This is a genomic window from Ruegeria sp. YTSA105 (assembly GCF_059610225.1).
On sequence record NZ_JBXWNE010000011.1, the window covers coordinates 1 to 56735 of the forward strand.

Here is a 56735-nt window from a genome sequence, read left to right on the forward strand (position 1 = left end):
ACAATCGCATGCCTGCTGGCCAACACCCTGACCGCCGCATGCCGCGCAAACAAACTCCCCGAACCAGAAGGCCTGACGGCTTAAAACGAGGCCGCCGCTGTTCAAACTGCGGCTGTTCTTTTTTCCGTTCTGATTTAGGTAGGTATTGGCGACCTTTTAGGTCGTAACTTGTGCATGGTGATCGTATCCATTGGCGTGTCGCCTCCCAATTCCCTCCGATCCCCCCTACTACGAGCGTTGTGTGAATCCGGACCGCCACGCTCAGGCGAGATTGAGTGCCTGCGAAACAGCCCGGCTGCAGCCCATCAGGCACGTCAATTCGCAAGGCCGTCCTCAGAGCGCGAGATAGCCGATTCCGGCAAACGCGACGACACAACCAAGCCACTGGCTTGGTGACATACGCTCTTTCAAGATTGCCCAGGCAAGGACAACAGTCAGTAGTCCAAAAACCGAAGCCGCGACGGATGCATATTGGGCATTGGGCAACCTACCGGCCGCGACCACGCTGAGAATTGCGACCGCATCCAGTAAACCCATTAAGCACAATAGGGGCAGTGCTTTTGTGCCGGGCCAAATCGACTTGCGAGACGCAAAAGCTATCGCTGCCAGAACCAGAATTGCCGTGATTCGACCGATTAGAGACACGGTGTATTCGTTGCTGATCTCTGCCGCGTATTGCCCCAGGGCAAATGCTGCGGCGAACCCGGTTGCGGCGAGCAAAGACAAGACAATGGTTGGGCCACGGGCAGGGTAGGTTGTCTCGGTTTTGTCTGAGCGGGCTGCGACGATGGATACTCCGAGGCCGATTGCAATTACGGCCAACCAGTGCCACGCACTGACCATCGAGCCGCGCCAAATTGCGACGGTGACGGACAAGACCGGATAGCTGGCAACTAGCGGCGCAACCAATCGCACGGGCCCTCGATGAAAAGCCTCGTACATGCTGAGCCCGGCCAAGAGGTAAAAAAAACCTGCTGCAATCGCATAAGCCATCGCGTTGCCCGATATGGAGTTGATGTCGCCCCAGGCTGCAACCATCCCGATCTGCAGGATGGCACCAAAGAGCAAAACAAACATAAGCGAGGCGACCACGCTGACGGACTGGCTGATATAGCGGACCGAGAGATCATGAATGCCCCAGCACAACGCAGCTAGCAACCCGAGTGCAAGGGCGCTCATGTAAGGGAAGATTGTTGTAGTGTCGACCATATTGGCATGTGTTCGGTCCCAGATATCAACAGCGCCAAGATGTCACTGTTGATAAACTAATATTCCTGTTATGCAATAATTTAGGCAATGGAGACCCGGAGGATCCACTATGTCCTCGGCTTTGGATCAACTTGGAGGCGAAGAGAGCCTGCGCGCGCTTGTCGAACAATTTTATGATCGAATGGAGGCCGATCCGGCTGTGTATTCCTTGCACCGGCTGCATTTTCGTGGTCACGGATTGAACCATACAAGGCAAGCGCAGTTCGAGTTCCTCAGCGGTTTTTTGGGCGGGAGAGCATATTACCGGGAACGATTTGGCCACATGGATTTACGGGAAATACATGCCCATGTGCCTATTCGCGAGGCCGATGCAGAGCTTTGGCTGGAAACCTTTGACGCCGCTTTGGAAGATTGTGAACTGCGCGGCCCGACGGTGGATAAAATGCGAACCTCCCTGCGACGTGCGGCATTGATGCTTGTTAACGACGTTCCCGACTGGCGCATCGAGGTGGATAGGGAAAAAGAACAAGAAGTCCCAGAATAGGCTATTTGCAGGGTCTCGAAATCAGTCGTCAAACAACCGACCGTTCAGATTAGATGAAGCTGGTCTAAAGTGTTGAACGTCATAAAGATTTGCTCGATCGCGATATCGTCGATTAGGTGTCATCTTTTGCACAGCACCCTTAGCCCATGCCCTGATTGACTGCTTTTCGGCCGCAAGCCAGGGATGATTCCGATTTCCTAGACAACCAAGGGGCCGCCCAAAGCAGCTGTGCAATGCGGGGATTGGGTTCCCGTCTTAAAGGCGCACAATTTCAACGGAATCCCCGTTTGACGATATGTGTGCAAAAGACGCGCCTCGATCTTCGCCCGGCGCGTGTTGACTGAAAAGAACATCCCGGCGTGATCGTTGTTGGTGAATGAACAACAAGGCCGCGGCACAGGCCGCAACCTCGATGTCTTCCAGTTTTACCGGATCAGATATCCAGCGTGTTTTCCTTTTCCCAGCGCGAGAAATGCGACACGAAGGAATTCCACTCCTGATGCTTCATCTTCAGGAAAGCAGACGAGAATTCGGCGCCCATCATGCCCTTCAGGTCTTTGTCTTTGTCGTATTCGCGCAGTGCATCAAGCATGTTCAACGGCAGCTTTGGTGCTCCGCGCACTTTATGGCCTTCGGCATACATATCGATATCCCAGCGCTTGCCAGGGTCTGCTTTGGATCGGATACCTGACAGTCCAGCCGCAATGATCACGGCCTGAAGCAGGTAGGGGTTGGTTGCTCCGTCCGGCAGACGCAATTCAAACCGCCCGGGGCCGGGCACACGCACCATGTGAGTCCGGTTGTTGCCCGTCCATGTCACGGTGTTGGGCGCCCATGTTGCACCCGACATCGTCCGCGGCGCGTTGATGCGTTTGTAGCTGTTCACCGTGGGGTTAGTAATCGCGGCCAGTGCTGAAGCGTGCTTCATGATGCCACCGAGGAAGTGCTTGCCACGCTCTCCCAGACCAACCTCACCGGTCGGGCCGTCGCCCTCGCCTGCAAACACGTTGGTCTTGGCCGCATCGCCTGGCGCATCCCAGACCGAGATATGCGCATGACAGCCATTACCGGTCAGGCCTTCCACCGGTTTCGGCATGAATGTCGCACGCAGCCCATGTTTTTCAGCAACCGATTTGGTCATGAACTTGAAGAAAGAGTGTTTGTCAGCAGTGCGCAGAACGTCGTCAAATTCCCAATTCATCTCGAACTGGCCGTTGGCGTCCTCGTGGTCGTTCTGATAAGGTCCCCAGCCCAGTTCCAGCATGTAGTCACAGATTTCGCGCACGACATCATACCGGCGCATCACGGCCTGTTGGTCATAGCAAGGCTTTTCAGCTGTATCGAAAGGATCGCTAATCTGTTCTCCGTCCGGCGTCATCAGGAAGAACTCGGCTTCGATACCGGTTTTGACATGCATTCCTTCGCTTGCAGCTTCGTCGATCAGGCGGCGCAATACGTTACGAGGGGCTTGCGCGACATCGCTGCCTTCCATAACGCAGTTGCCAGCAACCCAAGCCACTTCGGGCTTCCAGGGCAGCTGAATGACCGATGATGGGTCTGGAACTGCCAGCATGTCAGGATGAGCCGGTGTCATATCCAGCCAGGTGGCGAACCCGGCAAAGCCCGCACCATCTTGCTGCATGTCGGCAATCGCCTGCGCCGGCACAAGCTTGGCCCGTTGTCCACCGAACAGGTCGGTGAACGAGATCATGAAGTATTTGACGCCTTTTTCTTTTGCGAAAGCTGCGAGATCTGTCGTCACGATTGCTTTCCTTTCCCTGTTGAATTCTAGTTTTTCAAAGCAAAAACGCGGCCCCCATCAGGGAGCCGCGCAGCATCGGTTCAGAACCCTTCCTTGCCCGGGTACCAACTGGTGCCCGCCAAGGGGACTCGCGCCATGGCGGCCGCCTCCATTGTCAGGGCACACAGGTCTTCAGGTTCGAGATTGTGCAGGTGATTGTGGCCACATGCGCGCGCGATGGTTTGGGCCTCAAGCGCCATCACCTTCAAATAGTTGCGCAGCCTGCGACCCGCAGCAACCGGGTCAAGACGCGCAGCCAGATCGGGGTCTTGCGTGGTTATCCCTGCCGGGTCCTGACCTTCGTGCCAATCGTCATAAGCGCCAGTGGTTGTGCCCAGCTTCTGGTATTCGGATTCCCATTTGGGATCGTTGTCCCCAAGGGCCACCAGAGCAGCCGTGCCAATGGCAACTGCATCTGCACCCAGCGCCAATGCCTTAGCCACATCGGCCCCGGTGCGAATGCCGCCCGAGATGACCAACTGAACCTCACGATGTACGCCCAGATCCTGCAATGCCTGAACGGCAGGGCGGATGCATGACAGTGTTGGCAACCCGACATGTTCAATGAATACGTCTTGCGTCGCAGCGGTGCCGCCCTGCATGCCATCCATGACGACAACGTCCGCCCCGGCTTTCACTGCCAATGCAGTGTCGTAGTAGGGGCGCGTGGCGCCAACTTTCACATAGATAGGCACTTGCCAATCAGTGATTTCCCGAAGTTCGAGGATCTTGATCTCAAGGTCGTCCGGCCCTGTCCAGTCTGGATGGCGGCAAGCGGACCGTTGGTCAATTCCTTTGGGCAGGGTCCGCATCTCGGCCACACGGTCACTGATCTTTTGACCCAACAACATACCGCCCCCGCCGGGTTTGGCGCCTTGGCCAACCACAATCTCAATCGCATCAGCCTTACGCAGATCGTTGGGATTCATGCCATAGCGTGAGGGCAGGTATTGATACACCAGCTTGGTTGAGTGGCCACGTTCCTCGGGCGTCATGCCACCATCACCGGTGGTGGTTGACGTGCCCGCTGCGGATGCGCCGCGGCCCAGAGCTTCTTTCGCCGGACCTGACAATGCGCCAAAGCTCATACCCGCAATGGTGATCGGGATATCCAGCTCGATCGGCTTTTTGGCAAAGCGCGTGCCCAACGTTACTGAGGTATCGCAACGTTCCCGATAGCCTTCCAACGGATAGCGCGACACCGACGCACCCAGAAAGAGTAGATCGTCGAAATGAGGAACTTTCCGTTTGGCGCCACCGCCACGAATGTCATAGATACCTGTCGCAGCGGCGCGACGGATCTCAGCATTGATCGGATTGGTAAATGTCGCCGACTGAATCGGCAGGGTGCGGGGGATCTGATCGTCCATATCTTTCATACCCTTCTTCCTCAGTAAGCTGCGGAATTGTCGATGTCGAAATTGTAAAGCTGACGAGCCGAACCATAGCGTTTGAACTCTTCCGGCTTGGCGTCGCTGCCAGCGCGGTCCAGCAGATCCCTCAGAATATCCAGATGCTCTGGGCGCATTTCTTTCTCGATGCAATCAGCACCGAGGCTTTTGACCGAACCACGCACGAACAGCCGTGCCTCGTAGAGTGAATCCCCCAGCGCATCGCCCGCATCTCCGCAGACGACCAGATTTCCTGCCTGTGCCATGAAGGCGGACATGTGGCCGATATTGCCATGCACCACGATGTCGATACCTTTCATCGAAATACCGCAGCGCGAGCTTGCGTTACCCTTGATGACCAGCAACCCACCATGGCCTGTGGCCCCGGCATACTGGCTGGCGTCGCCATCGACGATGACTTGGCCGGACATCATATTCTCAGCCACACCCGGACCAACTGAGCCCTGAACCTTGATGGTCGCCTGTTGGTTCATGCCGGCACAATAGTATCCGGTAGACCCCTTGACCGTCACTTCGATCGGCGCGTCCAGTCCGACAGCAATCGCATGGCTGCCTTTTGGATTTACAATTTCCCAGCTGGTTTGGTTGGTCTCGGCGTTTTGCGCCTGCAGGGACGAGTTCAATCCACGCAGTCCGTCTGCCTCTAAATCATAGGTCTGCATTTCAGGCGGCCTTTTCGTGGGTTGTGGGACTGTCGTTGTGCGACCAGAAATATACGGTGGCCGGTTCAGGTTCCCAAACTCGGGCGTCTTCGATTCCTGGCAGGTTCACCAAGGCGCGGTATTCGCTGCCAAAGGCAACATATTGATCTGTTTCTGCCATCACTGCAGGCTTGCAAGCGATTGGGTCACGTACGACGCCAAACCCGTCTTTGGTCCCTACTACAAAGGTGAAAAACCCGTCCAGATCATCAATGCTGGATTCCAGAGCTTCCCCTAAAGTGGCGCCATTCATCATTTTCCAGGTCAGGTATGCGGCACCAACTTCGGTGTCGTTCTCTGTCTGGATGGTAACGCCTTCGCGGCGCAACTTGCGGCGCAACGAGTTGTGGTTGGACAGCGACCCGTTGTGAACCAGACATTGATCGGACCCCGTGTTGAACGGATGTGCGCCCATTGTTGTCACGGCGGATTCCGTCGCCATGCGTGTGTGTCCAATGCCATGAGTGCCGCTCATGCCGCTAAGGCTGAAGCGGTCTGCAACATCCTTGGGCAGGCCAACTTCCTTGTAGATTTCGAGGCTTTCGCCACGACTCATGATACGAACCGTCGGCCGGATTTCAGCCAGCGCGGCGCGCGCGGCTTCGAACTGACGGGCGGGAATTTCCAAGACGGCATGTGTATCATTGTCTGCCTGACCAACCGTCACGCCAAGTCTTTTGCCTAGCTCATCAGCCAAGTCGACGAAGTCCGTTTCGGGGTTGGGGGACTGAACTGTAATCTTGGTTTTGCCATCGGACTCAGAGCCGTAGATTGCAATACCGGCACTATCGGGGCCACGATCTGTCATCGTGATCAGCATGTCTGTCAGCATATTGCCCAGTTGGGGCGCAAGAGACTGGTCTTTGAGGAATAATCCAACAATTCCGCACATGGCTGGCAGATCTCCTTATGTGTTTCATTATGATTCGACGGTACCAACAAATCAGTGGGACATCAATAATCATAGGAAAGTTTTTTTCCTAAGAGGCAATGGGCGCGACCTGTGTTTTTCGCGCCCATTGCAAGCATTCAAGGCTGGATCAATATCGCTCCAACTGTGCTTTCACCTTTTCTTCGTCACCGGTGTGGCGCGCCTTTTCCAGGTGCTCAGCTTCGCGGACGAATTGGATGCGATGCCAGCCAACCCAGAAGACGACACCAATGATGACCATTAGAACTTCGTAACCTTGGAAGGGATAGACCGGCCCGACTTCGGCCAGATCCACGGCCCAGTTTGTATAACCATTCGTAGACATATCTTACTCCCTCATTTCACTGCTACGCCACGGGCGGCCAGTTCTTCTTTATCGGCTTCGATAATGGCAGCTTTGGCGTCCTCATAGGCATGGTGTTCAGCGTAATCGAGACCCTGAAGTTCAACTTCTTCCGGGATGCGCAGTACGCCGGCAGCGGATTGCATTTTCGCCAGAGCCCAGCCTGGCAGGAACCCAAGGACAAAGAACATGATGACCGCACCCGTGATCTGACCGATCGGGTTGATGGTTGCATAACCTTCATATGGTGACGAAGGCACGCCCCACAGGACAAAGCCCGCGATGACCAGCCCGACGACACCTGCATAGCCATGCACGGCAACGGCACCAACGGCATCGTCCAGCTTGAACCGACGCTCTACCCAGTAGTGCAGATTATAGACGATCACGACGCCGATTGCGGCAATGATCATCGCTTGGATCGGGTGATACAAATCGTTTCCAGCAGACGCGGTGATGATACCGGCCAGACCGCCCGAGAAGGTCCAGAAGGCATCTCCCTTCGAGACGACATAGGCTGCCATCAACCCACCCGACAGCGACATCAGGAAGTTAAAGGTAATCGCCGACAGCGTGGTCGGAGCCAGATAGATGTTGGTTGCAGTCCAGGTGGCGCCAACGATCTGACCGTCGATAACCTCGGGCGAGATTACCGGAACGTTACAGGCGGCATAGAAGCCCCAGAACCCGGTATAGATCAGGAAAATTCCGATGGTCAGCAACCATGGATTATGCGGAGGAATATCCCGCGGCGTTCCATCCTTGGCAAACTTGCCAAGTCGTGGACCCAGTACCATGATCACACCAAGTGCGTAACCACCTGCGATTGCATGGATAACGCCTGACGCATAAGCATCGTGATACCCCAATATACGCACCATCCAGCCACCATAGTGCCAGCCCCAAGCAGCGTCGATGATCCACCAGACGGACCCGATCATGACTGCATGGACCCACAAAGCCGATGACCTGATCCGTTCGATCACTGAACCAGAAACGATCGAGGCGGCTGTCCACGAGAACAGAAGGAATGCGGCCCAGAAGACCCCTGTGATTCTGTCGTCCAAATTGGTTGCCATTGTGTTCGCCCACGGTAGATTTGCGGCACCTGCTTCGGTGTCGAGACCGCCCCAGAACGGAAAGTTCGGGAACGCCCAGTAGATCCACCATCCAAAGAAGAAGAACGTGACCGTCACCAGCGGGATGATCATGATGTTTTTCATCAATGTGTGCATATGGTTACGGGCCCGACTGGCACCGACTTCGTACATGCAAAAGCCCACATGGATGAGGAACATGAAGACGACCGTTACCCAGTAATAAAACTCGGTAAAGACCGTCGTAAGTGCATTTAGATTGCCATCCACTTCGTAGTCTCCCTGTTGTTGCAGCAGGAGGTCTTTCTGCGAAGCATTTCCTGCTGGGAATAATTGTATACTAAGGGGACAATCTCATTGGCGACCTGTCAATAGATATGTGGGGCAAACATCTTTAAGGTCTGTGCTTGATGTATGTCCCCACACGTCCAAAAACGCACTAAGCCACAGATAAAGAAAAGAAATATCAATATTCTCGAATGTTCTTAGGGTGCAAAAATTGCAGGCAAATATTCCCAACAGGAAAAAATTCTGCACACAAGTGTTGATTTTCAACCCAACATCGGCCTCAATATGGGCAACAAAAACGATCAACGGGAGAACCGAACCATGGCCATTCTTTGGAGAACGTCGGCCCTTGCGCAGCGCCACGCCCAGATCGGCGGCGAGCTTGAAGACTGGAACGGGATGGGGACTGCTTGGTTCTATGACCAAAGCCCTGAACGCGCCAAAGCTGACTACGAAGCAATTCGAACCAAAGCTGGTCTTATGGATGTTTCCGGCTTGAAAAAGGTTCACGTGGTTGGTGAGGATGCCGCCTATGTCATTGATCGTGTCACCACGCGGAACGTCGAAAAGATCATGCCGGGGCGGTCGACATATGCCTCGATCCTGAATGCCGAAGGCAAGTTTGTTGATGATTGCATCATCTATCGCCTGTCGGTGAACACGTGGCTGGTGGTGCATGGCACAGGCACCGGAATGGAGCAGCTGACATCCGTGGCGGCGGGTAAGAATTGTTCGGTCATCTTCGATGATGACATGCATGACATGTCGCTGCAGGGTCCGGTGGCTGTAGACTTCCTGGCCAAGCACATCCCCGGAATTCGGGATCTGGCCTATTTCGGCATCATGCAGACCAAACTCTATGGCTGCCCGGTGATGATTTCGCGGACCGGATATACCGGCGAGCGCGGGTATGAGATATTCTGTCAGGCCAAGCACGCCGTTCACTTGTGGGACAGCATTCTGGCTGATGGCAAGGATATGGGCATCGTCCCGGTCCAGTTCTCGACGCTCGACCTGTTGCGCACCGAAAGCTACCTGCTGTTTTACCCCGGCGACAATTCCGAAACCTATCCGTTCGATGGCGATACCTGCGGCGATACACTGTGGGAACTGGGCCTGGATTTCACTGTCTCACCTGGAAAAACCGGCTTTATCGGCGCCGAGAACCACTATGCATCGCAAGGCAAAGAGCGGTTCAAGATCTATGGCGTCAAACTGAACGGCACGACGCCGGCGGATGAAGGCGCGGATCTGCTGCAAAACGGCGAGAAAGTCGGCGTTGTCACCTTCGGCATGTATTCTGATATCAATGGTCACAATGTGGGTATCGCGCGGATGCCGGTCGCATGTGCATCACCCGGCACCAAGCTGACGGTGCGCAACGGCGATGGGACAGAAATAACGGCAACTGCGGAAGAGATGCCGTTCTACGATCAGGACAAATCGATCAGAACCGCAAAGGGCTGAGTTTCAGGGGGCGCGACGGACACACCGTGGCGCCCTTTTCCTATTGAGGGCACAATGTCAAAGTTCGAATTTCCCAAGTCAATCGCAAGCCGCCCGGTCTGGGGCGCGCTAGAGGTTCGCCAGGGCGAACATCATCTCATGATAGCCGAGGCCCAAGGGGCCGAAGCCATTCTCGACATCGCAACACCTGACCTGATGGCCAAAACCCATCTGATCTATATCCCGAAAGGCACGGATTTCGCGGAAAAGATAAGGGCATTGAACCCTGCTCAGTTCTATGAAGGCCCGTCTTTCGAGGCGTCTCTGCCGCGCATTCGCAGGGTTCTGGAGGACGCGCATATGGGATTGCAGGTCTACCTGACCGGCACCGAAGGCATGATGGGGCAGGCCATGAATGAAGTGATGGCTGTGGGTCTGCCACACACGGCGATCCAGACCGAACATCGCGGATCGGTCGCCCGTCGGATGCAATGCGTGCATTGCAAAGGCATCACCGAAGACGTCGAGATTGACCCGTTTGTCTGTTCACATTGCGGCCTAAACCTGTTTGTGCGCGATCACTACTCCCGCCGTCTTGCCGCCTATCAGGGCGTCCGTATCGACGCCGAGGATCATGGTAATGTGCCCGAGTCGAAGGGGATTTACGAATGAGCGGTGCTGAGAAAATTCAGGTCAAGGTGACCGAGATCACTCCGCTGAACGAATTGGTGACGCGGTTCCGGTTCGAACGTATCGACGGCGCGCCATTACCAACCTTTTCGGGCGGGGCACATACTGTGGTCGAAATGCAGGATGGTGCCATTACACGGCTTAACCCCTATTCGTTGATGTCAGATCCGTTTGATCAGTCATCTTATACAATTTCAGTTCGACGCGATGATGAGGGCAGGGGGGGGTCGCTGTTCATGCACCGCCAGGTCAAGCTGGGCGACGAGATGACCATCAGCTATCCGGTCAACTTGTTTTCACTGGACTTGCGCGCCCGCAAGCATCTGTTTCTGGCCGGTGGCATCGGGATCACCCCGTTTCTGGCACAGATTAAACAGTTGGAATTGCTGCACGGGCATTGGGAGTTGCATTACGCGTGCCGAAACACTGCCTTGGCATCTTATGCTGAGCAACTGACAGACAGACATCCGAACGAAACCCATCTGTACTATGACGATCAGAGCCAGGCGATTGATCTGAAAAATCTACTCAGCGGGCAACCCCTGGGAACGCATGTGTATGTGTGTGGTCCAAAGGGCATGATCGACTGGGTCCGAAACACGGCTGCCGCCGAAGGCTGGCCCGAAGATTGCGTGCACTACGAAGAGTTCCTGGCGCCTCAGCCCGGCAAACCGTTCGAGGTGCGCTTGGCGGCATCGGATAAGGTCATTCATGTGGGTGAAAACGAAAGCCTGCTGGAGGCCATCGAACGTGAAGGCGTGGACGCACCATATCTGTGCCGCGGTGGGGCCTGCGGTCAGTGCGAAACCGTTGTGCTCGACCATGAAGGTAATTTCGTTCACCGCGATCACTGGCTGACCGGCGAAGAAAAGGCTGCGGGCAAGAAAATCATGCCCTGTGTATCGCGTTTCGAGGGCAAGTCCCTCGTGCTGGACCGTTGAGAGGAGGCCCAACATGACCATTCAATTCAACGACGAATCCTTCCGCGACGACTATACGTTTCACAACTCGGACTGGGCGATCAAACGCTTTCCGTTTCCGTTTCACGAAGACAGCTATATGTATTCGGTCAACATGGAACAGCATCGCGGCGGGCCCAAAGGATCGGTCTACGAGATGCGGTTCGACGTCGACGAACACTATGTGTCCGAGATGAAAGACCGCGCCATGGTATTGGATCAGGATCCGTTGCGCTGCCAGTCACTGCCGCATATGACTTTGGCCGGTTGGGACTTGCTGGAGCTGATCATGGTCAGCAAATCCGAAGACTATCCCGATCTGTTCGAACTGCATCGCAATGGCAACCAGTGGCGCTGGGTCAACAAACCGATGGGCATTGATCACAGCTTTACCTTCATGGACGAAACCACGCTTCCGTACGGGCCGATGGAATACATCACCCGTCAGGCACAGGGTGATTTCGCCGTGCTGGATCAGCGTGACGAGATGCTGTGGATGGACGCGGGAATGGTGACGACCCAAGCGGATTGGAGCCTGGATTTTGACATCGGAATGAACTTTTTCGAATGGCACGCGCCGGTTCCCAAAGCCCATGAAATGGGCATTTTCCAACGCGCCCTGAAATTCCTGCTGAACATTCAACAGGGTGCCCCGGCACGGCGTCTGAATTGGACTATGACAGTGAATCCGCTGCTGGATACCAGCCCGGAAAACTATCACAAATGGGGTATCCAGAAGACGACGCTGACACCTGAAAACATAGCGCACAAACAGTATCTGCGGGTCGAGTTGCAAACCTTTTTCCGCCTGCCGCGATCCAACGCCCTGGTATTCCCGATCCGCTGCTACCTGTGTAGTTTTCAGGACCTGATGACCGTTCCCAAATGGGGCCGCCGTCTGCATCGGGTCATCCGGGACCTGCCGGTCGAGCTGGCAACCTATAAAGGGTTCATCGATAACCGCCCCATGATGTTGGACTATCTCAGCCAGTTTGACGACGGGTTGCCCACATCTCCGGGGATCTGGCCGGATTTGGAAACGGAACCACCTTTGTCTAAGTAAGCGAGACTTGCGAAATTTCTCAACTCATATGATTGATCCGGGCGAAGCGCCTTGGCTCATCTCGAGTGACGATTTTGCATTGTATGACGTGCTTGCGCTGCTTCGCGGGTCATTTCAGTACATGGATGCCCGGATCGACCCTCCGTCTTCTATCCATAGTCTGAACGTGGAAGGAATGCAGGTGCATTGTCAGGGTGGCGGCGAAATCTGGGCCGTTGGGCGACCACTTTTCGCGTGTATGTTTCTGACGCCCAAGCCAGACAGTTTGTACCTTGGAAAGCTTGCGGTGAAGGATGGATTGCGGGGTCAGGGTATCGGCCGCAGGTTAGTGCATCATGCTGAACGCCGTGCAGCAGAGCTTGGCTTACCTGCGCTGGAACTGGAAACACGCGTGGAACTTACTGAAAACCATCGCGTATTTTCGAGGCTGGGGTTCACGATCGTAAGCACGGGCAGTCGCGAAGGCTATGACAGACCCACAGATTTCTTATTGCGCAAACCGATCAGTTTGTCTGCGGATAGCTGATAACTGATATATACCGCGCCGGCAGGCTGACAAGCCGTTCGGGCCCATGCGGAGCATCTGCATCAAAGAACAGGGTATCGCCGGGTTTTAGCGGGTAAATCTGGTCCCCGTGGCGGTAATCCACCTCACCGTCCAGCATGTAAATCGTCTCGATCCCGCCATGTTGGAAAGTTGGGAACACATCTGATTCAGCGGTCAGGGTAATCAGATACGGTTCGACGATCACGCCGGATCCGTTGGCACCAATATGTCCCAACAGGTTATACTGATGGTTCGCACGTGTTCCTTCACGCTCCAGTTCGACGCCTTCTCCTGCTTTTGTATGAACCGCCTCGCGGCGTTCTTCAAACTGTCGGAAAAAGCTTGTCAAAGGAACCGAAAGCGCATCCGCCAGCGATTGCAGAGTCGTCAAGGACGGCGACGTATTTCCGTTTTCGATCTTGGACAGCATGCCAATCGACAGGCCGGTCAACTGGGCCAGCTCTGCGACCGTTATGTTCTGCTGTTTGCGAAAGGCACGAACCTCGCGGCCGATGGCAACTTCAAGAACTTTCTCTCTGTCACCCGAACGAACGGAATGTGGGTCCTGCGTCAGGTTTGCTGCCATTTCTTTGTCGCGTTTTTTCAATTTCATTCTTTCAACGTCTTGCTACACGTGTCCAAACCGGTTCTGCAAGCAGGCGCGGCGCAATACCCAATTCTATTCGGATTACCATAGCATCAGTTTTTCCTGATAGTAATATAATCATGCTGACAGAAAACAGAATAGAGATCGGGTTCTCACTGTTTGACGGCTTTCACGGCTCTGACGCCGATGTCCTAAATCAAGGTTCGGCAGCTGTGGCAAGGATGCTTGGTACACCAGAACGTCTTAGGTTTTGACCCTTTCATCGGGCGCTTCCACAAGAGACCTCAACCAGCGACGCGGATTGACGCCGATCACCCTTAAGAACTCGCGGTTGAAGTTCGACTTGGTGTTAAACCCGCTGGCCAACATCGCCTCGGTCACCGATTTTCCAGTCTTCATTACGGCGCAAGCGTGAGATATCCGATGCCTATTGATGTAGCGAGATACATTCTCGCTTTTGCCTTTGTTGATTGCGCTTGAAAGCTGCTTTTCTGGAACCTGCAATTTTCGGGCCAACCGGGCCAATGTGAGATCGGGATCGAGATATGGCTTATGTGTTTCCATATAGGCGTCGAGCTTTTCGACAATAGCGGTGTCACGGGTTTTATCTTGCTTGGAATACGCATCGCGAGTGTCAGAGCCAATGCTCTGGCTTTCGATTGCATGCGATAGGCTGAGCGCCCCTAATATGAGCAATGTGATTGCGGAAAACAGGCTTGGCAGCCAGAGCAAGACCTCGGTGTCTCCGGATGCAAGGCGGACTCCAATGAATATGTCGCTGCCTGCTGAGGCGATCAAAGCGATGGCCAGAACACGCCAAACCCAAACAATCATGCGCCCGTTTTCTAAGCGGCTATGGGGCAAACAATCTTCGCCGCACAAGAGCATAAACGCGATGGCGATACCGTATGCCGCAAAGAGAAAGGGGATCAACACGTCCAGCGCTTCGGGTTGGGTTGCCAGAAAACTTATCGCAAGGGCCGGACCTACCGCATGCAAATACAAGTCCTGTCTGCGCAGATAACCCACCGAGGCCTGACGAAAGGACAGCCACGCGGATGCGGCAATTACAGTCGCAAGAATGGGCTGAACGACCCTGAGACCCGTAAAGCCATAATATTGCACAAGCGCGATAACCGCACTTTGTGCTGCGCAGCATCCGATGAGGACCAAAAGCGTGGGATGGGTTTTGCGGGTCAGAAAGCGATGTAAAAGAAAGCCCGAAAGCAGCAGGGCAGTAATCATTGGGATTGGTAGAACTGGCATCAGGGGGGTCCGTTTTCGTCTGTCATAGGACCTAAATCCTGATCTGCGCGACCTTAAACCGGATTCAGGTCGTATGAAATCCCGACAGCGTCTGAATGTAGGCCGACACTAATGCCACCCTACAAAAAAGGCGCGCCATGAAACTTCCTCTTCTTACCCTCGTCATGACCCTTTCGGCGGGCACGGAAATTGCTGCACAAGATGTCGGCCTCGTCGAATTGACGATTGCCGCACCTCATCATGATCAGGACATGCAAATGGCTGTCATGTTCCCTGCGGCAGGTCAGCGCCAGACTATGTTTGCAGAAAATGCAGTGTTCTATGGAACAGCAGTAGTCGAAAACGCCAGGCCGGTGCCAGGGCAACATCCGGTTGTTCTTCTCTCACACGGATGGGGCGGCAATTATGCACGAATGGCGTGGCTTAGTGCGGGGTTGGTCTCGCAAGGTGCAATCGTAGTGGCAGTAAACCATCCAGGCAGCACGACCTTAGATTTGGATTTCGATACTGCATTTAATCATTGGACCCGCGCCCAGGACATGTCCACCGCGTTGGATCACGCGCTGCAAGACCCGGTTTTCGCCCCCCTCATCGACACTTCACGGATCTACGCCACGGGCTTCTCTTATGGTGGCTGGACAGCCCTTTCGCTTGCGGGCGTCCAGGGCAATCGTGACGGATTTTTCGATTATTGCGAGGCCGCAGGGGCAGGGTCACAATTTTGCGCAAAGTTGACGGCAGAGGGTGTCAATGTAACCGCAATCGACCAGGAAAAATATGAGGCATCTTACAAGGATCCACGGGTCAGTGCCGTCGCAGCCATTGATCCGGGACTAACTTGGGATCTTGCGCATAAGGATGTGCGGGACGTGACAGCCTCGCTTTTTCTGATTGGATTGGGTGACGGGGCCGACAGGCTGAATGCAACAGACACGAGCGCTCTGGGAAGCAATTTTGAGGCGCTGGTTCCTCAGGCTGCGGTGATGACGATCGCGCCCGCAACGCATTTCACCGCGCTTGGATTATGTAAGCCCGCCGGTGAAGCGATTTTGATCGAAGAGCAGGACGATCCTGTTTGCACTGATCCCGTGGGAACTGACCGCGCCCAAGTCCTTGATATGATAATTGACAGTTTGGCCGCTCACTTCGATCTGAATTAGTGTATTTCGGACATTTACATATCGGCATTGCATCCATGGTGCGGGCCGACCATACCCCTCAGCGGTATACTAAAAATTCGTAGTTGGCTTGCCGCTACCTGCCACTGGCTTTCTTCGTGCCCCGGTGATGGGCGAGGTCGATGAGCCGTCTGAATGTTGGGCATTCCAAATGCGATGGCGCCGGGCAATCCGCCACATGTCGCAGGGTATCGCGCAGCGCCGTCAGCTCGCGGATTTGCCGATCCAGCGCATCCGCACGAATGTGAAACTCTTGCCGGGGGATATTCGGAGTTCCATCAAGGCCGAACATCCCCGAGATTTCCTCAAGTGAAAACCCCGCAGATTTGCCCATCGTGATCAGGGCTAGTTGCAATAAGACATCCGGCGTGAACTGCCGACGAAGCCCGTGCCGCGCAACAGACGAAATCAGGCCAAGCTCATCATAGTAACGCAGCGTTGAAGTTGGGGTGCCGGTCATTTTCGACACCTCGCCTATATCCAAAAGTTTCATGCTTGACCTCAAGTCGACTTGAATTCGTAACGTCGCCTTCTGTAGCGATTCCGACAAGAGGAAAATAGTGGTGCACATCAAATCAAATGCATTGAAGACAACGAGACCCGGCGCTTTGTTGTGTTTCTCCCTGTCCATGCTGCTGGCCTCATTGGGCACCAGCATTGCCAATATCGCCTTGCCTGCAATCGCCCAGGACCTGAAAGCGCCGGTACATCAAGTGCAATGGGTGGTGATCGCATATCTCGCGACACTGACGCTGTTCTCTGTGCTGGCTGGACGACTTGGGGACCGCTTTGGACGACAGCAGATGCTGATCTTCGGGCTTATACTTTTCGCGCTGGCCTCTGCGTTTTGCGGCTTGGCGCCCAATCTTAAGGTGTTGAGTGCCGCGCGGTCTCTTCAGGGAATTGGCGCTGCATTCCTCATGGTGCTGACCGTCGCACTCGTTCGCGATATTTTTGAAACAGAGCGTGTCGGGCAAGCCATGGGCCTGTTGGGCACGATGTCGGCGGTCGGAACCGCACTGGGACCTTCGTTGGGTGGCGTGCTGATTGGAAAACTCGGGTGGCAAGGAGTGTTCTTTGTCCTGGTGCCGATGAGCCTGACTACGGCCATTTTGGCCGTTCGGCTTTTGCCCGCAAGTGTTTCCTCTGGGATAACACCTCTGGTCGGACTAACTGCACTGCGAAAGAGCGGCGCTATCCCCGGCCTTGCGGCAAATTTTCTGGTGGCAAATGTGATGTTGACCACTTTGCTGATAGGCCCCTTCTTTCTGGGGCAGTCTCTTGGGCTGAGCGCGGCGAAAGTGGGGCTTGTCATGTCGGTCGGACCAATCATATCGATCTTCCTCGGCGTCCCATCGGGTCGGCTAGTGGATGCATGGGGGGCAGCGCGTGTTCTGTCGCTTGGGCTCATTGCTCTGACCACCGGGACCTTTGCGCTTGCGGTCCTGCCAGTCGCATTCGGTGTCATTGGTTACATTGGCGCTATCAGCATCCTGACACCGGGATACCAGTTGTTTCAGGCCGCCAACAACACCATGATCATGGTGGGGGTTCGGGCAGATCAGCGGGGGACAGTTTCAGGGCTGCTTGGCTTGTCGCGCAATCTGGGCCTTATTTTCGGCGCCTCTGTCATGGGGACGGTCTTTTCCTTTGGGATCGGGGCCCGCACCGTCGAGGCAGCATCTGCTGAAGCGATTGCCAACGGGATGCAGCTCACCTTTGTAATCTGCGGGGTATTGGCCATCGTGGCGTATTGGCTTTCGCGTCGAACTTCGTTGAAGAGCATCACCAGTAAGACAGTCGCGAGATAATGATAAAGGAGGTCGCAGTCCTACCGATGAACACTTTTAAACCTGTCCCAATAGACGGCTTGAACGTACAGATTTGGGGGCATGGCGATACGCCCGCGCTCATTTTCCATGGGGGGCCAGGGTCGGGTCTCAACCCGCAGCACACAGCCTATTTCGACGCCGACCGCCATCGGGTGGTTCTTTTTGACCAACGCGGAACAGGGTTGTCGGGCAGAGCTGGTCGGGTCACTGCAAACACGACCCAGCACACCCTACGCGATGCCGAGGCTATCCGGATGGCCCTGGGATATGAAGATTGGATAGTGCTGGGTGGTTCATGGGGTGGCGCACTGGCATTGGCCTACGCATCCGCTCATCCTGATCGGGTACGCGCATTGATCGTGCGCAGCACGCATATCTGCCGCCCTTCAATGGACCAGTGGATGTTGCGCGATAGGGCAAAGCGTTTCGAAGCCGGGCAGCGTGCGCGCGGCCTGTTTCTCGATCCTCTCGATGAGACAGAACAGCTCCATCCTGCCATAGCATGGTTTGCCCGTATGGAAGATAATGACGCGCAAGCACGTGAGGCAGCCCGCCGTGTGATGGCGCTTGAAGATGCGTTTCATGGACCGCAACCCGGCACTGTGCGGCTTCCGGCATCCGTCACCCAAAGCGACATAAATCGCACCCGCGTGTACCTTTGGTACTGGCTTAATAATTTCTTCCTACCTGCTACCGGCCCCGGAGATCCAAATACAATCGCCGTACTCCCACATCGTTTGATCCATGGGGCGGATGACCTAATATGCCCGATTGAACCTGCCCGTGCCTTTGCCCAAGCTGGAAAGCTTCAATTTGAGGAGATTGAGAGACTGGGTCACAACGGTTTGGCGCCGCAGATGATCGCTGCTGTGCGCCAAGCCGTAGAAGATTTGAGCGGTTGAGTATCAAGCAGAAGCGCGTTCTCAAATCGGACAATCGCGGCAATTCCGAGTGCGCGCAATTTGGGTTCAGGGCATCGTCATTTTTTTGGTTGCGTGAGGTGGCTGAAGCAAAGCGCGATGCCTGACCGCCTTCGATTCCGTATGCGAGAGACAGGGGACAATTCTGGCTGGTCATTTCGCTTCGCGCGTCGATGTTGCTCAGCAGTTTATATCGTTTTGCCGGTAATCTTTTGGTCGAATTTTGTGCCAAGGCGACCCATCTCACCCGATTTAAAAAGCTGTTTGTTCTTGCTCGGCATTCACGTTGGCTGTGGCACCTAAAAGCCCAATGGCAGGAATAGTTAAGCTATCTATGAGGCGCATGTTTAGCCTCGCCCGGTGCCAGCTTCGTATGAGGCAGATGATTACAAATCGAAATATTTTTCGAAGCTATTTTTCTGCATATGTGCAATCGAAATAGAAAACTCCGACCACGGGCAATACTGCACCCTACCTTCGGGGCAGGATCACTTTAGTCAGCCACAACCTCAAAGGTGACAACGATGGCGGTGTTTTCGCTGCCTTTGGTGTATACGCGCCCCTGATACTGGCCGGGTTCTGCCAGATCATGAATGGTGAGGCTTACGGCAACGTCGACGGCCTGTCCCGGGGGAATACGGACTGCGGAAGGTTGGATGCTCATCTTGTCGGTTGGCAACACGTTGCCGTCGCGGCTGATCATGTCGCCCGGTTCGAACTGCAAGTCGACAACGTCTGCTCCGGCAGGTGCAGCAAAGGACAAGAGAATGGTTCCTGTCTCACCGGGCCTGCAGGGCTTGCGGCAGTGAAAGGGTCCGTCCAGCTGTTGTGTGGTGCTGTTTTCCGCATTCAGAATGCCCCGTGCGATCTGAGATATCGGAAGTGTATCCTGCTCCGGAACGGCCTTGGTGGCCGTGCGGAGAGCGCTGACAAATGGTTTTCGCTCGAAATAAGGCATAGCTCAATGTGCACAGCCTACAGCGTTTAGTAAATGACAAACTTGAAAGGAATGCGTATTGGATTCGGCGGTGGATTCACGGGATTTCGAAATTTAAGATATTGAATATCTACAAAAAAATAGGGCGAGTGTTAGACCTGACGCGCCACCAGATAATCCATGAACTGACCAAGAAACGCGCGCGGCGCCGCGTTGGTATTTGCAAATACAACATCGAATTCCCGACGGGCCGCCGCAAGCAGGTCATTTGCTGCGGCCTGAGCATATTCAATGCAAGAATAGTGGTTCATCCGCGCCAATACCCATTCGACCTCTTGCTCCGAACGGGCCGTTCTTGGCTTTTCTAGAAACTCTGACAGTCGGGACTGTTCCTGCCGATCCGCCTGCGCCCCAAGACGTCCCAGCATCAGCGTGCGTTTGCCTTCGTAGATATCCCCACCGATCTCTTTGCCGTATTTACCCTGGCTTCCCACAAGATTCAGAACGTCATCCTGGATCTGAAAGGCGGCCCCCAGAAAAAAGCCGAACGCGTTGAAGTCATCCAGATTCAGCGCCCCGGAGGCGACATCGTCCGGGCGCGCGATCAGGGCACCTATACGCATCGGGTGAATGAAGCTGTACCAGCAGGTTTTCTTCAGACACATGGTCAGATAGTCGGACGGGCTGAGGTCAAGGCGATTGTCTTTTATCCATCCCAATTCAAGGGCTTGGCCCTCGATCGACTCTTTCAGCAGGTGATCAAATTCGTCCACCACACGCGCGCCGGTCATCGGGCCCAGAGGGCCGAGGTTCTGGCGCAGCAGGCTTAGCGCCAGAGATTGCATGCCGTCGCCGATATTGATCGCCAAGGGCACACCAAGACGTTTGTGCATACATTCCCGACCCCGTCGGAAATCGCTGAGGTCTTCGATATCGTCATGAACCAGAAATGCATTGTGCAGCAATTCGATGACCGCAGCAGCAATTTCGGCATCCTCGGCTTTTCCGCCGAATGCTTCACACGTGGCCAAAAGAAGGGCAGGTCTAAGCCCTTTGCCCGAGGTTTCGATATAGTCCCGCATAGGCCCATAGAGATAGGCTTGCGGCTCACCCGTTGGCATTTTGTCCAACAGTACCTTGCGCGCCTGATCGCCATAACGCGTCAGTTGGTCAAGGAAGCCTTGCGTGGCCGCGGATGCCGGCTGCGCCTTGGGAACAGTCACCTGTCAGCCCTTCTGTGTGATGATGACTTTGCGACCGGACGTGTCGGTTGGCGGTGAGGTCGCCTCAACAATGCCGATCGCCAGATCTTCGGCAAAGTCCGCGCCGGGGATCGGTGTGTCCCGGCCCGGCAGATGCGCGGCCATCAGATTATAGAGCTCAGGAGGTGCCGCGACCATGCGCAACGCGTCCGAGATCGCAGGGTCTTCGACAATTCCGCCGGGCTTGGAGTATTCGGCCGTTAGCGGACCAATCGCGGCCAGCGGTCCTTGCCCACCACGTTTGGTGCCGGTGGCGTCTTGTCCCATGCGCAAAGCGGCCTCGACAGCGATGGCAAAGCGTTCATCCCAGGGCTCACCCGCCTGATATCGGGCATAGTCATAGGCCCGCAGGGGTTGCAGGATGTCGGGCTCATGCAGATCCCAGATTTCACAGGGCTGCGCCTCAGAACCACTGCGCCGTAGGATGGCATTGACGGCTCTTCGGGCAGCCTCATTTGCGCCTTCCATGGTGGCCAGGTCGGTGTTGGTCCGGACGTAGTCGGACGCAAGCATAAAGTTCGGAATCAGCGTCGCCGCTTCGGGCCGCAGCCGCCAGCTGTTAATGCGGTTTACCAACAGCGGTTCGACATTGCTTTCTCGGGCAGGATGATCGGGGTCCTCAACGATGTCGGGATCCAGGAACCAATAATGCAGTTCTTCATCCCTGAGGACGATGTTGCCATCAACGTTCAGGCTGCGTTTGAGCTGTTCCCAGACCTCTTTGGCGATTTCTTCACGAGAGCTGTCGCGCGCGGTTTTTCCGTTCGTGCCCGGCTTGTCCCATTCGGAAATATCGACCGAGAGCAATCCCTTGGTCTTACCATCGGCCCAGTTTTCAAAATCTATCTGGGACCAGAATTGTTTTTGCGAAACAGCCGTCAGCGCCCAAGGGCTGTCGATAAAGATCACATGGCCATGGGCTAGTTCAACATCCTTGGTCAGGTAAAACTGTATGCCATTCATCCATTGCACGTCTTCGGCAAGCAATGGCAGCTTGGCCAGACCCGGATCTACCTTTGTCATGGCCGGCGTCACCAAAGGTGCAATGCGTTCAATGGGCAAGGCGCTGATGAACCAATCACCGGTGACCTGCTTTTGCGTGCCGTCCTGTTCAACCGTGGCGCTGGCAATTCGGCCGTTTCGGCATTCAATCCCGGTCACCTTGGAATCGAAATGGTACACCACACCCCGGCTTTTCAGATATTCCAGCCAAGGCTGAATCCAGACCAGATTGGTCGGCCCGTTCAGCAGCCTGTTGCTGGTCGCCTCGGGTGTTGCGATCCCAAGCTGCAGTTGAATGGCGACATCGCCAACGGTCTTGGTGCTTGCGGTTGTCGCTTTGGCCGCCACCAGTGATCGGGTCAGGCCGATTGCCAGAAACTTCTGATAGGCCTCGGACCGCTCCGCGGCGCCGATGAATTCCCACCAACCGATACGTTCATACTCATCGAACCGGCGCTCTTTGCACGAGGTCGCTATGCGCCACATGCAACCAAGGAAATGTTCGATATCCTCAAAGTCGATTTCGTTGCGCGGCGAGATTGTATAGGCAAAGGTCTTGAGCGCATTGGCGACCTCTTTTAGCGATTGTGGAAACCGCTCGGGTACGATGATACCGGGGTGGTCGAACTGGCTGACCAATACCTGGGTTGTCGGAACCAGATTGTCGTAGCAGGTGCCCTTGTCATAATAGGGCGTGCGCGACATCGTATTGGTGATGTGCCGGTAGAAGTTTGGGAAGAACCGGAACCCATGTTCACCGGGCAACCAGGGGCGTTTGACACCGGGTGGCAGGTCATAGCCGTGCATCCCGATCCAGTCTTTCAGCGCTCTGATATGTTCCTCTTTCGAACCGTGATCGTCTTCGCCTTCAAGCACCGGAATGCTGCGGGCCTTGCCGCCAGCGATAAGCTGGCGCTCGTAGACTTCGACTTCGAAACCCCGTTCGATCAGCTCATGCGCGGCGCTCATCCCGCCGACGCCCCCGCCTAATATGACCACCTTTTCAGCCATCGGATGTTCCTTTCGCGGAATAGACGTCAAATCGCAGGGTGATGTCGGACAGGCTGGCCTCTCCGATCCCGAAACCCTGCAAACGGTTGATCCACATATAACGCGGATTCGAGGTCAGATACCGGGGTGCCAGCCGAACCGGGGCACTGGGTGGCAGCTTGCCCTTGGCAAGGGCGGCATAGCCATCCGTACCGAAATCGCAGATCCCGGTATCGTCGAACATGACCGGGGCACCGCCGGTTGTCGGATTGATAAGCGCCTTGGCATGCAGAATACCCACGCCATCAGGGCGCACGCGCATCCAGTCTCCGCCCACGGGCTCGATCGTTCCGTTCAGTTTCGGGCCGGTCACGGTACCGCCTTCTTTGATCGCAAAATGCAGCCATATGCCATCGGGAGTTTCACCCGATGGGTTGAAGTTGCCCGAAAACGGCACCTCAAAATGGGCGATATGATCCAGCACCGGACTGGATGTCTCGTGTTTTGGCGCGCGATCTTCTGGTTTCGGTGCGACCGCGTTTCCGGGGTCATAATCGCGCCCGCCCGAGGTCAGAACCGGCCGCCAGGTCATCTGTTTTCCCACAGCGGGAACGGGCAGGGCCGCTGCAAATTGTTGCAACCCCGTTTGTTGATCCTGACCCAGTGGCCACCCACGGACAGCCCGCTCAGGTCCGCCGCCTTCGCGATAGAACAGGCGCAGCGTGTCATGCGGAGATATCGCAGGCCCGGCCTCAACCAGAACCCGCTGTACCCCGGTGGCTGCCTGAAAGGCGGCCTCGGACCAGCGCAGGGTGACCCCGCCGTCGCTGAATTCCCGCATACCCATCGCGCCGGTCAGCACGTGATGGTCGAGATAGCCTGAGCTTCTTTGATCCTGAGGCGGAATTTCTGCTGAACGCGGAAGATATGATCGCCATCTGCCGAGGTCTGCAGATATTTGACCGCAATGTCAGAAGGTACAACAATCTCAACCGGTGCGCCCTGCAAAGACACCAGCACGGCCTTGTTCACCGGAAATGCGCCAGACCGCAGCAGCGGCCCGTCCAGAAATGGCAAAATGCTGTCGCGGGGCAGGACCATCGAGTTTTCCATCGGTGTCGTGACCGCCTGGAACAGGCCGTTACCCATCACACAAGCATAGGGTCCAAGATGACCCAGGGATTCCAGTTGACTGATCCCCGCAACCACGGCCTCGAAAACCTCGGGGCCGGTAGGCTTTTTCTTGGAACCGCTGGAAATGGGTTGTGCCTCCCCCGCTTCCAGCAGGCCTTCGTATTTTCCACCACCGCTTACGGTATAAACCGGGGGCAGCGTGACGGGTGTGCCGGGCGCGGGTTGGGGGCCTTCACCGGTGCCGGCCTGACCGTTAAAAATGATCTCATCCTCAACCCGTGCGACAATGGCAGCCGCCCGGCGGAACATAATCAGCGCGGCGGCCAGTTCGGGATCTGCAAGCTGTGCGCCTTTGACATGGACGTTCACGGACACTGTCGACAGCCGCGTCGTATCAAAATCATTCACGCCAAAGCGCATCTTTGGACCGGTCGCTTCGGGAACCAGTTCAAGCTTGTTCAGAGGAACCGATTGGGTATCAGCCGGTAGCGGGCCGTAGAGCGGCAGAAAACTGGCAGCAATACGCGCGCGCAACGCTTCATCGTGGACGGCCTTGTTCACAGCGTCCCACTGCTGCTGGTCCAATTCAAGTGCTTCGGTCATCGTCTCCCCCTTCTGGATGGCACTGCGCGGTTAAATCTGGCAGCTATCTAATTTCATAACGTTTTAGCAAGTTTGTTCAGGCAATCCAGAGCGCGTTTCTCTTGAACAACTGCCCCGATGTCACGTGCAAGCTGCAGGGCTTGATTTGCCTCGGTGACAGCTTGGTCAAGGTCGCCACGGGCGGCCAATGCTTTAGCGCGCACACGGTGATATTCCGGCTTGTTCAACATCTCTCCACGCTCCCACCCGGGCGTGCAAACATGTTCAAGCCGGTTCAGGGCGTCCTCGATATGACCCTGATCTATCAACAGCTCGGACAGGACAATCTGGTTTTGCGGGAAGGTAAAGTTGCCGCCAGCCTGGGACACAAGGTCCATATAGGTCCCGACACGAGCAGCCCCCCCGATCACGTCACCTTTGCCCGCCTGAGCCAGACCCAGATAGATATCCTGCATTGCGTGAAGATACAGGAACCCTTCTTCGTCCGCGATCCGACGCGCTTCGTTCATCGTATCGTCCAGCAAGTCCCATTCGCCCGCATACGGAAGGAACATCGACGACGCGCCCATAATGTAAACAAGGTTGGGGGCGTGTTCGAACGGCTTGCTGATTTCGATCGACTTCAGGCGGGCCTCTTCGGCCTCGTCGAATTTGCCAAGCTGCCACAGAAGACAGCCCTGAATGGCAAAGAACGACGCGCTGGTCGAGGACTGGGTCATCGGCATCATGGCCATGTCAAGCTCGGGCGTGATCAGGGCAAGGCCCCGTTCAAGCTGTCTTTCGCAATCGGCGAACTCGCCGCGGAAATAATGAGTATAGCTGAGCGCTCGAGCAGCAAGGACGTTTGTAACCGGATCCGGTGCAAGGCTGGCCATGCCGTCAAGGGCCTGCGCCATCTCAAGTGCGCGGTTCATCTGGCCCGACACAAAGAAATGCGTCCATCGGCAGAAGGTCGCGGCAAACAGGGTTTCGCCCGCACCCAGCGCCTGTGCAAGATGCATCGCACGGGCTGCGGTCTGCCCAACCTGTGTGGATGACCAACCGTGTATCGCCATGAACGCAGGCAACACATTCATCTGAACGCCAAGCTCTACCCCATCTCGTTCGGGACCGCCGGGCATCGTTTCGATATTGCGCAATGCGGCCTGAAAAGCGGCAATCGCCGGTAGGTTCGCAAGGCGGCTGAGGGCCTGTTCACCCGCCAGAACCCAGTGGGTAACAGCCTCGCCCTTAAGACCGCCTAGATCGCAGTGATGCGCCACGGTATCCGGTGTCGGGTTACCAAAAGCCTTGTGACCGGCCAGCAATTCTTTGGCGATTTTCAGGTGAATCTGTTCCCGGTCTTCAAGTAAAAGCGACTGGTACGCTGTGTCCTGCACCAGCGCATGGTGGAACGTGTAAGTCGGCGCCCCGGCTTCGCTGGTGATGGATACCAGACCTGCACCGATCAGTTGGATCAATGCCGATTCCACATCCGTTTCCTTGGGCGCTACCGCATGGATCATCGCCGACGTGAAGCTGCGGCCAATCACGGATCCCAACTGCGCTACAGGTCGCGCATTTTCCATCCGGTCCAGCCGCGACATCAGCGAGTCATGAAGAGTTGCGGGGATACTGAGGGTTCCCATTACCCCGGCGTCGATGGGCACGTCCTGCGGCAGTTGATCCAGAACCGCCTTGGTCATTTCCTCGATATAAAGCGGTACACCATCGGCTTTTTCGACAATCTGTCTGACCAAAGTGACCGGCAGGCTGCGCGGTACGGCAACACGGCGCACCAGTTCAGACGCTTCGAGAACCGAAAGAGGTGTCAATTCGACGATTGACGCGCGGCCTTCAAAATGTTCCGGAGGCTCGTATTCAGGGCGGTGCGTCAGAACCACAAGGATGGGCAACTGATCCAAGGCGTCGATCAGCGCGTCCAAGGCATCCAGCGTGGTTGCGTCCGCCCAGTGCACATCTTCGAATACCAACAGCAATGACCCGCGTTCATCGCAGATGCTCCCGGCACAGCGGATCAGCAAATCCAAAGATTTGCGGGCTTTCTTGATCGGATCGGGTTCGACCGGAGCGTCAGTTTCAAACCCGGCCAAATCCAATAGCAGCGCAGCATCTTCTTCGGTCAAACGAGAGGCGTTTTTCGCGTATTCCCTGATCGACTCGGTTACCTTGTAGGTATCAGTCTCATCCCCTGCAAACCGCCGAAGCTCGGCACGCAGCGGGTGCAGGGGCAAACTGGCAAGATGCGGGACACATTGCAGGGTCATAGGCCTTTGTCCCAGCGTTTTGCTGAGGGAATTGATCAGCCGCGATTTCCCGATACCGGCCGGGCCACCAACCAGCGCAACCTGACCCGATCCGCGCAGCACATGATCCCAAAGCCCTGTCAGGCCGGTCAGGTCGTCTTCGCGGGCAACCAATTTGACCGTCGACTTGCCGGTGCGTGCGTCGAACCGGCTGGCGGCGATCTTTTCGTCAATAACGCGGAAGACCGAGCGCTCACCATCAAATCCCTTCAATTCGTGATTGCCGCGCGGTTCAAAGTTAAAGGCCCCTTTTGTCAGGCGCCATGTCTCGGACGAGACGACAACTTCACCGGGATTGGCCAATCCCTGAAGGCGTGAGGCAAGGTTGGCCGTTTCGCCAACAATGAAATCCTGTGTTCCCAGGCTGGCAGAGGAAACAACCCCGACAACGACAACTCCGGTTGCGATTCCCGCGCGCAGGTCCAGGTTTTCACCGAACTTGTTTTCCAGATTCTGAACCGCTTCGATGGTTTCCAAAACTGCACGCACCGCGCGCTCGGTATCATCTTCAGTGGCTTTCGGATATCCGAAATACATCATGATGCCATCGCCCTGCTTATAAGCCAGGTGGCATCCGTGTTGTTTCATCGTGCCGATGGCGGTGTCCAGATACAGATTCATGATCTGCATCAGCTCTTCCGGATCATGCCGCTGTGCTAATTGCGTGGACCCGACCAGATCGCAGAATACAAGCGTCAGCTGTCGCCGTTCGGCCACGCGGGACATTGCGGGTCTGTCGGACGCTTCCTGAAGCTTCAGTTGTGCCTGTGTTTGCCGAAAACGTTTCCTTTGACCGACAGTCAAACCCAGATCTCGAAGTTCCGGGTCTGTCAATTCGTCCAATATTACGTCGTCTATCCCTTCTTCGAGAAACCGCGCGCTGAAGTCATGTAGATCGGCGTTTTGCAGAATAGTTGAAAGGCGTGTGGATTTCCCGATGACAGTCGTCATTGATCAGCGCTTGCCCCCTGGTACTTCTTCGGCACATCGTTGCATGCCTCTTTCGCGTCAATATCGCGCCGAATCCAAAAGATTGACGTGGTATCAGACCAATTTGGTAACAAGTGTGGCAGATGTCAGGCCGAATTGCTATGATATTGCGGTCAAGCCTCCCAAATGAATGGTTTTGTTGTCAAATCGGAACCAGCCCGGTGTGGTCGCACCACGCAGACGCAATTTCGGTCGGTCCGAGGTTAATTGGCACCAGGTACAAGGCCTCAGGGGTTCAGGTTAATCCGGCCGGAAACCAGTGGCCTGACCGGATGGCCGTAAATATGCCGGTTGGTCACAAATGCGTCGCGAGCCCTTTCGCGGGCCATAGCTCTTGGATAAAAGAATAACGCGCCAGCACCGAAACGCCGGCCTTCGATGTCTTCATTGAATTACCGGGAGAAAACCTGTGACGTCTTTCCGCCTGGCGAAACTAGCGATCCTTTGTCTTGGCATTCCAACCATGTCCCCTGCGCAATCCGCCGAGGACCCAAGCGCTGGGCTGTTGATGGAACTGAACAATTTGCAACAGGTCGATGGCAACTGCCGATTGTCATTTCTGTTGCAAAATCAGACCGGTGCCGAGATTGAGGCCGCCAATTATGAAACCGTGATCTTCAACGCTGAGGGCAATGTTGTCAGCCTGTCGCTGTATAATTTCCGCGATATTCCTGCGGGACGTCTGCGGGTGCGGCAGTTCAGCATCGCGGACATGAGCTGCGGCGATGTTGGCCGGATTCTGATCAACGGATCCAATACATGTACGGTCGAAGGCGCCGAAAGCGATCTTTGCGACGAAGCCCTTACGCTAAACAACCGAACAGATGTGGAGTTTCTCAGATGAGCCCGCTTGATGCTTTGCGTGAAATTGTTGCCCTTGGCGGGCCGGTGGTTGCGGTCCTGATCGCCATGTCGATCGTGACGCTGGCCGTCACGCTGTACAAGCTTTGGCAGTTCACCGTTTCCGGTGTCGGTCGGCACAAGATCCTGTCCCAGGCGCTTGCGGCCTGGGATGCAGGTGACACGCAGGCCGCAAGGGCCAAGCTGGCGGAAAGCCGCAGTTATCTTGCGCCGCTAGTCAGCACTGCCATGGATGCGCCCATCATGCCCGGGCTGGACCAAAGGCTGGATGCCGAGGCCGGGTTGGCCTTGGCGGGCCTTGAACGCGGCTTTCGCCTGCTGGACACCGTGGCACAGCTGGCGCCTCTGCTGGGCCTGTTCGGCACCGTCCTTGGCATGATCGAAGCGTTCCAGAGCCTTCAGACTGCCGGATCGTCGGTTGATCCCTCGCTGCTTGCGGGCGGTATCTGGGTAGCGCTGGTCACCACAGCGGTTGGTCTGGCCGTGGCGATGCCGACCTCGATGGTTCTGTCCTGGTTCGAAAGTCGCACTGCGCGCGAACGGGTTTTCGCCGACAAGGCCTTGAGGACCGTTCTTGTTCCGGGGCGGGGATCGTCAGACCCTGCCCAGATGGCCGCTGTCCCAACGACAGCAGATCATGCGTAATCGGGCACCATTTGTGCGACGGCCAATGTCGATGACGCCGCTCATCGACATCATTTTCCTTTTGTTGCTTTTCTTCATGCTGACTTCGACCTTCTCGAAATATGCCGAGATCGAATTGAGCAGTGCGACCGGCGGCGCCTCGACCGACGAAGTTACGGGTCAGCGGGTGTTTCTGCAGCTGGGCTCAGAGCGCCTGATCCTGAACGGCGTTCCGGTCACATTGGACGAGGTGGTCGAGCAGGTGAACACCGGGCAAGTCCTGGTCAGCCTTGACCCCGATACAACCTCGCAAAGGCTGGTCAATCTGCTGGTGCGGCTGCGTGGGCGCGACGGGTTGAGCGTTCTGGTGTTGGAGTGAGGCGATGATCCGCAATCTTCGACCCCGCCGCAAACGCGATTCGACCATTGCTTTGATCAATGTCGTGTTTCTGATGCTGATCTTCTTTTTGATCACCGGAACGATAGCGCCGCCGCTGGATCCGGATCTGCAACTTGTGGATACGTCAGAACTGGATGGCAGTGAGCCTCCCGACGCATTGGTTCTGCACAAGAACGGATTGCTCAGCTTTCGGGGCCGCCCGATGACCCCCGAAGTTTATATGGCCGGTCGCGAACCCGCGCCGGTGCGCATCGTGCCCGACCGTGAAGCACCGGGCCACCGCCTGATTGAGGTGACGGGGACTCTGCGGCGGTTGGGGGCGACGTCGGTCTTTGTAGTGACCGAAAAGGCGCTGGAATGATCAGACGCTCGGTTGTCATTGCGGCTATTGCGGTCCTGGTGTCCCTGTTAATTCACTTAGTCGGGTTGAGCGTGACGGCGCCCCGTCTGACTGAAACCACGGAACCTGCAGGCCCGGCCGATGCCATCGCGCTGGGCAATGAGTTCGAAGAGATTGCCGATGTCGTTGCGGACCCGGTTGAGCCCGAGCCCGCCCCCGAATCCGAACCGGAACCGGAAGAGCCGCTGGAGCCCGAACCGGCACCCGAACCCGAAGAAGTGCCGGTCAGCGAAGCATTGGTCGCCTCTGATAACCCTCAACAGGTCCCTTCACCCGATCTGGGCAAGTCCGAAATCGTGCGCCCGGTTGTGACGGAAACGGTTGAGCCGTCGGAAACCACATCTGAGACACCTTCGGACGCAAATGAAGCCGCCAGCCAGGACGAAGATTCCACGCCTCAGGCCGAACCCAGTGAGCAGGCCGAAACACCCGAAGGAGTGCCCGAGGCCAGCCCGGTGCAAGCCGAAGAACAGGCAGCGGTTGACCCGGCCCCGGCCGAAGTTCCCACGCCCGAGCCATCGCCGGTTCCCGACATACCGCTGATAGCTGACATACCCGACGTCGACATCCCACTTGTCGAGCCCGAACCCGAACCTGAGGCGGAAGAAGAGACAGCGACGGCACTAACCTCTTCGGTGCGTCCGAAGCTACCGGATCAACGACCTAGTTCCAAACCGCAGGGCGTCTTGCCGGGCTCCAACGATTTCAGTGATCTGCGGTTCCCAGAGAAAGAAGTCGAATCCCCGCTGTCGCAGTACAAACGCGCGGGAATTGACCCGTTCACACGCGGCAACACCAGTGCAGGTTCAGGGGGAAGGGGGCCAGGCAATTCCACCAAAACCAACTATGCTGGCCGTGTGCTCATGCATCTGAACCGGGCGCCTTTGGTCTATGTTTCGGCACGCGGTTTCGCTCAAGTCTTTTTTCAGATCAACCCGGATGGCACCTTGGCCTTTGTCGATGTGGTCGACAGCTCTGGATCCCCCGAAGTCGACCGCGCTGCCAAGGCGCAGGTTCGTGCGGCGTCACCTTTCCCGTTGCCCCCTGGCGGTGTCAGCCGCAGCCTGTCATTTTTCTATAACAGCAACTAGCATATGGTGCCGTAGCAGGATCGCATCCGACCCGAAGCGCGGCTGGGCATTATGCTGTGTGACTGGGCGTGCTCTTGGGCGTGGCAATTCCCGGAATGCGGACTCTCAGATTGCGACTCACCTGAAATTGGGCTGCAGTCACAACAGGGGTAGGGACCGAGAATCCCTGAATCATGCGACCTGTCAATAATTCCCGGTTTAAAGAGGTGGTCTGGCTTTTTTGCGTTCAAATTTTTGTAACGTTTCCAATGAGCGAACAAAGTGCTCGAAAAGCTTGAATATCTACGCCCTGCGGCCTTTTTGCCCGGTGCAAAGTGGCAACACCGTTGCAGGCAGAGGGCGTGGAAAATCCCGTCTCGCTATTGTGCCCATGTTGAAATTATTCGACGAATTTAGCCGCCGCTTCGGTGGCACTACTCCTCTCAAAACTTATGGATTAACCATGAAAAACGTACTCATCGCATCGACCGCGCTGATTGCAACCGCCAGTGTTGCTGCCGCGGAAGTCAAATTCAGCGGCTATGGCCGCTTTGGTCTGGGCTATGAAGAAGACCGTTCAGCAACCACCACCACAACGACCGCGTCTGGTGCGGTCAATTCAAACAACGCCTCGACCGACGATACCATTTTGGTGTCGCGTTTTCGTCTGAACATCGACGCCAGTGCCGAAACAGATGGCGGCGTTGAATTCCAGGGCCGTGTTCGTCTGCAGGCGGATGACGATTCAAGCACCGGCGAGCAGAACGAAGCTGGCCTGAATGGCGCCCGTTTCTCGGTTATCTATGGCGGCCTGCGTGTTGACGCCGGTAACGTTTCGGGTTCGTTCGACAACTTGGATGACTACTTCGGTACCGAGCCGGGCCTGGAAGAATTCCTGGGTCAGTATTCGGGCGTGAACTATTCCTTCCTGGAATACAGCTCAACCGGCACGGGCGCGAATGCTGTGTTCTTCCGCTACACCGTTGGCGATCTGGCATTCTCGGCATCCTATGACCAGGACACGAAATTCCTGGGCGCAGGCATCACTGACGACCGTGATCGCTGGGACGTAAGCGCATCTTACACCTTCAACAACTTCACCGCCTCGCTGGCATATGGTGAAACTGATGAAGGCGCAGGCGTTGACAAGGAAAGCCTGACTGTTCTGACCCTTGGTGCAGAACTGGGCGATTTCTACGGCACCCTGTTCGTGGCTGACGATGACGTCAACAACGACGCCGAAGACGGCACCGCTTATGGTTTCTCGGTCGCCTATGATCTGGGTGCGGCAACCACGCTGCAGCTGGTTTACGGTGACGGTTCGGCTGACGACGACACCCGCAACATCGGTGTTGGCGCCATCTATGACCTGGGCGGCGGTGTATCGCTGCGTGGTGCAGTTGGCGAGATCAAAGACGGCGACGACGACGGCAAGATCCGTGCCGACTTTGGTGCTCAGTTCAACTTCTAAGCTGATCTGAACCAGATTGATCTAAGGGCGAGCCTTCGGGTTCGCCCTTTTTCTGTCTGGCTATTTCTTTTCAAAGAACAAAATGACCTCACCCAGCCGGATGCCATAGCGCGAGACATAGGCCCGGTTCAGCAGCCGGTCATCGCTCAGCAGCCACATCCAGTCATCGAAATCGACCCGCATGGTCCCATCCTTGACGGGCAGGTCGATCTTGTAGGTCCAGTTGAACGTATCGCCGCGCTCGATCCCGCTGGCGGTGCCCAGCACGCCGGGGGCTGTGCCGGTCCAGCTATCCTTGCCGGTTTTGGTCAGGGTCCAGACGCGCTGCTCGGTTGCGCCGTCGTCATAGACGAAATCCTCGATCAGGGTCAGCGTCTCGCCATCCCATGTACCATTGATATCAACAGTGAACCGGCGTGGCACATTGCCCAGAACATCCTGAAATTGACCATAGGCCACAGTCTGACCCTCAAAGAACTCTTCCAGGTTCAACTGCCGATCGGACAAAAAGGTCTTGGGGGTTCGGGGTTTCGCGGAGCAGGCAGCCAGAACGGTCAGCCCCAGAACAGCAAGGCCAGCGATGAAAACACGACGTGGTTTCATTGCAGCACCCGTGTTTCAGCGGCGGTGTCATGGCCATTCGCCCGGTCCAGATAGGCCGATTTGGTGGAGGGCGCCGGGCGCATGGTGGCTATCAGCTCGGCGACTTTGATGCCGAACTTTCGCATCTCGGACCGGTTCATGATCACGCCACTTTCCGTCAGGTACATCCAGTCGGTTACGTCCAGCGTGTGTCCCCCTGCGTCCTCGGGCAGGATGATCATGTAGGTCAGCTTTACGGTCGAGCCCGAGACCGTGCCGCGCCCTTCGCCCACAATGTCATCTGCTGTCGCGATGAATGTGTTTCCTGTGCCCAGAGTCAGATACCATTTGCGGGCCATCTTCTTGCCGTTGGAATAGGTGAAATTCTCGGTCAGGGTGCCTGTGTTGCCGTCCCATTCCCCGACCATACGGGCGACAAAGCTGTTCGACATCTTACCGTCGGGGCCATAGATCAGCCCTTCGGACAGGATCTCCCCGTTCAGGTTTTCCGTCATCTTAAACGCGGGGCCGGTGCCGCTGTAATCCTCAGGCGATTGGGCCCTAAAGCTGAGATAGCGCCCCTTTGCAATGGACAGGGCGAAGATGATGAGCAGGGCTATAGCAAGTAGTTTCATTTGGCTGAGACCTCAGTTGGCAGCGTCAGGACCATTCCAAACGCGCCGAGTTTCAGGATGCAGGGCAAAATGGCATAGGCGAGGTTGAGCGTTCGCAGCGCCTCGGCTGAATTTGCCTGTCCCGGGGTGAATCCGCTGCGTTCCAGCAATGGCAGGGTGAAAAAGGCCGCCAGGGCTAGCCCCAGCTTGCCCGCGAAAGACCAGATGCCGAATGCGGCGGATGCGTTCAGACCTGCGCGTGTCAGAGCGACCGAGAACATGGCCGGCAGCACCACCATATCCGCCCCAAGTGCGGCGCCCGATGCAATGCAGATCAGGGCGAACCCGGCAAGGCTGCCGGTTGACAGCGTCGCGGCGCTGACAAAGGCCGCAATCGACAGCGGCATGGCGATCATTAGGGTCTGTTTCGGGCCAATCCGATTGCTGAGCCGCGCCCAAAGGGGCACGCTTGCCCCCGCGCTGAGGAAGAACAAGATCAACAGCGGTCCTGCCATGCCTGGCAGTTGCAGCCGGTCTTCGACAAAAAACAGAAACAGAGTCGAGGTGATGGCGACCGGCAAGCTGTTGATCAGCGCAAGAACCAGCAGGCGCAAAGCACCGGCATCGCCGAGCCCGGAAAAGGTCAGGGCTTGTCCGGTTATCGGCGCGCGTCGCCAGATCGGGGCCGTCAGGACAAAGGTCAGAATGGCGATGAGGCCCAAAAACAGCCCGAACGCAGGATAGCCCTGCGCCTGCGCGCCAAAGGCGACAAACAGCGCGGGGGCACTTGCGGCAAGTATCACGCCGGTTAGCTGCCCGCCCTCGCGATAGGCGGCGAGTGTCATCAGCTCGGACGGGGTGGGCGTTTTGGCCAACGTGGCGCTGCGGCCATAGAGCAGGATGGTTCCCAGGCTGTAGGCTGAAAACAGCAGGATAAGGATGGCCACCAAACTGGCAACGGACGCGCCCTCAGACAGAGTGAACAGCAGCGGGAAGCCAACCGCCAGCCCAAGTGCGGCGAGGGCAGCAAACAAAAGCTGGCCACCAGGCCACCGGTCAATCGCCCAGCCAATCAGGGGATCCTGCACAAGGTCAACCAAACGGATCAGCAACAGGACGGCGCCGATCACCCCAAGGCCAATGCCCAGATTGACCGCCGCAAAACGCGGCAGGTGAATGTAAAGCGGGATGCCTGCAGCGGCGAGCATCAACGCATAGAGACTGACCCGGGGATACAGCATCACTGACCCTTCAACTGCCGGGTAAAGTTGGCCGATCTGGTGTTGCTGCCAAGAAAGATCGACATGAATGCGCGCGTGATGCCCGGGCTCGACAAGGTGCAGGTTCTGCTGCCATTGCGCCAGAACCCGATCTTGTCCGGCCCCTTCGAGATTGCCAAATAGCTGTCGCCTTTGCTGACGGCCTGAAAACAGGCCTGCAACTGATCGGCGGTTGGAGGCGGGTTGCCCTGTCGCACCATTTCGTCAAGCGTCGACTTTATCAGAGCCTTCTGCGCGATGGATTTGCGGTATGTCAGTTTCAGCCCAAACTCTTGATTCCAGTTAAACGGTGCGCCGCCGGGCGTATAAAGCCTGGCATCGTAAACCGGCAAACCCAGAAACCGGAACGTAGAGCTGCCCAGAACTTTTGGATCGCCCAACCGTTCAGCCAAAGGTGACGCCGCTAAACCGCAGGGCAGCACCATCGCCAGCGCCAGAATGGCCTGGCGCAACAGCTCAAATATCGGCCGCAACAGGTATGGCCGCGATCTGTTCGGGGGTGCCATTGTCTGCTCCGATGGTTTGCGGGCCGCCAGTGATCCGCTCGACGACATGCATGGCGCTGGCAATCCCGTCTTCGTGAAACCCGTGCCGGTTATAGGCGCCCGCAAACCAGGTGCGGTTCTGTCCCTGCATCTCGCGGATTTGCCCCTGTGCCCAAAGTGCGGCCTTGTCAAAAACCGGATGGGCGAATTCGACCTTATCATAGATCTTGTCGGCGGCGATCTCGGATGAGGCGTTCAGCGTCACAAACAGCGGGTCACTGTCGGGAATATTCTGCAGCCGGTTCATCCAATAGGTCACCCCGACATTCCCGGCCTGCGAGCGATAGGTCCAGCTGGACCAGCAGGCCCGGCGTTTGGGCATCTGCGACGGATCGCAATGCAGGATGGCCGTGTTGGGCTGATACCGGATCGCGCCAAGCGCGGCTGCTTCGGCTGGGGTGGCATCCTGGCCCAGAATGGCAAGGGATTGATCCGAGTGGGTGGCCAGAATGATCTCATCATACTGATCCGACTGGCCTTGGCTGTGAACGGTCACGCCTATCTCATTGCGCTGCACCCTCTGAACGGGGCTGGCCAGACGTATTTCGGCCCCGCGGGCACGCAGGGTGGCGTCAATCCGGCGGACATATTCAATGCTGCCGCCCTTGACCGTGTACCATTGGTGCTGATTGGCGCGGCCATTGGCCAGCAGAGCGTGATTGCGAAAGAACTGCACCAGCGACCGCGCTGGGAATTGATCCACAAATTCAACCGGGGTCGACCAGATCGCCCCGCACATGGGCATCAGGTAATTGTGCCGAAACCAGTGCCCCAACCGCAGCTGATCAACCAGCTCTCCGATCGTTGTGTCATCGTCCTTGGCTGCGTCCGGGGCCTCTCTGCCAAAACGCAGGATGTCGGCGATCATCTTGTAATAGGCCGGCCGCGCAAGGTTGCGTTTCTGCGCCGTAAGAGTGCGCAGGTTGTTCAGCCCGTATTCGATGCGCCCGTTGTCGATGGTCGCACCAAAGCTCATCTCGGATTTGTCGACAGGCACGTTCAGCGTATCGAACAACCGTGTCAGGTGAGGGTAGGTGGCATAGTTGAAGACGATAAAACCGGTATCGACCGGCTGATCGCCATTTTTGCCCGCCATGACCGTACGGGCATGCCCGCCAAGCCTGGGTTCGGCCTCAAAGAGTGTCACGTCATTGTTTTCGGAAAGATAATAAGCCGCTGAAAGGCCTGAGATGCCTGCGCCAACTATGGCGATTTTCTTCCTGCCCCTTTGGGTTTCGTCGAACATGATAGCCTCGTTACGTGACGTTTTGATAATGAATACGCAGTCGGAGCAGGATTGGATCATTCAAGACAGGAGTTTTTCAGGTGCGGCTGCAATTTAGCGGCCTCACCGCGAGCAACCGAAGGTGATCCAATCTGGCCGTGTAACCGTATTGAAATAACACAATTCAGAAATGGTCGGCATGAACAGCTTTGACGGGAAAACTTATTGGATAGTTGGCGCAAGCGAAGGTTTGGGTCGTGCATTGGCGCAAGCTCTAAGCAATCGCGGCGCCCGGGTGATCCTGTCGGCGCGAAACGCGAAACGCCTGGATGAAATCTGCAGCATTCTGCCAAATTCAAAAGCCATTCGTTGCGATGTCTCTGATTTAGACTCTGTTCGACGTGCCGCTTCCGCTGTCGGAAAGGTGGATGGCCTTATCTATAATGCCGGGGCTTATGACCCGATGCGCAGCACGGAGTGGAACACCGAGGCCGCTCTTCGGATGTCCGATGTGAATTTTCAGGGCGCTTTGCGGGTTCTGGGCGAAATACTTCCTGGGTTTGTTAAGGCCGGGCAGGGGGAGATCACGCTGATCGGGTCGCTGTCCGGCTATCATGGCCTGCCATCTGCAGTCGGGTATGGTGCCAGCAAGGCGGCTTTGATTTCACTGGCAGAAACCATGCGGCATGATCTGGCGGGTTCGGGCGTCACGGTTCGGATCGTAAATCCCGGCTTCATCAAGACTCGCCTGACCGAAAAGAACAGTTTCCGGATGCCGATGCTGATGACGCCTCAGGGCGCGGCCCAGCATGTGGTTCGGGCAATGTCCCGCCACAGATTCCGCACAGACTTCCCAGCGCCGTTTTCATGGCTGATCCGCCTTGTAGGCTATTTGCCGGATTGGGTGATATATCGCGGAAGATAGGCCCTAACATTGGGGTTTTGAGCTTCTGCCAGGCTTAACCGCAGGTCAGGCTCTGTATGATCCCCGAGCCGTTTACAAAGACGTTCAGCCGGTCGATGCGATAATCCTGTGTGGCGATGTCATCGGGGCCTAAAACGCGCGACCGTTCGGGTAATTGCGACTGAATGGTCGATACAGGCTTGCCAATCGCATCGGCAATTGGCTCTCCTTTGCAAAAGGCCAAATCTACCGGGGTGGGTTCAAGTGGCAGTGGCGCGTCCTCAGGAGCGGGCGACTCCGTACATGCGACCAGCAAAATCAAAACAGGGGTCAAACGGCGCATTGGCGCTCCTCTTTCTGGCAATGTCGTTTCTGTAATATCAAATATTTAGCATTGCTGCCATCAAAGCGCAGTTGAAAAAATCCTGCATTTAACGCAGGGTCAGGCCAAATTTGACTGGGAGAAGTACATCATGCGCACCCGTGCCGCCGTCGCCGTGCAGGCCGGCAAACCTTTGGAAGTGATGGATGTGAACCTCGAAGGCCCCAAGGCGGGCGAGGTTCTGGTCGAGATCAAGGCGACCGGCATTTGCCACACCGACGAATTCACCCTGTCGGGTGCAGACCCCGAAGGCCTGTTCCCCGCCATTCTGGGCCATGAAGGCGCAGGTGTGGTGGTCGAGGTCGGCCCGGGCGTGACCAGCCTGAAGCCGGGCGATCACGTGATCCCGCTTTACACCCCCGAGTGTCGCGAATGTGAATACTGCCTGCATCCCAAAACCAACCTGTGTCAGGCGATCCGTTCGACGCAGGGCCAAGGGTTGATGCCCGATGGCACCTCGCGGTTCTCGACGCTGGATGGTGATCCGATCCTGCATTACATGGGCTGCTCGACCTTTGCCAACCACACGGTCCTGCCGGAAATCGCGCTTGCCAAAGTGCGCCCGGACGCGCCTTTCGACAAGATCTGCTATATCGGTTGCGGCGTGACCACCGGCATCGGCGCGGTGATCAACACCGCCAAAGTTGAAATCGGAAGCCGTGCGATTGTGTTTGGTCTGGGTGGCATCGGTCTGAACGTCATTCAAGGTCTACGATTGGCAGGCGCCGACCAGATCGTCGGCGTCGACCTGAACCCCTCCAAGGTGGAAATGGCCACCCGGTTCGGTATGACCGATTTCGTCAACCCGGCTGAAGTTGAAGGCGATCTGGTGCCCTATCTGGTCAACCTGACCAAAGGCGGTGCAGATTACACCTTTGACGCAACGGGCAATGTCGGCGTGATGCGCACGGCGCTGGAATCTGCACATAAGGGCTGGGGTGAATCGATCATCATCGGCGTGGCACCTGCAGGGGCCGAGATCTCGACCCGCCCGTTCCAGCTGGTCACCGGTCGTTCCTGGCGCGGTACGGCCTTTGGCGGCGCCCGTGGCCGCACGGATGTGCCCAAGATCGTCGACTGGTACATGGAAGGTAAGATCGAGATCGACCCGATGATCACCCACACCATGGGCCTGGACGACATCAACCATGGGTTCGACCTGATGCATAAGGGCGAAAGCATCCGCTCGGTCGTGGTTTACTGAGAAAACCGAAATAGTTTCCGAGGGCGGGCTTTTGCTCGCCCTTTTTGCGTCTTACATTCCTTACCATGAATTAAATTTAAGGTTGAGGATTTCAGGTGACGACAGAAAGGACAGACCGTCTGGCGGTTCTGATCGATGCGGACAATGTCTCTGCAAAACATGCAGCAGAGATTTTCGAAGAAATTGCCACGCTCGGTGAGGCTGGTTTAAGGCGGATATACGGGGATTTCTCGAACGGATCACCGCAGGGATGGGAGGCCAAATCTCTGGCCGAATACGCCATCGTTCCGCATCAGCAATTCGCCAACACATCCGGCAAGAACTCCAGCGACATTGCCTTGGTCATTGATGCCATGGATATTCTGCATTCGGGTCGGTTCAGCGGCTTTGTGTTGGTCTCGTCAGACAGCGACTTCACGCGACTTGCCAGTCGGATACGCGAGCAGGGGTTGGATGTGTTCGGAATAGGAGAACGCAAAGCCCCCAAGGCCTTTGTGGCAGCGTGCAACCGGTTCATCTATATTGATAATATTGAGAAGCCAGCGGCACATAACCCACAGGCCAAAAAGTCCGAAAGCCCAAAGCCAAAGCAAGAGCTGAACCATGCCTATCAGCTTATTCGCAATGTCGTTCAGAATACCAATGATCCGGACGGCTGGACCAGCCTTGGGATTGTCGGAAGTCAGCTGGGTAAGATGTATCCGGATTTTGATTCCCGCTCTTATGGCCACAAAAGGCTGAGCGATCTGGTGCGCGCCATAGACCGGTTTGAAAAGAGCGGCGAAAATGGTGGTCTCAGGATCAGATGCAAAGAGCCATAAAGGCAGGGGTCATTCCCCCGGTCGTGTCGCCCCCGTATCGGATCGGGGCGAACGAACCCGCAGAACCGGGGTGTTGGCTGAGGTGGTGTTCGACCGGCTCTCGCGCCAGACGACGAAGACACCAGATGCGATGATGATGCTGGCGCCGACGGCAACCCAGCCGTCTGGCTTTTCGCCGAAAAACGCCATGCCAAAGATCGTGGCCCAGATGATCTGGCTGTATTGGCTGGGGGCGATGACCCCCGCTGGCGCGGCACGATAAGCCAGAATAATCAGGTGTTGGGCAATGACAGAAAACACTCCGACCAGTGCCATCATGGCCAGATGCAACAGGGACGGAGGCTGATAAACGGCCGGTTGCGCGATGCTCATGACCACTATGGCCAGCAGCATCGGATAAAGGATCAGAACGGCCGAGCGTTCCTCATTGCCGATCTTACGGACCAAAACTGACGCGAAAGCGCTGCAGAACGCGGCCGTCAGCGCCGCCAGATGGCCTAGCGTGATGTCCGTGGTACCCGGGCGCAGAACGATCAACACGCCGATCAGGCCCACGCCAACCGCGGCCCAACGCTGGGCGCGGACCACCTCGCCCAATATGGGGATCGACAGGACCGTGACGATCAGCGGGAAAGAGAACAGGAGTGAATATACCTCGGCCAAAGGCAGGACCGAAAAGGAATAAAATGCGCAGGACATGCCTGTGACCATCAACCCCGACCGCAGCAGGACCAGCCAGGGATGGTGCGGAAGGAAGTTGCCGGTAGAGCGGTCTGTCAGGATTGTCACGGCCATCGGCACAAAGGAAAACAGCGTGGCGAAAAAGATGATTTGCATCACCGAATAGGTTCCGCCCAGCACCTTGATCAGCGCATCGTGGCTGGCAAAGACAGCAAAGCCCAGAAACGCATAGCCAAGGCCCCTGAGGGTGGTGTTTTGAGTGCTCATCGGTCTAGCCTTGGGCAGCGGAATGGTGGGTTCATCCGTTGCATAAACCCATTTTTCAGAGTCTGATAGCCCTTATTTTACCGCTAACATGGCAACCGGCCATGATCTGAGATCATCGCAGGATCGGTGGCGCGTCCTTTGGCTGGCGCGCGGATTGTACACCCACTTTCATCCCTACGCCGATGCGCCGGGCCAGCGCCACCCAGGGCAGCGCGGTTTCTGCGGGCAGGGTGCTATGGGCCACCTCCTCGAACAGGTCCAGCCAATGATCGAACAATTCGGGCCTGATATCGGGCCTTTCGATGTGAATACGCTGCGGATTTCCGTCATAACAACGCTCATGCAGAATGGCGTTGCGCCAGAACGCGGCGATCTTGTTCTCGTGCGGGGGCCAGTCGCTGACATGGTTTGCAAAGACCGGCGCCAGTGCCTCGTCCTGCCGGACGCGGGCGTAGAATGCGCTCACCTGCGACATGATCTGTTCAGCGGTGGCGGGAAACCTCGGAGGAATTCCTGGGCGGGCAGGAGGGGTAGGTTTGGACATGGGCGTTCCGAAACTGAATTGCGCCCCGTTCAGATCGGATTGTAGCCCGTGCTGTCAAGCCACGGCGCGTATATGTCGCGCTGTCTCAAAGAAGCGTTTGCGCAGGAAACGGGTCGGTTCCCCTCGCCGGGTCAGGCATCTTTTGTACAAAGAAGGAGACCTAACATGCACAAAATATCTGCCCTCCCCACCGCGCAGGTTCAGGCCTATCGCCAAGGCGCGCCTGATGGTTATGGCAACCCGCCCGAACGGGCGATATCGAACGGGGAAGGAAACCCCTGCCGTCATTGCCTGACCTATATTCCCAAGGGAAAGGAAATGCTGGTGCTGGCCCACCGGCCCTTTCCAGCGACACAACCTTTTGCTGAAACCGGGCCGATTTACCTTTGTGTAGAGCATTGTCAGCGCTATGAGGATCTCACCAACCTGCCCGAGGCGCTGACCGCCTCACCCAATTATCTGATTAAAGGGTACGGATCGGACGACAGGATTGTTTACGGCACCGGGATCATTACGCCGCAGGCGGAATTGCAAAACGCTGCCGGGGGTATCTTTGCCCGCGCGGATGTCGCCTATATCCACATCAGATCCGCGTCGAATAACTGCTATCACGCGCGGATCGACCGCGCCTAAAGCTTAACCCGGTGCAATCCCCGGCGCGGCTGATCAAGATCAGCTGCCGGGACATCGCCCGCCCGGGTCGAGGTCAGGGCCAGGAACACATCCTCAAGATCCGCTTCTTCGGTGCGAACGTCCCGGATACGGATGCCCACGGCCCTGACGGATTCCAGAACCTGTTCGGCACTGGTCTGGGCACTGCGATAGCGCAGCACCAGGCTGCCATCGTCGCGCAGTGTGGCCTCGACTCCCTCGGTCGCAGGCAGTTTAGTGACGGGGCCATCCGGAATAATTACCATCGTCCGACCATCCATGCGGCTCAGCAGGTCTGCCGTGCTGTCCTGTGCGATCTTTTCGCCATGGTTGATGATGGCGATCTGGTCGCACATCTCCTGTGCTTCTTCCAGGTAATGCGTCGTCAGGATGATGGTCATGCCCTGCTGGTTCAGCTTGCGCACGTTGGCCCAGAGCATTTGGCGCAGCTCGATATCCACGCCCGCCGTGGGTTCGTCCAGAACCAGCACTTTGGGGTTATGCACCAAAGCCTTGGCCAACAGCAACCGGCGCCGCATACCGCCGGACAGGGTGCGGGCATAGGCCTCGGCCTTGTCGCTGAGGCCAACCAGTTCGAGGATTTCATCACTGCGCCGCTGCGCCTTTGGTACACCATATAGGCCAGCCTGAACCTCCAAAGCACCGCGCGGGGTAAAGAAAGGGTCCAGATTCAGCTCTTGCGGCATAACGCCGATGGCAGCGCGAGATTGGCGCGGGTTGCGGTCTTGGTCATGACCCCAGATCGACACATGGCCTGCAGATTTCACCACCAACCCGGCCAGAATGTTGATCAGGGTCGATTTCCCAGCCCCGTTCGGCCCCAGCAATCCAAAGACTGAACCGCGCGGGATTGTCAGGTCGATGCCCCTCAGCGCCTGCTTTTCAGGCTGGCCCTTTCTGCCGCGATAGGTCTTGCGCAGCCCTTCGATCCTGATTGCCGCATTGTCCATGTGGCTCTTGCCCCCGGTTTGCTCATCGCTCATAAACGCACCTAATGCATGCCCGCGAGGCCGACAACCAGTGAAGGATCGCCAGCCGTGACAATCGAAGCGCCGGAAACCAAGATCGTCGAAACCTCTCGTGTCGCCTGTGATGGCGGCGAAGGTGCATTGGGCCATCCACGCGTCTGGTTGCAGATCCCCGAAGACATCGGCTGGGTCGAGTGCCCCTATTGCGACTGCAAGTATGTCTTGAAGGGGCACCATGCCAGCGCCTGAATGTGCAAAGCCGCGGGCAGGTTTTACCTCTGCCTGATCATTGGAGCTGTTGGCTATTTTCTGGCCGCCGCTATCGGAATGCTTCTAACCGGATCGGGAAATCGGGCGCAGGGCGATGATACGATCGAAATCGCCCTGGTCAGCGGGCCGATCTACAGGCCTCCTGGGTGCCGGGTTTTTCCAACCACAATCAGTTCTTAAGGTCAGAGGGCGTTTCAACGCGCTTCGAACCTGCAATGTCTGGACCGGTGAGGTGCTGTGGGCCGCGAATGAAGACTTCGGCACATGGGTGCCATTGCCTTACTCGATCACTTTGTCCTGCTTGATAAACCAATCAGGCAAGGTCTAACCTGCCCAACTAATGTCGTGTTCTGACGATAGCTTTGCGCCGGCTCAATGGAGGAAGTGTGTTGATGGACGCCAGTATCCAAAATACCAACCAACCGGTCTTCGGATGGATTGGTTTTAGTGTTTCCGCGATGGCCCTGTTGGGCGCCCTGTTCCTGTTCTGGGCCGGGCCATTCGCACCGCAACAATCGACTGGCGTGTCTTTGGGAGAGCTTGCAGCCGAGCTTGGAAAATCCACCCTGCGCTCGGCCGCCGGGCTGGACCAACCCGAGCCGGTGGCCCGGGTCCGTGATCTGGACGACTTTCTGCAGATCGGCGTAGCCCTTTTGGGAGGATTGGCCGTCATCCTGTCGGCCATAGGCATTCTGCGCCACGAAAAACTGCGCCCGGCCATTGCGGGTATCGCAATCGGCATCGGCGCAATCCTGTTTCAGTTCTTTGCTTTTGCGTTTTTCGCTTTCCTCGGTGTGCTGGTCATCATGGCGCTGCTCAACAGCTTTTCGGATGTATTTGGCGGCCTGTTCGGCGGATAGTTCACCTTCTGTACTGGTCACCCGTGCGCCCCTGTGGCAGAACCATCCCTGACCGACAGGGAGCGCGCGCATGAGCAATTTCGGAAAAGGGTGTCACCTTCATCTTATTGACGGATCGGCCTTTATCTTCAGGGCCTATCACGCGCTGCCGCCGCTGACGCGGAAGTCAGATGGGTTGCCGATTGGGGCCGTGTCGGGCTTTTGCAACATGCTGCAGAAATATGTCGAAGGAAACACCGGGCCAGACGCGCCTACCCATGTGGCGGTGATCTTCGACAAGGGCTCTCATACGTTCCGCAACGATATGTATGACCTTTACAAGGCCAACCGCGAGGCCATGCCCGAGGATCTGCGCCCTCAGATGCCCCTGACCCGCGAGGCGACCCGCGCCTTCAATATCGCCTGCAAAGAGCTTGAGGGCTATGAGGCCGACGACATCATTGCCACCCTTGCCATACAGGCGCGTGAGGCGGGTGGTCGCGTCACGATCGTCAGTTCCGACAAGGACCTGATGCAGCTGGTCGGCGATGGGGTCGAAATGCTGGATGCGATGAAGAACAAACGCATCGACCGCGATGGCGTGTTCGAGAAATTCGGCGTCGGGCCGGAACGTGTGGTGGACGTGCAGGCGCTGGCCGGGGACAGCGTGGACAATGTGCCGGGGGCTCCGGGCATTGGGATCAAGACGGCGGCGCTTTTGATCAATGAATTTGGGGATCTGGAAACCCTGCTGGACCGCGCCGAAGAGATCAAACAACCCAAACGCCGCCAGACCCTGATCGACAAACGCGCCCAGATTGAGCTGTCGAAAAGACTGGTGCAGTTGGATGAGAATACGCCGCTGGATTTCACCTTAGACGATCTTGAGGTGCAAGACCCTGAACCGGACACTCTGCTGGGCTTTCTTGCTGAGATGGAGTTCCGCACCCTCACCAAGCGCATAGCGGACAAGCTGGGGGCCGAGGCACCGGTGATTGCAGACGCGCCTGCGCCCGTTGCAGATGTGGCCGAGGCTGAAGACATTCCATTCGACGCGTCGAAGTATGAATGCGTCCGCGACGCGGGGGCTTTGCAGAAATGGATAGACCAGGCCTATGAGCGTGGCTGGGTTGCAGTGGACACCGAGACCACCGGGCTGAACGAGATGATCGCAGATCTGGTTGGCATTTCGCTCTGCATTGAGCCGGGCGAGGCCTGCTATATCCCATTGATCCATCGTCAAAGCGCCACCGACGATCTGTTCGGGTCGGACGCGCTGGCCGAGGGGCAAATGCCGATTGAACAGGCTCTAACACTGATAAAACCGATGTTAGAGGACCCGTCGATCCTCAAGATCGGGCAAAACATGAAATACGATGCCAAGATTTTTACCCGCTATGGCGTGGATGTGGCGCCGATTGATGACACGATGTTGATGTCCTATGCGATGCATGGCGGCGAGCATGGGCATGGCATGGACACCCTGTCCGAGCGTTATCTGAACCACACGCCGATCCCGATCAAACCGCTGCTGGGATCCGGCAAATCGGCGATCACATTCGACAAGGTTCCGATTGATGAAGCGACCGCCTATGCGGCCGAGGACGCTGATATAACGCTGCGCCTGTGGAAACTGTTCAAGCCGCAACTGCATCAGGTGCAGGTGACGACCGTCTATGAAACGTTGGAACGCCCGCTGGTGCCGGTTCTGGCCGAAATGGAGATGCATGGCATCAAGGTTGACCGCGATGTCCTCAGCCGCATGTCCAACGCGTTTGCCCAGAAAATGGCCGGGTTAGAGGCTGAAATCCACGAGTTGGCTGGTGAAAGCTTCAATGTAGGCTCGCCCGCTCAGCTGGGCGAGATTCTGTTCGACAAGATGAGTCTGGAAGGCGGCAAGAAGGGCAAGACCGGTAAATATTCAACCGGGGCCGATATCCTTGAGGATCTGGCGACCGAGCATGAATTGCCGCGTCGGGTGCTGGATTGGCGGCAGCTGTCGAAACTGAAATCGACCTATACGGACGCGCTGCAGACCCATATCAACCCCGATACGGGCCGGGTACATACATCCTATTCGATCACCGGGGCGAACACCGGTCGTTTGGCCTCGACCGATCCGAACCTGCAGAACATCCCTGTGCGCACCGAAGAAGGCCGCCGTATCCGCGAGGCGTTCATTGCCGAGCCGGGAAATGTGCTGGTCAGCCTCGACTATAGCCAGATCGAGCTGCGCATTCTGGCGCATATTGCCGATATTCCGGCCTTGAAACAGGCGTTTACTGATGGGTTGGACATTCACGCCATGACCGCGTCGGAAATGTTCGACGTGCCGCTGGATGAGATGACGCCGGATATTCGCCGTCAGGCCAAGGCGATCAACTTTGGTGTGATCTATGGCATCTCGGGTTTTGGTCTGGCGCGCAACCTGCGTATTCCACGGGCCGAGGCGCAGGGCTTTATCGACCGCTATTTCGAGCGCTTCCCCGGCATCCGGACCTATATGGACGACACCGTCGCCTTTGCCAAAGAGAATGGCTATGTGCAGACCCTATTCGGGCGCAAAATCCATACGCCCGAGATCAACGCCAAGGGGCCGCATGCCGGATTCTCGCGTCGGGCGGCGATCAACGCTCCGATTCAAGGCACTGCGGCCGACGTGATCCGACGCGCCATGGTGCGGATGCCGGATGCGATCCATGGGTTGCCTGCGAAAATGTTGCTGCAAGTGCATGACGAATTGCTGTTCGAAGTATCCGAGGACGCCGTTGAACCGCTGATCGACGCGGCGCGCGACGTGATGGAGGGGGCCTCGGACCCAGCGGTGAAACTGGATGTGAAACTCAGCGTTGATGCGGGACAGGGCGCGAATTGGGCCGAGGCGCACTAGCGCCGCCGTTCATCAAGCCCTGCGGGCCCTCTTCGCGGCGGGTCAGCCCTGTGGTCTGACCATGCGGTTGACCATCCGTTGCACGCTGGGGCCCAGCAGTAGGATAACTGTGAACGCGATGGGCCAGGAGAAAACCCATGAGCCCATCCAGTCGCCCAGCGTCGCGGGACCGAAACCGACGGCCTTGGCCGTGGCGATACCGGTGACGATGCAGGACATCATGCCTGACATGATCAGGCTGAACAGGGCGCGGGCATAGCGGGCAGGGATCATCCGGACATCCTTGGTGTGAGTGGCACTGATCTGCGCCATTTTTCCGGGTAATACCAGTGCCAGCGGACAATTAAAGGTGCATCCAGCCGAGCGTCTCGACGGTACGTTGGATCGAGGGCTGATATTCGGCACTGACCCAGCCGGTGTAGCCGCTGTCATCAATCGCTCGGAACAACTCGGCAAAATTCATCTCACCTCGACCGGGCTCTGAGCGATCCGGGGCCGCTCCGATCTGGGCATGCACGATGCGGTCTTGGTAATCCTTCCAGACTTGCAGCGCGTTGCCATGGATCATCTGGGCGTGGAAGCTGTCATATTGCAGGCCGACATTGGGCCGGTTCACGCGATCCAAAACCTCGGCGGCCAGATCGTAAGAGTTCAGGAAATATTCAGGCTGTGACACCGGGTTGAGCGGTTCGATCGTGAACGGCTGTTGGGGCGCGTGGTCTGCTGCCCATTGCAGGTTTTGAACAAAGCAATCCATAGCATCCGCGCCCGAGGAATATCCGGACATGATGTGGATTTTTTCGGGCCGTAGCGCCTGAGCATAGCGTAGAACACGGCGGATGTCGGACTGGAACCGCGCCTCACCGCCCGGAACGGCGGCATATCCGGGAGTGCCGCCGGTGTAGTTGGGTGGCGGCGCGTTGATCAGCACCAGGTCGAGCCCATTAGCCAGCAGAGCACGGCGGGTTTCCTTGGTAGCCAGATCATAGGGAAACAGAACCTCAACAGCCTTGAACCCGGCCTGCGCGGCAGCTTGAAACCTGTCGAGATAGGGCAGTTCGGCAAAGAGCAGTGAGATATTTGCAGCGAATTTGGGCATGGATGGCCTTTGCGTGTCTGTTCGCCGGACCATATCGGTCGGGTGATTTCAGCGAAAGGGACTGAAAACGACAGATTGTCGAAAATCGGCCAGATCACCCGGTTTAATTCAGTGACGTTCGGGACAATGCGGCGAATCATTTCTGACGCCGCTTTGACCAGAGGTATGACCCATGGCAATGAGCCCCGACCCCGTGCGCGGGACCGCTATTCCTATGTCCGCCGACCGCAACTCCGCCTTGTCTGGCAACGGGTTGGCGGTTGCCTCGATGCTGGCATGGGCCGCAGGCTTTCCGGCGGCGGAGGTCTTGTTGCAAAGCTGGTCGCCGGTGGGCTTGCTGGCGGCACGGCTGGGTCTGGCGGTTCTGGTGCTGCTGCCGATCTGGCTGATGCTGGACGGTCCCAGCCGTATTCTAAGGGCCAGATGGGGATGGGCGATGATTGTCGGAGCGTTTGGCTTTGGCTGCCCGATGTTCCTGCTGATCCTGGCGCAAAAGCTGACCGATCCGGTAACCGTCGTCATCATCGCCTCTTGCGCGCCACTAATCGCAACCCTTCTAGAGCTTAAGGCGGGCACACGTCGGCTGAGCTGGAATTTTGGCCTGGGCGTTCTGGTTTCAATTATCGGCGGGCTGATCGCCACCAGCGCCGTCGCCCCGGCGCAGCTGGGCCTTGGGGCCTTATGCGCGGTCGTGTCGGTCGTCTTTTTCAGTTGGGGCAGCATGACCACAGCGCGCGATTTTCCTGAACTCAGCCAGACCGGGCGCGCGACGATCACGTTGATCGGGGGCTTTGCCATGGCCGTGATCTTGTGCTTTGCCGCTGGGCTGCTGGGTATGGATGTGGTGCCTAAGGTTGCGATTGACGGGCAGCAGATCGGGATGCTGGGGATTTACGCGCTGATTTCGCTGGGGCTGAGCCAGATCCTGTTCGTTGCTTCGGTTGGAAAGCTGGGCGTGGCGCTGGCCTCATTCCATATGAACATCGCGCCATTTTACGTGATGCTGATCATGATTGTGCTGGGGGATGAGTGGAATTCAACCCGCGCACTGGGCGCGGGCATCGTGGCGGTCGCCGTTGTTCTGGCGCAGGATCGCAGGCCGCGCTCAGCCCAGATCGGCTGAGCGGATCAGCGGAAAGAACTGACCTCCCGACCACACCCCGAACCAGTCTTCATGATCGGTGCCGATCTCGACCAGTCGGTAAAAGCTTTTGCGGTCAATGCGCGCCTCTAGATTTGCGCGGATCAGGATATAGGGCGAGGGTTCCTGGGTCTTCGGATCAAACTCAACACGGATCGGGTGATCCGGTCCGGCCTTGGCCGTGTCACCCACATGGGTGCTGAAAGTCAAAATCTGCGCCGCGCCTGAGCCTGTGGCATCAAAGTCGACAGCGACGAACGGGACATCCTCAACCGTGATTCCCACCTTTTCGACCGGGGTCACCAGGTAATATTTGCCTTCTTCTTTCTTAAGAATTGAGGAAAAAAGCTTCACAAGCTCGAACCTGTTGATGGGCGAGCCTAAATAACTCCAACAACCATCTTTTGCGATCCTGATGTCCAGATCGCCACAAAACGGGGGATTCCACAGGTGAACAGGGGGTAAATCCCGTGTTTTCGCGGCTTTGACTGATGCCGCTATGCCATCAGGAGAAGGTGTCACAGGGATTTGTCCGCTCATTACTTTTGCCATTTCCTTTTCGCGCGATACACTTCAACCATACTCGTCCACGGAAGGGAAAGTCATGAGCGAACCTGCCGACCTCGTATCCGAGATCGAAGCGCTGGAAACTAAACTGCAAGAGGCCAAGGCCTCGATCACCCGACGCTTTATCGGGCAAGAGCGGGTCGTGGACCTGACGCTGGCAGCGCTGTTATGCGGCGGGCACGCGTTGCTGATCGGCTTGCCCGGGCTGGGCAAGACCCGGCTGGTTGAGACTTTGTCGACCGTGATGGGCCTGCATGGCAACCGTATCCAGTTCACGCCGGATCTGATGCCGGCTGATATTCTGGGGTCCGAGGTTCTGGATACGGCCGAGGATGGCAGTCGCCACTTCCGGTTCATTCCCGGCCCGATCTTCTGTGAATTGCTGATGGCGGATGAGATCAACCGCGCCAGCCCGCGTACACAGTCGGCTTTGCTGCAAGCGATGCAGGAACGCACCGTCACCGTTGCGGGCGAGGATCGTGCGCTGGATGAGCCGTTTCACGTGCTGGCCACGCAGAACCCGATTGAACAAGAAGGCACCTATCCGCTGCCCGAGGCGCAGTTGGACCGCTTTTTGGTGCAGATTGACGTCGAATACCCGGATCGTCAGACCGAGCGGGATATCCTTCTGGCCACGACCGGTGTCGAAGAAGACGACGCTCATCAGATTTTCACCAAAGAGGAATTGCTGGCGGCGCAACTTCTGTTGCGCCGGATGCCGGTCGGCGAGTCTGTGGTCGAACTGATTTTGGATCTGGTCCGCGCATTCCGCCCCGGCGAAGCAGGCGTGTCCGATCGTGTGGCCGAAACCGTGGCCTGGGGCCCTGGCCCCCGCGCGGCGCAGGCGTTGATGATGACGGTGCGTGCCAACGCCATGTTGCAGGGGCGACTGGCCCCCAACGCCGAAGATGTTCTTGAGATGGCCCGCCCGGTCCTCAGCCATCGTATGGCGCTGAACTTTGCGGCACGGGCGCGCGGTGACAGTCTGGCCGATCTGATTGACTCGACTGCACTTGGGTTGATCCGAACCGAGGCTGCGGCGTGAATGCCGGGCTGACCCTTCGTGAAAGATCCGAGGCCGAGGCATCTCGGTTGCCGCCCCTGTTGGCGCGGGCGGAACACCTGGCCGGAACCGTCCTGCTGGGTGACCATGGGCGTCGCCGATCCGGGATGGGCGATGATTTCTGGCAATACCGCCCGGCACAGGTTGGCGACAGCCGCCGGATGATTGACCACCGCCGCTCGGCCCGTGGCGATCAACAATTTGTGCGCGAACGCGAATGGCAGATTGCCCAATCGGTGATGCTGTGGGTGGATCAGGGCGCGTCGATGCGCTTTGCCTCGGACGCTTCGCTGCCCACCAAGGCGGATCGCGCGCGTTTGCTGGGGCTGGCAACTTCGATCTTGCTGGCGCGTGGTGGTGAGCGTGTGGGCCTGACGGGCACAACCCTGCCGCCCCGGCGCGGCAATGCCCAGATCATCCGGCTTGCGCAGGCCTGGTCCGAGGATGATCAAGCCGACTATGCGCCACCCGAGCACCGCGCCATGATCCCCCATGCGCGGGCGGTGTTCATCTCTGATTTTCTTGGCCCGATGGAAGAGGTTGAACTGGCACTGTCCAAAGCTGCGGATCGTGGCGTGCGCGGGGTGGTCCTGCAGGTGCTGGATCCCGGTGAAGAGAATTTCCCCTATCGCGGGCGCACCATTTTCGAAAGCGTGGGCGGCTCGGCCCGGCATGAAACGCTCAAGGCTTCTGATCTTCGTGACCGGTATCTTGCGCGCCTTGCCGAACGAAAGGATGCCTTGATGCGCTTGTGTCGGGTGACGGGATGGCAACTGGGGCTGCACCACACTGGCGACAGCGCACAGGCGGCTCTGTTATGGCTGTATAGCGCTTTGGACGGGGGCAGAGTATGACGGTTTTGGCTGGGATAGGCTTTACCGCGCCTTGGGTGTTGCTGGGATTGTTGACCCTGCCCATCCTGTGGCTGGTCCTGCGCGCTGTGCCGCCTGCGCCGATCCGGCGAATGTTTCCGGCCGTAACGCTGCTGCTGGGGCTGAAGGACGACGAGAGTGTTTCGGATCGGACACCATGGTGGCTGCTGCTGTTGCGAATGCTGGCGGCGGCGGCGATCATTATCGGTCTGGCCGGGCCGGTTTTGAATCCCTCGCGGGATCAGGTGGGTTCGGGGCCGCTGTTGTTGGTGCTGGATGCCAGCTGGGCAGGTGCAAGCGGCTGGCCATCGCTTCAGGACCAGCTTGATACGCAGCTGACCGAGGCCGGACGCGCCGGACGCACGGTGGCCTTGCTCAACTTGACGGAGCCAGAAGCCCCAGTCTTTCAGGCCGCCGAAGCGTGGCGGGGTCGGCTTCCGGGGGTGACTCCGATGCCCTGGCAACCAACTCAGCTGCAGATGGATCAGGTGCTCGATATGCTGGATCAGCTTGATGGTGGTTTTGATACATATTGGTTCAGCGACGGTCTGGAATTTGCGGGTCGGGAAACGGTTCTGGCTGCGTTGCAATCGCGCGGGGAAGTAACCGTGTACCAGTCAGGCTCGCCTGTTTATGCGATTCTGCCCGCCGCCTATCAGGATGGTGTCATTCAACTGACGGCCCAACGCGCCACTGCTGGTCCGGAAAACATCCTGACCATTTTGGCACAGGGGCGCGATCCGGCGGGCGCAATGCGGGTTCTGCAATCCGCCAATATCGTCTTTGCTGAAGGCGAAACGCTTGCTCAGGTGGAGCTGGCGCTGCCCTCGGAACTACGGGCCAGAATCACCCGGTTCGAGATTCAGGGTCAGCGGTCGGCGGGTGCCGTAACGCTGACCGATGACAGCCTGCGCAGGCGTGAGGTGGCCTTGCTTGCGGGCAGTTTGAACCGTGAAGGGTTAGAGCTGTTGTCGCCGCTGCATTATCTGACACAGGTTTTGGTCCCGACCGCGGATTTTGTCGGGGGCGGCCTGATGGATGTGTTGCCCGCCAATCCGGATGTGATTGTTCTGGCGGATGTGGCGAAATTGGCCGAAGCGGAACAACTGGGGGTGACCGAATGGGTCGAACAGGGCGGGCTGCTGTTGCGCTTTGCCGGGCCGCGCATGGCCGCCAGCGATCTGGGGCGGGATGTCGAGGATACCTTGCTGCCGGTGCGCCTGCGCAGCGGTGGCCGTTCGGTCGGCGGCGCGATGAGCTGGGGTGAGGCCAAAGGTCTGGCCCCGTTCCCCGAAACCTCACCCTTCTACGGGTTGCGCGTGCCACCGGATGTTTCCGTGACCACACAGGTCATGGCGCAACCAGACCCAAATTTGGCCGATCGGGTGATTGCATCGCTCTCGGATGGCACGCCTCTGGTCACGCGCAAGGCCTTGGGGCTGGGGCAGGTGGTGCTGTTCCATGTCACCGCTGATGCCGAATGGTCGAGCCTTCCCCTCTCGGGCCTGTTTGTCGAGATGCTGGATCGGCTGGCCGTCGCCTCGGCTGCGAAATCCCGAGAGGAGTCGCAGTTGCAGGGCACGACCTGGGAACCGCTGCAGGTCATGGACGGATTTGGAGGCTTGTCGGATGCAGATAATCTGGCAGGCGTCGATGGGGTTGATCTTGCCGCCGGCGCAATCGGGCCGGACCTGCAGCCGGGCCTGTATGAAAGCGGCAAGCAAAAACTGGCGCTGAATGTGCTGGACGCGGACTCGGTTCTGATGCCCGCTGTCTGGCCATCCGATGTGCCCATCAAAGGGCAGGAAATCAGCGCCGAAACGCCGATCGGGGGCATTTTGCTTAGCCTCGCGCTGATCTTGCTGACGGTGGACGTTATTGCGTCACTTCTGTTGTCGGGGCGACTTGGGCTGGCCCGGGCCGCGGCGATGGCGCTGGGTGCGTTGCTGATTGCACCTGACCTTCAGGCACAGACGTCCAAGGAAACCGATTTTGCCCTGATGGCAACGCAAGAGCTGGTACTGGCTCATGTCATGACTGGAAACGCGCAGGTTGATGATATCGCGGGCGCCGGGATGCGTGGCTTGGCGCAAACTTTGTTCTTCCGCACTTCGGTCGAACCGGCAGAGCCCATCGGCGTTGATCTGGAACGGGACGAGCTAGCGTTTTTCCCGCTGCTGTACTGGCCGATCACGCCGGAACAGCCGCAACCCTCGGACGAAGCCTATGCCAAGCTGAATGCCTATCTCCGCTCGGGCGGCATGATCTTGTTCGACACGCGCGACGCGGATGTGGCGCGTTTCGGTGCAGCCAGCCCCAATGGCCGCAAGCTGCAACAACTGGCCGCCCCGCTGAATATCCCTTCGTTAGAGCCTGTTCCGGATGACCATGTTCTGACGCGGGCCTTCTATTTGCTGCAGGATTTCCCGGGCCGATATGCTGGTACCGAGATTTGGGTCGAAGCCGCCCCGCCGGATGCGGAACAGATCGACGGCATGCCGTTCCGCAACCTAAACGACAATGTGACACCGGTAGTGATCGGCGGGAATGACTGGGCCGGGGCCTGGGCCGTCGACCGAAACGGGCAGGCCTTGTTGCCGGTTGGGCGCGGATATGCCGGTGAGCGGCAGCGGGAATTGGCCAATCGGTTTGGCGTCAATCTGGTGATGCATGTGCTGACCGGGAATTACAAATCGGATCAGGTCCATGTGCCTGCGCTGCTGGACAGGTTGGGACAATGACCGGAACCGTTATCTTTGACCCTCTGATTCCGTGGCCCGTTCTGATGGTCGTTGCCGCGATTGCCATATCAGGCGTTGTTCTAGCCCTGTGGCGGGGCCTGTCTGGCTGGGCCTTGCGCGGGTTGGCCGCCCTGGTCGTGATCGCGGCCATGGCGGGGCCTGTTTATCAGGTCGAAGATCGCACTCCGCTGACCGACATCGTGGTGATGATCGAGGATGAAAGCGCCAGCCAGACCCTGTCCGATCGCGCGGAACAGACCGCACAGGCCGCTGCCGAACTGGCGGCCGAGATCGACGCGCGCGACAATACCGAGCTGCGCCGGATCCGGGTGGGTGACAGCGATGGGGATGAGGGCACACAGGTCATGGCTGCGCTGAACAAAGTCCTGGCCGAGGAACCCCGTGCGCGCATTGCGGGGATCCTCGTGCTTTCGGACGGGATCGTGCATGACGTTGATCAGGCCCCTGACCTGCCTGCACCGATGCACTTGTTGCAGACTGGGCGGGCCAGCGACTGGGACCGCCGTCTGATCGTCCGCAATGCACCGGCTTTTGCCATTATCGGAGAGCCGGTCACGCTGACGTTGCGGGTTGAGGATAGCGGCGCAGTTCCTGTTGCGGCTGCGAATGCGCCTTTGGAAATTTCGGTTGATGGCAATGCGCCAGAGCATTTCACCATTCCAATCGGTGTCGATGTTGAGCTACCGATCAAGCTGTCCCATGGCGGGCGGAATGTCATCCAGTTTACCGTACCCGGCGTCGAAGGAGAGTTGACCGACCGCAACAACACCGCACTGATTCAGATGAATGGTGTGCGCGACCGTCTGCGGGTGCTGCTGGTTTCGGGTGAACCGCATCCCGGTGGACGGACCTGGCGGAACCTTCTGAAATCCGACAGCTCGGTCGATCTGGTGCATTTCACGATCCTGCGACCGCCTGAAAAGCAGGATGGTGTGCCTGTGGACGAGTTGTCTTTGATCGCTTTTCCGACTCGAGAACTGTTTCTGGAAAAGATCAACGATTTCGATCTGATCATCTTTGATCGCTATAAGCGGCGCGGTATTCTGCCTGCGGTCTATCTGGAGAATGTCACCAATTACATCAATGATGGTGGTGCGGTTCTGATTGCGGCTGGCCCTGATTTTGCCAGTGCCGACAGTATCTTCCGCTCGCCGCTGGCGCCGATTCTTCCGGCCCAACCCACCGCGCGGGTCATCGAAGAACGCTTTGTCCCCACAGTTACAGATATGGGGCACCGGCACCCGGTGACGACGGATCTGGGCGATTCCGAGCATTGGGGAGCATGGTTGCGCCAGGTTGATGTCCTGTTCCGATCAGGTGAAACGCTGATGACCGGCGTCGATGACCGGCCGCTGCTGGTGCTAGACCGGGTCGGAGAGGGGCGCGTGGCAATGCTGGCCTCTGACCACGCCTGGCTCTGGAGCCGTGGCTTCGACGGCGGTGGTCCGCAGCTTGAACTGCTGCGGCGATTGGCACATTGGATGATGAAAGAACCCGAGCTTGAGGAAGAGGCTCTGTGGGCCGAAGCAAATGGTCAAATCATGCGCGTCATCCGTCAAACCCTGGGGGATGACGTCGGAACAGTTACCATCACGCAGCCCAATGGCGAGACACTTGAGGTGACGCTGAACGAAGTTTCTCCGGGGCGGTTCGAAGCTC

55 protein-coding genes (1 of these 55 running past the window's edge) are annotated in these 56735 nt (G+C 57.3%); 27 read left to right on the forward strand and 28 right to left on the reverse strand.

What is annotated here, in order from left to right:
• Positions 1–333: 333 nt before the first annotated feature.
• A complete protein-coding gene (locus AC2FH2_RS13980; RefSeq protein ID WP_496824013.1) occupies positions 334–1179 on the reverse strand; it encodes an EamA family transporter in 846 nt (281 codons plus the stop codon).
• 139 nt (positions 1180–1318) lie between these two features.
• Between AC2FH2_RS13980 and AC2FH2_RS13985 the strand changes: the two genes are divergently transcribed.
• Complete coding sequence (locus AC2FH2_RS13985; protein ID WP_496702431.1) at positions 1319–1753, forward strand: group II truncated hemoglobin; 435 nt, start codon at positions 1319–1321, stop codon at positions 1751–1753.
• A gap of 433 nt (positions 1754–2186) precedes the next feature.
• Here AC2FH2_RS13985 and glnT read toward each other — a convergent pair whose 3' ends face one another.
• The 6 genes from glnT to AC2FH2_RS14015 all read right to left on the reverse strand — a co-directional run bounded on the left by glnT (position 2187) and on the right by AC2FH2_RS14015 (position 8308).
• Positions 2187–3515 carry a type III glutamate--ammonia ligase gene (gene glnT, locus AC2FH2_RS13990; protein ID WP_142638474.1) on the reverse strand — a complete coding sequence of 443 codons (1329 nt, stop codon included), beginning with the start codon at positions 3513–3515 and terminating at the stop codon, positions 2187–2189.
• Positions 3516–3595: 80 nt separating this feature from the next.
• Positions 3596–4924, reverse strand: a complete 1329-nt coding sequence (locus tag AC2FH2_RS13995) for an FMN-binding glutamate synthase family protein (protein WP_142638687.1) — start codon at positions 4922–4924, stop codon at positions 3596–3598.
• Between the two features lie 20 nt (positions 4925–4944).
• The gene (locus AC2FH2_RS14000; RefSeq protein WP_142638476.1) at positions 4945–5628 is read right to left on the reverse strand and encodes a GltB/FmdC/FwdC-like GXGXG domain-containing protein; all 684 of its coding nucleotides are present in this window, start codon (positions 5626–5628) and stop codon (positions 4945–4947) included.
• A gap of 1 nt (position 5629) precedes the next feature.
• Positions 5630–6559 (reverse strand): class II glutamine amidotransferase, encoded by a 930-nt coding sequence (locus AC2FH2_RS14005; protein WP_496824015.1) that lies wholly within the window; start codon positions 6557–6559, stop codon positions 5630–5632.
• Positions 6560–6707: 148 nt separating this feature from the next.
• Positions 6708–6923: a hypothetical protein gene (locus AC2FH2_RS14010; RefSeq protein WP_142638480.1), complete on the reverse strand. Its 216-nt coding sequence runs from the start codon at positions 6921–6923 to the stop codon at positions 6708–6710.
• Positions 6924–6934: 11 nt separating this feature from the next.
• A complete protein-coding gene (locus AC2FH2_RS14015; protein WP_142638482.1) occupies positions 6935–8308 on the reverse strand; it encodes an ammonium transporter in 1374 nt (457 codons plus the stop codon).
• A 339-nt stretch (positions 8309–8647) separates the two neighbouring features.
• Between AC2FH2_RS14015 and AC2FH2_RS14020 the strand changes: the two genes are divergently transcribed.
• Genes AC2FH2_RS14020 through AC2FH2_RS14040 form a run of 5 tightly spaced genes read left to right on the forward strand, consistent with a single transcriptional unit; the run spans position 8648 to position 13010 of the window.
• Entirely contained in the window at positions 8648–9793 is a 1146-nt protein-coding gene (locus AC2FH2_RS14020; protein ID WP_142638484.1) for an aminomethyl transferase family protein, read from the forward strand.
• Positions 9794–9847: 54 nt separating this feature from the next.
• Positions 9848–10444 carry a dimethylamine monooxygenase subunit DmmA family protein gene (locus tag AC2FH2_RS14025; RefSeq protein ID WP_496824017.1) on the forward strand — a complete coding sequence of 199 codons (597 nt, stop codon included), beginning with the start codon at positions 9848–9850 and terminating at the stop codon, positions 10442–10444.
• Positions 10441–11403 (forward strand): PDR/VanB family oxidoreductase, encoded by a 963-nt coding sequence (locus AC2FH2_RS14030; protein ID WP_281973362.1) that lies wholly within the window; start codon positions 10441–10443, stop codon positions 11401–11403. Before AC2FH2_RS14025 ends, AC2FH2_RS14030 begins: the two co-directional genes overlap by 4 nt.
• A gap of 13 nt (positions 11404–11416) precedes the next feature.
• Complete coding sequence (locus AC2FH2_RS14035; protein ID WP_142638490.1) at positions 11417–12484, forward strand: heme-dependent oxidative N-demethylase family protein; 1068 nt, start codon at positions 11417–11419, stop codon at positions 12482–12484.
• 7 nt (positions 12485–12491) lie between these two features.
• Positions 12492–13010 carry a GNAT family N-acetyltransferase gene (locus tag AC2FH2_RS14040; protein WP_496824019.1) on the forward strand — a complete coding sequence of 173 codons (519 nt, stop codon included), beginning with the start codon at positions 12492–12494 and terminating at the stop codon, positions 13008–13010.
• On the opposite strand, the gene AC2FH2_RS14045 is transcribed toward AC2FH2_RS14040, so the two are convergent.
• Both AC2FH2_RS14045 and AC2FH2_RS14050 read right to left on the reverse strand, forming a co-directional pair.
• On the reverse strand, positions 12988–13644 hold the full coding sequence (locus tag AC2FH2_RS14045) for a helix-turn-helix domain-containing protein (RefSeq protein WP_185956716.1): 657 nt from the start codon (positions 13642–13644) through the stop codon (positions 12988–12990). The genes AC2FH2_RS14040 and AC2FH2_RS14045 overlap by 23 nt on opposite strands.
• Before the next feature lie 237 nt (positions 13645–13881).
• The gene (locus AC2FH2_RS14050) at positions 13882–14904 is read right to left on the reverse strand and encodes a helix-turn-helix domain-containing protein (RefSeq protein ID WP_496824021.1); all 1023 of its coding nucleotides are present in this window, start codon (positions 14902–14904) and stop codon (positions 13882–13884) included.
• Positions 14905–15041: 137 nt separating this feature from the next.
• Between AC2FH2_RS14050 and AC2FH2_RS14055 the strand changes: the two genes are divergently transcribed.
• Entirely contained in the window at positions 15042–16064 is a 1023-nt protein-coding gene (locus AC2FH2_RS14055; protein ID WP_496824023.1) for an alpha/beta hydrolase family protein, read from the forward strand.
• 94 nt (positions 16065–16158) lie between these two features.
• Here the strand turns inward: AC2FH2_RS14055 and AC2FH2_RS14060 are convergent, their stop codons facing one another.
• Positions 16159–16575, reverse strand: a complete 417-nt coding sequence (locus AC2FH2_RS14060; protein ID WP_281973357.1) for a helix-turn-helix domain-containing protein — start codon at positions 16573–16575, stop codon at positions 16159–16161.
• A gap of 70 nt (positions 16576–16645) precedes the next feature.
• Between AC2FH2_RS14060 and AC2FH2_RS14065 the strand changes: the two genes are divergently transcribed.
• Positions 16646–17893, forward strand: a complete 1248-nt coding sequence (locus AC2FH2_RS14065; RefSeq protein WP_281995746.1) for an MFS transporter — start codon at positions 16646–16648, stop codon at positions 17891–17893.
• Between the two features lie 26 nt (positions 17894–17919).
• A complete protein-coding gene (locus tag AC2FH2_RS14070; protein ID WP_496824025.1) occupies positions 17920–18816 on the forward strand; it encodes an alpha/beta fold hydrolase in 897 nt (298 codons plus the stop codon).
• 511 nt (positions 18817–19327) lie between these two features.
• Here the strand turns inward: AC2FH2_RS14070 and AC2FH2_RS14075 are convergent.
• The 6 genes from AC2FH2_RS14075 to AC2FH2_RS14100 all read right to left on the reverse strand — a co-directional run bounded on the left by AC2FH2_RS14075 (position 19328) and on the right by AC2FH2_RS14100 (position 28019).
• The gene (locus tag AC2FH2_RS14075) at positions 19328–19792 is read right to left on the reverse strand and encodes a hypothetical protein (RefSeq protein WP_142638504.1); all 465 of its coding nucleotides are present in this window, start codon (positions 19790–19792) and stop codon (positions 19328–19330) included.
• A 131-nt stretch (positions 19793–19923) separates the two neighbouring features.
• Entirely contained in the window at positions 19924–20994 is a 1071-nt protein-coding gene (locus AC2FH2_RS14080; protein ID WP_281995744.1) for a polyprenyl synthetase family protein, read from the reverse strand.
• 3 nt (positions 20995–20997) lie between these two features.
• Complete coding sequence (locus tag AC2FH2_RS14085; protein WP_142638506.1) at positions 20998–23046, reverse strand: hydroxysqualene dehydroxylase; 2049 nt, start codon at positions 23044–23046, stop codon at positions 20998–21000.
• Positions 23039–23866, reverse strand: a complete 828-nt coding sequence (locus tag AC2FH2_RS14090) for a DUF3237 domain-containing protein (protein ID WP_496824028.1) — start codon at positions 23864–23866, stop codon at positions 23039–23041. The genes AC2FH2_RS14085 and AC2FH2_RS14090 overlap by 8 nt, the downstream gene beginning before the upstream one ends.
• 14 nt (positions 23867–23880) lie before the next feature.
• Positions 23881–24762 carry an encapsulin gene (locus tag AC2FH2_RS14095; protein WP_496824029.1) on the reverse strand — a complete coding sequence of 294 codons (882 nt, stop codon included), beginning with the start codon at positions 24760–24762 and terminating at the stop codon, positions 23881–23883.
• Positions 24763–24815: 53 nt separating this feature from the next.
• Positions 24816–28019 (reverse strand): adenylate/guanylate cyclase domain-containing protein, encoded by a 3204-nt coding sequence (locus AC2FH2_RS14100; RefSeq protein ID WP_496824031.1) that lies wholly within the window; start codon positions 28017–28019, stop codon positions 24816–24818.
• 448 nt (positions 28020–28467) lie between these two features.
• Between AC2FH2_RS14100 and AC2FH2_RS14105 the strand changes: the two genes are divergently transcribed.
• The 6 genes from AC2FH2_RS14105 (at position 28468) to AC2FH2_RS14130 (ending at position 32884) form a co-directional block, all read left to right on the forward strand.
• Positions 28468–28902 (forward strand): hypothetical protein, encoded by a 435-nt coding sequence (locus AC2FH2_RS14105; RefSeq protein ID WP_282027674.1) that lies wholly within the window; start codon positions 28468–28470, stop codon positions 28900–28902.
• Positions 28899–29564, forward strand: a complete 666-nt coding sequence (locus AC2FH2_RS14110; protein ID WP_271951788.1) for a MotA/TolQ/ExbB proton channel family protein — start codon at positions 28899–28901, stop codon at positions 29562–29564. Before AC2FH2_RS14105 ends, AC2FH2_RS14110 begins: the two co-directional genes overlap by 4 nt.
• Positions 29557–29922 carry a biopolymer transporter ExbD gene (locus AC2FH2_RS14115; protein ID WP_246097257.1) on the forward strand — a complete coding sequence of 122 codons (366 nt, stop codon included), beginning with the start codon at positions 29557–29559 and terminating at the stop codon, positions 29920–29922. Before AC2FH2_RS14110 ends, AC2FH2_RS14115 begins: the two co-directional genes overlap by 8 nt.
• Positions 29923–29926: 4 nt before the next feature.
• A complete protein-coding gene (locus tag AC2FH2_RS14120) occupies positions 29927–30304 on the forward strand; it encodes an ExbD/TolR family protein (protein WP_496694295.1) in 378 nt (125 codons plus the stop codon).
• The gene (locus AC2FH2_RS14125) at positions 30301–31434 is read left to right on the forward strand and encodes an energy transducer TonB family protein (protein ID WP_496824034.1); all 1134 of its coding nucleotides are present in this window, start codon (positions 30301–30303) and stop codon (positions 31432–31434) included. Before AC2FH2_RS14120 ends, AC2FH2_RS14125 begins: the two co-directional genes overlap by 4 nt.
• A 442-nt stretch (positions 31435–31876) precedes the next feature.
• Positions 31877–32884 carry a porin gene (locus tag AC2FH2_RS14130; protein WP_496678480.1) on the forward strand — a complete coding sequence of 336 codons (1008 nt, stop codon included), beginning with the start codon at positions 31877–31879 and terminating at the stop codon, positions 32882–32884.
• A 60-nt stretch (positions 32885–32944) separates the two neighbouring features.
• Here AC2FH2_RS14130 and AC2FH2_RS14135 read toward each other — a convergent pair whose 3' ends face one another.
• Genes AC2FH2_RS14135 through AC2FH2_RS14155 form a run of 5 tightly spaced genes read right to left on the reverse strand, consistent with a single transcriptional unit; the run spans position 32945 to position 37151 of the window.
• The gene (locus tag AC2FH2_RS14135) at positions 32945–33487 is read right to left on the reverse strand and encodes a DUF3833 domain-containing protein (RefSeq protein ID WP_496824036.1); all 543 of its coding nucleotides are present in this window, start codon (positions 33485–33487) and stop codon (positions 32945–32947) included.
• Positions 33484–34101 carry a DUF3833 domain-containing protein gene (locus AC2FH2_RS14140; RefSeq protein WP_496824038.1) on the reverse strand — a complete coding sequence of 206 codons (618 nt, stop codon included), beginning with the start codon at positions 34099–34101 and terminating at the stop codon, positions 33484–33486. Before AC2FH2_RS14140 ends, AC2FH2_RS14135 begins: the two co-directional genes overlap by 4 nt.
• The gene (locus AC2FH2_RS14145) at positions 34098–35321 is read right to left on the reverse strand and encodes an MFS transporter (protein ID WP_496692816.1); all 1224 of its coding nucleotides are present in this window, start codon (positions 35319–35321) and stop codon (positions 34098–34100) included. The genes AC2FH2_RS14140 and AC2FH2_RS14145 overlap by 4 nt, the downstream gene beginning before the upstream one ends.
• Positions 35321–35866 (reverse strand): hypothetical protein, encoded by a 546-nt coding sequence (locus AC2FH2_RS14150; protein ID WP_496702461.1) that lies wholly within the window; start codon positions 35864–35866, stop codon positions 35321–35323. Before AC2FH2_RS14150 ends, AC2FH2_RS14145 begins: the two co-directional genes overlap by 1 nt.
• Entirely contained in the window at positions 35817–37151 is a 1335-nt protein-coding gene (locus AC2FH2_RS14155) for an NAD(P)/FAD-dependent oxidoreductase (protein ID WP_496824040.1), read from the reverse strand. The genes AC2FH2_RS14150 and AC2FH2_RS14155 overlap by 50 nt, the downstream gene beginning before the upstream one ends.
• Positions 37152–37329: 178 nt before the next feature.
• Between AC2FH2_RS14155 and AC2FH2_RS14160 the strand changes: the two genes are divergently transcribed.
• Positions 37330–38055, forward strand: a complete 726-nt coding sequence (locus AC2FH2_RS14160; RefSeq protein WP_496786911.1) for an SDR family NAD(P)-dependent oxidoreductase — start codon at positions 37330–37332, stop codon at positions 38053–38055.
• 34 nt (positions 38056–38089) lie between these two features.
• Here AC2FH2_RS14160 and AC2FH2_RS14165 read toward each other — a convergent pair whose 3' ends face one another.
• The gene (locus tag AC2FH2_RS14165) at positions 38090–38377 is read right to left on the reverse strand and encodes an I78 family peptidase inhibitor (protein ID WP_142638533.1); all 288 of its coding nucleotides are present in this window, start codon (positions 38375–38377) and stop codon (positions 38090–38092) included.
• A 130-nt stretch (positions 38378–38507) separates the two neighbouring features.
• On the opposite strand from AC2FH2_RS14165, the gene AC2FH2_RS14170 reads away from it, so the two are divergent.
• Positions 38508–39620 (forward strand): S-(hydroxymethyl)glutathione dehydrogenase/class III alcohol dehydrogenase, encoded by a 1113-nt coding sequence (locus AC2FH2_RS14170; RefSeq protein ID WP_496694302.1) that lies wholly within the window; start codon positions 38508–38510, stop codon positions 39618–39620.
• A 95-nt stretch (positions 39621–39715) separates the two neighbouring features.
• Positions 39716–40441, forward strand: a complete 726-nt coding sequence (locus tag AC2FH2_RS14175) for an NYN domain-containing protein (protein ID WP_496694303.1) — start codon at positions 39716–39718, stop codon at positions 40439–40441.
• A 9-nt stretch (positions 40442–40450) separates the two neighbouring features.
• Here AC2FH2_RS14175 and AC2FH2_RS14180 read toward each other — a convergent pair whose 3' ends face one another.
• Positions 40451–41389, reverse strand: a complete 939-nt coding sequence (locus AC2FH2_RS14180) for a DMT family transporter (protein WP_496690284.1) — start codon at positions 41387–41389, stop codon at positions 40451–40453.
• Positions 41390–41501: 112 nt separating this feature from the next.
• The gene (locus tag AC2FH2_RS14185) at positions 41502–41933 is read right to left on the reverse strand and encodes a group III truncated hemoglobin (RefSeq protein WP_281995734.1); all 432 of its coding nucleotides are present in this window, start codon (positions 41931–41933) and stop codon (positions 41502–41504) included.
• 165 nt (positions 41934–42098) lie between these two features.
• On the opposite strand from AC2FH2_RS14185, the gene AC2FH2_RS14190 reads away from it, so the two are divergent.
• Positions 42099–42566: a DUF1203 domain-containing protein gene (locus AC2FH2_RS14190; RefSeq protein WP_496694304.1), complete on the forward strand. Its 468-nt coding sequence runs from the start codon at positions 42099–42101 to the stop codon at positions 42564–42566.
• On the opposite strand, the gene AC2FH2_RS14195 is transcribed toward AC2FH2_RS14190, so the two are convergent.
• A complete protein-coding gene (locus tag AC2FH2_RS14195) occupies positions 42563–43555 on the reverse strand; it encodes an ABC transporter ATP-binding protein (protein WP_496824104.1) in 993 nt (330 codons plus the stop codon). The two genes, AC2FH2_RS14190 and AC2FH2_RS14195, sit on opposite strands and share 4 nt — an antisense overlap.
• A gap of 87 nt (positions 43556–43642) precedes the next feature.
• Here AC2FH2_RS14195 and AC2FH2_RS14200 point away from each other — a divergent pair, with 87 nt between their 5' ends.
• The 3 genes from AC2FH2_RS14200 to polA all read left to right on the forward strand — a co-directional run bounded on the left by AC2FH2_RS14200 (position 43643) and on the right by polA (position 47572).
• Complete coding sequence (locus AC2FH2_RS14200; RefSeq protein ID WP_282027669.1) at positions 43643–43822, forward strand: zinc-finger domain-containing protein; 180 nt, start codon at positions 43643–43645, stop codon at positions 43820–43822.
• Positions 43823–44235: 413 nt separating this feature from the next.
• Positions 44236–44703, forward strand: coding sequence for a hypothetical protein (locus tag AC2FH2_RS14205; protein WP_281973333.1), 468 nt, complete (start codon positions 44236–44238; stop codon positions 44701–44703).
• Positions 44704–44773: 70 nt separating this feature from the next.
• Positions 44774–47572 (forward strand): DNA polymerase I, encoded by a 2799-nt coding sequence (gene polA, locus AC2FH2_RS14210; RefSeq protein ID WP_496824044.1) that lies wholly within the window; start codon positions 44774–44776, stop codon positions 47570–47572.
• 42 nt (positions 47573–47614) lie between these two features.
• Here polA and AC2FH2_RS14215 read toward each other — a convergent pair whose 3' ends face one another.
• Positions 47615–47884 carry a DUF2798 domain-containing protein gene (locus AC2FH2_RS14215; protein WP_342782020.1) on the reverse strand — a complete coding sequence of 90 codons (270 nt, stop codon included), beginning with the start codon at positions 47882–47884 and terminating at the stop codon, positions 47615–47617.
• Between the two features lie 31 nt (positions 47885–47915).
• A complete protein-coding gene (locus tag AC2FH2_RS14220) occupies positions 47916–48671 on the reverse strand; it encodes a hydroxypyruvate isomerase family protein (RefSeq protein WP_496824046.1) in 756 nt (251 codons plus the stop codon).
• A gap of 178 nt (positions 48672–48849) precedes the next feature.
• On the opposite strand from AC2FH2_RS14220, the gene AC2FH2_RS14225 reads away from it, so the two are divergent.
• Positions 48850–49794, forward strand: a complete 945-nt coding sequence (locus tag AC2FH2_RS14225) for a DMT family transporter (protein WP_496824048.1) — start codon at positions 48850–48852, stop codon at positions 49792–49794.
• Here AC2FH2_RS14225 and AC2FH2_RS14230 read toward each other — a convergent pair.
• Positions 49777–50352, reverse strand: a complete 576-nt coding sequence (locus AC2FH2_RS14230; RefSeq protein ID WP_271951822.1) for a DUF1285 domain-containing protein — start codon at positions 50350–50352, stop codon at positions 49777–49779. The two genes, AC2FH2_RS14225 and AC2FH2_RS14230, sit on opposite strands and share 18 nt — an antisense overlap.
• Before the next feature lie 64 nt (positions 50353–50416).
• Between AC2FH2_RS14230 and AC2FH2_RS14235 the strand changes: the two genes are divergently transcribed.
• The 4 genes in view from AC2FH2_RS14235 to AC2FH2_RS14250 are tightly spaced (each overlapping or abutting the next) and all read left to right on the forward strand, a layout consistent with a single transcriptional unit that may run on beyond the window.
• The gene (locus AC2FH2_RS14235) at positions 50417–51424 is read left to right on the forward strand and encodes an AAA family ATPase (protein WP_271951824.1); all 1008 of its coding nucleotides are present in this window, start codon (positions 50417–50419) and stop codon (positions 51422–51424) included.
• Positions 51421–52296 carry a DUF58 domain-containing protein gene (locus AC2FH2_RS14240; RefSeq protein WP_271951826.1) on the forward strand — a complete coding sequence of 292 codons (876 nt, stop codon included), beginning with the start codon at positions 51421–51423 and terminating at the stop codon, positions 52294–52296. The genes AC2FH2_RS14235 and AC2FH2_RS14240 overlap by 4 nt, the downstream gene beginning before the upstream one ends.
• Positions 52293–55055: a DUF4159 domain-containing protein gene (locus tag AC2FH2_RS14245; protein ID WP_496824050.1), complete on the forward strand. Its 2763-nt coding sequence runs from the start codon at positions 52293–52295 to the stop codon at positions 55053–55055. Before AC2FH2_RS14240 ends, AC2FH2_RS14245 begins: the two co-directional genes overlap by 4 nt.
• Positions 55052–56735 carry the 5' portion of a hypothetical protein gene (locus AC2FH2_RS14250; RefSeq protein ID WP_496824052.1) on the forward strand. Its footprint extends 359 nt past the window's final position, so only the first 1684 of its 2043 coding nucleotides appear in the window; it begins with the start codon at positions 55052–55054; its stop codon lies beyond the right edge, outside the window. The genes AC2FH2_RS14245 and AC2FH2_RS14250 overlap by 4 nt, the downstream gene beginning before the upstream one ends.

Coding starts and splice junctions, on each gene's coding strand:
- AC2FH2_RS13980 (WP_496824013.1), bottom strand. CDS start 1,179: ATGAGCGCCCTTGCACTCGGGTTGCTAGCTGCGTTGTGCTGGGGCATT.
- AC2FH2_RS13985 (WP_496702431.1), top strand. CDS start 1,319: ATGTCCTCGGCTTTGGATCAACTTGGAGGCGAAGAGAGCCTGCGCGCG.
- AC2FH2_RS13995 (WP_142638687.1), bottom strand. CDS start 4,924: ATGGACGATCAGATCCCCCGCACCCTGCCGATTCAGTCGGCGACATTT.
- AC2FH2_RS14000 (WP_142638476.1), bottom strand. CDS start 5,628: ATGCAGACCTATGATTTAGAGGCAGACGGACTGCGTGGATTGAACTCG.
- AC2FH2_RS14005 (WP_496824015.1), bottom strand. CDS start 6,559: ATGTGCGGAATTGTTGGATTATTCCTCAAAGACCAGTCTCTTGCGCCC.
- AC2FH2_RS14010 (WP_142638480.1), bottom strand. CDS start 6,923: ATGTCTACGAATGGTTATACAAACTGGGCCGTGGATCTGGCCGAAGTC.
- AC2FH2_RS14020 (WP_142638484.1), top strand. CDS start 8,648: ATGGCCATTCTTTGGAGAACGTCGGCCCTTGCGCAGCGCCACGCCCAG.
- AC2FH2_RS14025 (WP_496824017.1), top strand. CDS start 9,848: ATGTCAAAGTTCGAATTTCCCAAGTCAATCGCAAGCCGCCCGGTCTGG.
- AC2FH2_RS14030 (WP_281973362.1), top strand. CDS start 10,441: ATGAGCGGTGCTGAGAAAATTCAGGTCAAGGTGACCGAGATCACTCCG.
- AC2FH2_RS14035 (WP_142638490.1), top strand. CDS start 11,417: ATGACCATTCAATTCAACGACGAATCCTTCCGCGACGACTATACGTTT.
- AC2FH2_RS14045 (WP_185956716.1), bottom strand. CDS start 13,644: ATGAAATTGAAAAAACGCGACAAAGAAATGGCAGCAAACCTGACGCAG.
- AC2FH2_RS14050 (WP_496824021.1), bottom strand. CDS start 14,904: ATGCCAGTTCTACCAATCCCAATGATTACTGCCCTGCTGCTTTCGGGC.
- AC2FH2_RS14055 (WP_496824023.1), top strand. CDS start 15,042: ATGAAACTTCCTCTTCTTACCCTCGTCATGACCCTTTCGGCGGGCACG.
- AC2FH2_RS14060 (WP_281973357.1), bottom strand. CDS start 16,575: ATGAAACTTTTGGATATAGGCGAGGTGTCGAAAATGACCGGCACCCCA.
- AC2FH2_RS14070 (WP_496824025.1), top strand. CDS start 17,920: ATGAACACTTTTAAACCTGTCCCAATAGACGGCTTGAACGTACAGATT.
- AC2FH2_RS14075 (WP_142638504.1), bottom strand. CDS start 19,792: ATGCCTTATTTCGAGCGAAAACCATTTGTCAGCGCTCTCCGCACGGCC.
- AC2FH2_RS14085 (WP_142638506.1), bottom strand. CDS start 23,046: ATGGCTGAAAAGGTGGTCATATTAGGCGGGGGCGTCGGCGGGATGAGC.
- AC2FH2_RS14090 (WP_496824028.1), bottom strand. CDS start 23,866: ATGCGGGAATTCAGCGACGGCGGGGTCACCCTGCGCTGGTCCGAGGCC.
- AC2FH2_RS14095 (WP_496824029.1), bottom strand. CDS start 24,762: ATGACCGAAGCACTTGAATTGGACCAGCAGCAGTGGGACGCTGTGAAC.
- AC2FH2_RS14100 (WP_496824031.1), bottom strand. CDS start 28,019: ATGACGACTGTCATCGGGAAATCCACACGCCTTTCAACTATTCTGCAA.
- AC2FH2_RS14110 (WP_271951788.1), top strand. CDS start 28,899: ATGAGCCCGCTTGATGCTTTGCGTGAAATTGTTGCCCTTGGCGGGCCG.
- AC2FH2_RS14115 (WP_246097257.1), top strand. CDS start 29,557: ATGCGTAATCGGGCACCATTTGTGCGACGGCCAATGTCGATGACGCCG.
- AC2FH2_RS14120 (WP_496694295.1), top strand. CDS start 29,927: ATGATCCGCAATCTTCGACCCCGCCGCAAACGCGATTCGACCATTGCT.
- AC2FH2_RS14125 (WP_496824034.1), top strand. CDS start 30,301: ATGATCAGACGCTCGGTTGTCATTGCGGCTATTGCGGTCCTGGTGTCC.
- AC2FH2_RS14130 (WP_496678480.1), top strand. CDS start 31,877: ATGAAAAACGTACTCATCGCATCGACCGCGCTGATTGCAACCGCCAGT.
- AC2FH2_RS14135 (WP_496824036.1), bottom strand. CDS start 33,487: ATGAAACCACGTCGTGTTTTCATCGCTGGCCTTGCTGTTCTGGGGCTG.
- AC2FH2_RS14140 (WP_496824038.1), bottom strand. CDS start 34,101: ATGAAACTACTTGCTATAGCCCTGCTCATCATCTTCGCCCTGTCCATT.
- AC2FH2_RS14145 (WP_496692816.1), bottom strand. CDS start 35,321: ATGCTGTATCCCCGGGTCAGTCTCTATGCGTTGATGCTCGCCGCTGCA.
- AC2FH2_RS14150 (WP_496702461.1), bottom strand. CDS start 35,866: ATGGCACCCCCGAACAGATCGCGGCCATACCTGTTGCGGCCGATATTT.
- AC2FH2_RS14155 (WP_496824040.1), bottom strand. CDS start 37,151: ATGTTCGACGAAACCCAAAGGGGCAGGAAGAAAATCGCCATAGTTGGC.
- AC2FH2_RS14160 (WP_496786911.1), top strand. CDS start 37,330: ATGAACAGCTTTGACGGGAAAACTTATTGGATAGTTGGCGCAAGCGAA.
- AC2FH2_RS14165 (WP_142638533.1), bottom strand. CDS start 38,377: ATGCGCCGTTTGACCCCTGTTTTGATTTTGCTGGTCGCATGTACGGAG.
- AC2FH2_RS14170 (WP_496694302.1), top strand. CDS start 38,508: ATGCGCACCCGTGCCGCCGTCGCCGTGCAGGCCGGCAAACCTTTGGAA.
- AC2FH2_RS14180 (WP_496690284.1), bottom strand. CDS start 41,389: ATGAGCACTCAAAACACCACCCTCAGGGGCCTTGGCTATGCGTTTCTG.
- AC2FH2_RS14185 (WP_281995734.1), bottom strand. CDS start 41,933: ATGTCCAAACCTACCCCTCCTGCCCGCCCAGGAATTCCTCCGAGGTTT.
- AC2FH2_RS14190 (WP_496694304.1), top strand. CDS start 42,099: ATGCACAAAATATCTGCCCTCCCCACCGCGCAGGTTCAGGCCTATCGC.
- AC2FH2_RS14195 (WP_496824104.1), bottom strand. CDS start 43,555: ATGGACAATGCGGCAATCAGGATCGAAGGGCTGCGCAAGACCTATCGC.
- AC2FH2_RS14205 (WP_281973333.1), top strand. CDS start 44,236: ATGGACGCCAGTATCCAAAATACCAACCAACCGGTCTTCGGATGGATT.
- polA (WP_496824044.1), top strand. CDS start 44,774: ATGAGCAATTTCGGAAAAGGGTGTCACCTTCATCTTATTGACGGATCG.
- AC2FH2_RS14215 (WP_342782020.1), bottom strand. CDS start 47,884: ATGGCGCAGATCAGTGCCACTCACACCAAGGATGTCCGGATGATCCCT.
- AC2FH2_RS14220 (WP_496824046.1), bottom strand. CDS start 48,671: ATGCCCAAATTCGCTGCAAATATCTCACTGCTCTTTGCCGAACTGCCC.
- AC2FH2_RS14225 (WP_496824048.1), top strand. CDS start 48,850: ATGAGCCCCGACCCCGTGCGCGGGACCGCTATTCCTATGTCCGCCGAC.
- AC2FH2_RS14230 (WP_271951822.1), bottom strand. CDS start 50,352: ATGAGCGGACAAATCCCTGTGACACCTTCTCCTGATGGCATAGCGGCA.
- AC2FH2_RS14235 (WP_271951824.1), top strand. CDS start 50,417: ATGAGCGAACCTGCCGACCTCGTATCCGAGATCGAAGCGCTGGAAACT.
- AC2FH2_RS14245 (WP_496824050.1), top strand. CDS start 52,293: ATGACGGTTTTGGCTGGGATAGGCTTTACCGCGCCTTGGGTGTTGCTG.